General features: G+C 71.9%; 36 protein-coding genes and 1 pseudogene. 23 read left to right on the top strand and 14 right to left on the bottom strand.

The window, feature by feature from the left end; genetic code table 11:
- The first annotated feature begins 415 nt into the window (after window positions 1-415).
- From dnaN to J2S58_RS11820, 10 genes are all read left to right on the top strand, one after another.
- Window positions 416-1,594 (top strand): DNA polymerase III subunit beta, encoded by a 1,179-nt coding sequence (dnaN, locus tag J2S58_RS11865; RefSeq protein ID WP_205256912.1) that lies wholly within the window; start codon window positions 416-418, stop codon window positions 1,592-1,594.
- A gap of 108 nt (window positions 1,595-1,702) precedes the next feature.
- Window positions 1,703-2,710, top strand: coding sequence for a phosphogluconate dehydrogenase (NAD(+)-dependent, decarboxylating) (gene gnd / locus J2S58_RS11860; RefSeq protein WP_370881869.1), 1,008 nt, complete (start codon window positions 1,703-1,705; stop codon window positions 2,708-2,710).
- Between the two features lie 49 nt (window positions 2,711-2,759).
- A complete protein-coding gene (locus tag J2S58_RS11855; protein WP_205256914.1) occupies window positions 2,760-4,121 on the top strand; it encodes a DNA replication/repair protein RecF in 1,362 nt (453 codons plus the stop codon).
- Window positions 4,122-4,260: 139 nt separating this feature from the next.
- Window positions 4,261-5,067 (top strand): PIG-L family deacetylase, encoded by an 807-nt coding sequence (locus J2S58_RS11850; RefSeq protein WP_240188961.1) that lies wholly within the window; start codon window positions 4,261-4,263, stop codon window positions 5,065-5,067.
- 155 nt (window positions 5,068-5,222) lie between these two features.
- Window positions 5,223-5,828 (top strand): DciA family protein, encoded by a 606-nt coding sequence (locus J2S58_RS11845; protein WP_306828339.1) that lies wholly within the window; start codon window positions 5,223-5,225, stop codon window positions 5,826-5,828.
- Window positions 5,829-6,218: 390 nt separating this feature from the next.
- Window positions 6,219-8,249, top strand: coding sequence for a DNA topoisomerase (ATP-hydrolyzing) subunit B (gene gyrB, locus J2S58_RS11840; RefSeq protein WP_306828337.1), 2,031 nt, complete (start codon window positions 6,219-6,221; stop codon window positions 8,247-8,249).
- A gap of 214 nt (window positions 8,250-8,463) precedes the next feature.
- The gene (gene gyrA / locus J2S58_RS11835; protein WP_205256918.1) at window positions 8,464-11,079 is read left to right on the top strand and encodes a DNA gyrase subunit A; all 2,616 of its coding nucleotides are present in this window, start codon (window positions 8,464-8,466) and stop codon (window positions 11,077-11,079) included.
- Window positions 11,076-11,573, top strand: coding sequence for a DUF3566 domain-containing protein (locus J2S58_RS11830; RefSeq protein ID WP_306828334.1), 498 nt, complete (start codon window positions 11,076-11,078; stop codon window positions 11,571-11,573). The genes gyrA and J2S58_RS11830 overlap by 4 nt, the downstream gene beginning before the upstream one ends.
- A 111-nt stretch (window positions 11,574-11,684) precedes the next feature.
- Complete coding sequence (gene crtI / locus J2S58_RS11825) at window positions 11,685-13,178, top strand: phytoene desaturase family protein (RefSeq protein WP_205256919.1); 1,494 nt, start codon at window positions 11,685-11,687, stop codon at window positions 13,176-13,178.
- A 31-nt stretch (window positions 13,179-13,209) separates the two neighbouring features.
- Window positions 13,210-14,193, top strand: a complete 984-nt coding sequence (locus J2S58_RS11820; RefSeq protein WP_205256920.1) for a phytoene/squalene synthase family protein — start codon at window positions 13,210-13,212, stop codon at window positions 14,191-14,193.
- A gap of 4 nt (window positions 14,194-14,197) precedes the next feature.
- On the opposite strand, the gene J2S58_RS11815 is transcribed toward J2S58_RS11820, so the two are convergent.
- The 4 genes from J2S58_RS11815 to J2S58_RS11800 all read right to left on the bottom strand — a co-directional run bounded on the left by J2S58_RS11815 (window position 14,198) and on the right by J2S58_RS11800 (window position 19,983).
- Window positions 14,198-15,343 carry a cytochrome P450 gene (locus tag J2S58_RS11815; RefSeq protein ID WP_205256921.1) on the bottom strand — a complete coding sequence of 382 codons (1,146 nt, stop codon included), beginning with the start codon at window positions 15,341-15,343 and terminating at the stop codon, window positions 14,198-14,200.
- Entirely contained in the window at window positions 15,340-16,491 is a 1,152-nt protein-coding gene (locus J2S58_RS11810; RefSeq protein ID WP_205256922.1) for a glycosyltransferase family 2 protein, read from the bottom strand. The genes J2S58_RS11815 and J2S58_RS11810 overlap by 4 nt, the downstream gene beginning before the upstream one ends.
- Before the next feature lie 61 nt (window positions 16,492-16,552).
- Window positions 16,553-18,598: a hypothetical protein gene (locus tag J2S58_RS11805; protein ID WP_205256923.1), complete on the bottom strand. Its 2,046-nt coding sequence runs from the start codon at window positions 18,596-18,598 to the stop codon at window positions 16,553-16,555.
- 44 nt (window positions 18,599-18,642) lie between these two features.
- Entirely contained in the window at window positions 18,643-19,983 is a 1,341-nt protein-coding gene (locus tag J2S58_RS11800; protein WP_205256924.1) for a fibronectin type III domain-containing protein, read from the bottom strand.
- A 329-nt stretch (window positions 19,984-20,312) separates the two neighbouring features.
- Between J2S58_RS11800 and J2S58_RS11795 the strand changes: the two genes are divergently transcribed.
- Entirely contained in the window at window positions 20,313-21,014 is a 702-nt protein-coding gene (locus tag J2S58_RS11795) for a YoaK family protein (protein WP_306828328.1), read from the top strand.
- A 34-nt stretch (window positions 21,015-21,048) separates the two neighbouring features.
- On the opposite strand, the gene J2S58_RS11790 is transcribed toward J2S58_RS11795, so the two are convergent.
- From J2S58_RS11790 to J2S58_RS19210, 3 genes and pseudogenes are all read right to left on the bottom strand, one after another.
- A complete protein-coding gene (locus J2S58_RS11790) occupies window positions 21,049-21,438 on the bottom strand; it encodes a PGPGW domain-containing protein (protein ID WP_205256925.1) in 390 nt (129 codons plus the stop codon).
- Window positions 21,439-21,551: 113 nt separating this feature from the next.
- Window positions 21,552-22,670 (bottom strand): MFS transporter, encoded by a 1,119-nt coding sequence (locus J2S58_RS11785; RefSeq protein WP_370881868.1) that lies wholly within the window; start codon window positions 22,668-22,670, stop codon window positions 21,552-21,554.
- Between the two features lie 112 nt (window positions 22,671-22,782).
- Window positions 22,783-23,019, bottom strand: a pseudogene (locus J2S58_RS19210) (MFS transporter); the annotation flags it as partial.
- A gap of 129 nt (window positions 23,020-23,148) precedes the next feature.
- On the opposite strand from J2S58_RS19210, the gene J2S58_RS11780 reads away from it, so the two are divergent.
- From J2S58_RS11780 to J2S58_RS11755, 6 genes are all read left to right on the top strand, one after another.
- Window positions 23,149-23,958 carry a TetR family transcriptional regulator gene (locus J2S58_RS11780; protein WP_205256927.1) on the top strand — a complete coding sequence of 270 codons (810 nt, stop codon included), beginning with the start codon at window positions 23,149-23,151 and terminating at the stop codon, window positions 23,956-23,958.
- A gap of 307 nt (window positions 23,959-24,265) precedes the next feature.
- A complete protein-coding gene (locus J2S58_RS11775; RefSeq protein ID WP_205256928.1) occupies window positions 24,266-29,788 on the top strand; it encodes an OmpL47-type beta-barrel domain-containing protein in 5,523 nt (1,840 codons plus the stop codon).
- A gap of 223 nt (window positions 29,789-30,011) precedes the next feature.
- A complete protein-coding gene (locus tag J2S58_RS11770) occupies window positions 30,012-32,198 on the top strand; it encodes a beta-L-arabinofuranosidase domain-containing protein (RefSeq protein ID WP_205256929.1) in 2,187 nt (728 codons plus the stop codon).
- 122 nt (window positions 32,199-32,320) lie between these two features.
- Window positions 32,321-34,693, top strand: coding sequence for an Ig-like domain-containing protein (locus tag J2S58_RS11765; RefSeq protein WP_205256930.1), 2,373 nt, complete (start codon window positions 32,321-32,323; stop codon window positions 34,691-34,693).
- A gap of 214 nt (window positions 34,694-34,907) precedes the next feature.
- The gene (locus tag J2S58_RS11760; RefSeq protein ID WP_205256931.1) at window positions 34,908-36,044 is read left to right on the top strand and encodes a LacI family DNA-binding transcriptional regulator; all 1,137 of its coding nucleotides are present in this window, start codon (window positions 34,908-34,910) and stop codon (window positions 36,042-36,044) included.
- A 521-nt stretch (window positions 36,045-36,565) separates the two neighbouring features.
- Entirely contained in the window at window positions 36,566-40,621 is a 4,056-nt protein-coding gene (locus tag J2S58_RS11755) for an OmpL47-type beta-barrel domain-containing protein (RefSeq protein WP_205256932.1), read from the top strand.
- 114 nt (window positions 40,622-40,735) lie between these two features.
- On the opposite strand, the gene J2S58_RS11750 is transcribed toward J2S58_RS11755, so the two are convergent.
- Entirely contained in the window at window positions 40,736-41,752 is a 1,017-nt protein-coding gene (locus J2S58_RS11750; protein ID WP_205256933.1) for a LacI family DNA-binding transcriptional regulator, read from the bottom strand.
- 317 nt (window positions 41,753-42,069) lie between these two features.
- Between J2S58_RS11750 and J2S58_RS11745 the strand changes: the two genes are divergently transcribed.
- The 5 genes from J2S58_RS11745 (at window position 42,070) to J2S58_RS11725 (ending at window position 49,096) form a co-directional block, all read left to right on the top strand.
- A complete protein-coding gene (locus J2S58_RS11745) occupies window positions 42,070-43,428 on the top strand; it encodes an ABC transporter substrate-binding protein (RefSeq protein ID WP_205256934.1) in 1,359 nt (452 codons plus the stop codon).
- Between the two features lie 68 nt (window positions 43,429-43,496).
- The gene (locus J2S58_RS11740) at window positions 43,497-44,450 is read left to right on the top strand and encodes a carbohydrate ABC transporter permease (RefSeq protein ID WP_205256935.1); all 954 of its coding nucleotides are present in this window, start codon (window positions 43,497-43,499) and stop codon (window positions 44,448-44,450) included.
- Entirely contained in the window at window positions 44,450-45,319 is an 870-nt protein-coding gene (locus tag J2S58_RS11735) for a carbohydrate ABC transporter permease (protein WP_205256936.1), read from the top strand. The genes J2S58_RS11740 and J2S58_RS11735 overlap by 1 nt, the downstream gene beginning before the upstream one ends.
- A gap of 86 nt (window positions 45,320-45,405) precedes the next feature.
- Window positions 45,406-47,364, top strand: coding sequence for a glycoside hydrolase family 127 protein (locus J2S58_RS11730; RefSeq protein WP_205256937.1), 1,959 nt, complete (start codon window positions 45,406-45,408; stop codon window positions 47,362-47,364).
- A gap of 250 nt (window positions 47,365-47,614) precedes the next feature.
- Window positions 47,615-49,096, top strand: coding sequence for an SDR family oxidoreductase (locus J2S58_RS11725; protein ID WP_205256938.1), 1,482 nt, complete (start codon window positions 47,615-47,617; stop codon window positions 49,094-49,096).
- Window positions 49,097-49,138: 42 nt separating this feature from the next.
- Here J2S58_RS11725 and J2S58_RS11720 read toward each other — a convergent pair whose 3' ends face one another.
- Entirely contained in the window at window positions 49,139-49,978 is an 840-nt protein-coding gene (locus J2S58_RS11720; protein WP_306828319.1) for a PhzF family phenazine biosynthesis protein, read from the bottom strand.
- A 211-nt stretch (window positions 49,979-50,189) separates the two neighbouring features.
- Here J2S58_RS11720 and J2S58_RS11715 point away from each other — a divergent pair, with 211 nt between their 5' ends.
- Window positions 50,190-51,086, top strand: coding sequence for a phosphatase PAP2 family protein (locus J2S58_RS11715; RefSeq protein ID WP_205256940.1), 897 nt, complete (start codon window positions 50,190-50,192; stop codon window positions 51,084-51,086).
- Between the two features lie 111 nt (window positions 51,087-51,197).
- Here J2S58_RS11715 and J2S58_RS11710 read toward each other — a convergent pair whose 3' ends face one another.
- The 5 genes from J2S58_RS11710 to J2S58_RS11690 form a co-directional block, all read right to left on the bottom strand.
- On the bottom strand, window positions 51,198-53,000 hold the full coding sequence (locus tag J2S58_RS11710; protein ID WP_205256941.1) for an MDR family MFS transporter: 1,803 nt from the start codon (window positions 52,998-53,000) through the stop codon (window positions 51,198-51,200).
- Entirely contained in the window at window positions 52,997-53,581 is a 585-nt protein-coding gene (locus J2S58_RS11705) for a MarR family winged helix-turn-helix transcriptional regulator (protein WP_205256942.1), read from the bottom strand. Before J2S58_RS11705 ends, J2S58_RS11710 begins: the two co-directional genes overlap by 4 nt.
- 234 nt (window positions 53,582-53,815) lie before the next feature.
- The gene (locus tag J2S58_RS11700; protein ID WP_205256943.1) at window positions 53,816-54,580 is read right to left on the bottom strand and encodes a class I SAM-dependent methyltransferase; all 765 of its coding nucleotides are present in this window, start codon (window positions 54,578-54,580) and stop codon (window positions 53,816-53,818) included.
- 167 nt (window positions 54,581-54,747) lie between these two features.
- On the bottom strand, window positions 54,748-56,619 hold the full coding sequence (gene ilvD, locus J2S58_RS11695) for a dihydroxy-acid dehydratase (RefSeq protein WP_205256944.1): 1,872 nt from the start codon (window positions 56,617-56,619) through the stop codon (window positions 54,748-54,750).
- A 144-nt stretch (window positions 56,620-56,763) separates the two neighbouring features.
- A complete protein-coding gene (locus tag J2S58_RS11690) occupies window positions 56,764-57,603 on the bottom strand; it encodes an ABC transporter substrate-binding protein (protein ID WP_205256945.1) in 840 nt (279 codons plus the stop codon).
- Window positions 57,604-57,671 lie beyond the last annotated feature (68 nt).

Genomic DNA, 57,671 nt, shown 5'->3' with positions numbered 1-57,671 from the left:
CCTGTGGTGTCCCCAGTCCGTCCCGGACGACGCCACGCCTGCCCGCCTGCACCGACAGGGGTCCGTCCACACAACCCACACCGCCTACTGCTGTTACTGGTAGTTCTCCATCAGGAGAGCTTCTCTTCAGTACCGCTGGGGACAGGTGCGCAGGAGCCCGGTGGACAGCTCGCGAACCTGCCCACCGTCCCCGCCCGAGCTCGAAGACCGGCGTCGAGGACGGACGAATGACAAGCCTGGACCCGATGGTGCGTCCGGGGCGTCGAGGTCGTACGGTGGGACGCCCGAGCCCCCTGTCATGGGATTCGGGCGCGGCCCGTCATCCGGGGGATCGGCCGCGCACCGGTCCGTCCCCGCACGCGGTTGCACCGGCTCTGTCCGCTGCGCGGCGCCCGATGTTCCTGAAAGGCCGTCGATGAAGTTCCGTGTCGCCCGTGAGGACCTGGCCGACGCCGTGGCGTGGGTGGCCAAGTCGCTGCCGGCCCGGCCGCCGGTCCCCGTCCTGGGTGGGATCCTGCTGCAGGTCACCGGCTCTACCCTGACCGTGGCCGGGTTCGACTACGAGGTCTCGACCCGCGCCGAGGTCACCGTCGACACCACCACCGATGACGATGCCGACAGCCGCGTGCTGGTCTCGGGACGACTGCTCGCCGAGATCACCCGGGCACTCCCGGCCAAGCCGGTCGACATCTCGGTCGACGGGTCCCGGGTCAGCATCGTCGGCGGGACCGCCCGCTTCACGCTGCCGACCATGCCGGTCGAGGACTATCCGCCGCTGCCCGAGATGCCGGCGTCCTCCGGCACGGTCGCGGCCGCCGCGTTCGCCGAGGCCGTCGCCCAGACGGCGGTCGCCGCCGGCCGCGACGACACGCTCCCCATGCTCACCGGGATCCGCCTGGAGATCGCCGGCGAGACACTGACCCTGGCCGCGACCGACCGGTTCCGGCTGGCCGTGCGCGAGCTCGCCTGGACCCCGGACACCCCGGACATGACGACCGCGGTACTGGTCCCGGCCCGCACGTTGGCCGACGCCGCCAAGACGATCGGCGCGGCCGGCCAGACGGTCACCGTCGCGCTCGGCGAGGGTCTGCTCGGCCTGCAGGCCGGCGGCCGCCGGACCACGGTCCGCCTGCTCGACGTCGAGTTCGTCAAGTTCCGGTCGCTCCTGCCGACGGCCCACACCACCACCGTCGACGTGCCGGTCAGCGAGCTCGGTGACTCGATCAAGCGGGTCGCGCTGGTCACCGATCGCGGTCACCACCTGCGCATGCAGGTGAGCGAGGGTGCGCTGACGCTGACCGCGGGCGGGGACGACGAGGGACGTGCCGAGGAGGCCATCCCGGTCGACGCCGACGGCGCGGAGCTGCTCATCGCGTTCAACCCCACCTATCTGCTCGACGGCCTCGGCGTGGTGCACTCCGACCGGGTGCGCCTCGCGTTCACCACGCCCTCGCGGCCGGCCCTGCTGCTACCGCTGCTCAAGCCGACCAAGGGTGCGGCGGACGGTTCCGGAGGCGAGGACCGGGCCCCCGAGGAGGCGCAGACCGATCCCGAGTACCGGTACCTGGTCATGCCCGCCCGCCTTCCGGGCTGAGCAACTCTCCGCTGTTGATCGACTACTGATTGTCATACACACTGGTGACGGCCGAGGACGTCCGTCACCAGGAGCGGGAGTTCCGCGATCGTGTCCCGACCGGACGGGATCCCGTCACCCGGGCGCCCGCCCCCGGTCGGCGTCCACGGGGACACTCCCGAACAGCACCGGACACAGCACGCCAGGCGATCACGACAAGCGGAGGACACCATGCAGATCGGACTCATCGGGCTCGGCAAGATGGGCGGCAACATGGCCGAGCGGCTCCGCCGCGACGGCCACGAGGTCATCGGCTACGACCGCAACCCCAGCTCCCCGCGTGACGTGGACAGCCTCGAGGCGCTCGTCGAGAAGCTCGAGCCGCCGCGGCTGGTGTGGGTCATGGTCCCGTCCGGTGAACCCACCCGGGCCACCGTCGCCGACCTCAACGGCGTGCTCTCCGGCGGCGACGTGGTCATCGACGGTGGCAACTCCCGCTACACCGACGACCAGGTGCACGGCGCCATGCTCCACGAGAAGGGCATCCGCTACATCGATGCCGGTGTCTCCGGTGGCGTGTGGGGCCTGACCGAGGGTTATGCGCTCATGGTGGGCGGGACCGAGGAGGCGGTGAAGATCGCCCAGCCGATCTTCGACTCGCTCAAGCCCGCCGGCGAGGGCGGCTTCGTGCACGCCGGGGCGGTCGGTGCCGGCCACTTCACCAAGATGGTCCACAACGGCATCGAGTACGGGATGATGCAGGCCTACGGCGAGGGCTACGAGCTGCTCAAGGCCGTCGACCTGGTCCAGAACGCCGACGCGGTGATGGCCTCCTGGCAGCAGGGCACGGTCATCCGTTCCTGGCTGCTCGACCTGCTGGTCCTGGCCCTGAAGGACGATCCCGGCCTGGAGGACATCCGTGGGTACGCCCAGGATTCCGGCGAGGGCCGGTGGACCATCGAGGCCGCCATCCAGAACGCCGTCCCGCTCCCCGTGATCACCGCCGCGCTCTTCGCCCGGTTCGCCTCCCGGCAGACCGAGTCTCCGGCGATGAAGGTCGTGGCGGCCCTGCGCAACCAGTTCGGCGGCCACGCCGTCGGCAAGGAAGGGACCAGCGGCACCATCCCGGTGAGCTGAACCCACGCCCCGGCCCGGTGAGCCCGGACCCTGACCCCGATCGGTTCGCGTGTTCGTTCGTTTCCTGTCCCTGGCGGACTACCGGTCCTGGCCGACCGCCGATCTGACCCTGGAACCGGGCATCACGGTGCTGGTCGGTCGGAACGGGGCCGGGAAGACCAACCTGGTGGAGGCCCTGGGCTATCTGGCCACCCTGTCCTCGCACCGTGTCGCCACCGACGTCCCGCTGATCGCCCGGGGCACCGAACGCGCCATCGTCCGGGCCGCCGTGATCTCGCAGGACCGCGAGCTGCTGCTCGAGGTCGAGATCGCGGCGGGCCGGGCGAACAAGGCCCGGATCAACCGGTCGCCGCTGCGCCGGACCCGGGATCTGCTGGGGGTGCTGCGGACCGTGCTGTTCGCCCCGGAGGACCTGGCGCTGGTCCGCGGCGATCCCGGCGAGCGGCGCCGGTACCTCGATGAATTGCTCGTCATGCGGGCTCCCCGGTTGGCCGGCACCCGCGCCGAGTACGACCGGATCCTCAAGCAGCGGAACGCCCTGCTGAAGTCGGCCGGGCCCAGCCGCCGTGGTCCGGCCCCGCCCACGCTGGACGTGTGGGACGAACACCTGGCCGCCGTCGGCGGGGAACTGCTGGAGGCGCGGGTCGCCCTGGTGGAGGAACTCCGGCCCTACGTGGTGCGGGCCTACCGTGCGCTGGCCGGGGATCCGGGTGCCGCCACCGTGGTCGACCTCGTCTACCGCCCGTCGGTGCCGACCCCCGAACCCACCCCGATCCAGGACCCCGGTCCGGACCCGGCGGACGTCGCAGATCCGGAGCTCGACCTCGCTCCGTCCGAGGGGCGGTCCGACTGGTCCGACGATCCCGAGGACGACCGTCCCCCGCCGGATGGTTCCCCGCCGGAGAACGGACCCACCGACGATCCGGTCACCGGACCCGGAGAGCCCGAACCGACCGGGCAGGGCGATCGGCCGGCGGCGGCTCCGACGGCCGACGCGGCCGCCTGGACGGCGGCGATGACCGCCGAGCTCGCCCGTAGACGGACGGCCGAACTCGATCGCGGGGTGTCCCTGGTGGGCCCGCACCGCGACGATCTGGAGATCGTCCTGGGTGGAGGGCCGGCGAAGGGGTTCGCCTCCCACGGGGAGTCCTGGTCGCTGGCCCTGGCCCTGCGGTTGGCCGCCTTCGGCCTGCTGCGGTCGGACGGGGTGGATCCGGTGCTCATCCTGGACGACGTCTTCGCCGAACTGGACAGCCGCCGCCGGGAGCGGCTGGCGCTGCTCATCGCCGACGCCGACCAGGTGCTCATCACCGCAGCGGTGACCGGTGACGTCCCGCCGTCCCTCGGCGGTCGGCAGATCTCCGTGGCCGACGGCACCATCACCCCGGTCGACCGGCCCGACCCGGGCTGAACCCACCACCCGGGACGGTGACGCTGTGAGAGAACGGCACCGGAGGACCGGGGCTGCGGACCATAGGCTCCCCCCGCGTCGCATCGACGCCACCGCCGCACGAAGAGAGCAGGACCCGGTGCCCCGACCGCTGACCCTGATGGCCGTCCACGCCCACCCCGACGACGAGGCCACGTCCACCGGTGGCGTGCTCGCCCGGTACTCGGCCGAGGGGGTGACCACGGTGCTGGTGACCTGCACCGACGGCGCCCTCGGCGACGCCGGGGCCGTCAAGCCCGGCCAGGACGGGCACCAGGGTGAGGCCGTCGTGGCGACGCGCGCCGCGGAACTGGCCGAGAGCTGTCGGATCCTGGGTATCACCCACGCCCACCAGCTGGGCTTCCACGACTCCGGGATGATGGGCTGGCCGCAGAACGACCTGCCCGGGTCCTTCTGGTCGACCCCGATCGACGGCCCGACGGAGCAGTTGGCCCGGCTGATCGAGCAGTACCGGCCGGATGTCGTGGTCACCTACGACGCGAACGGCTTCTACGGCCATCCCGACCACATCCAGGCCCACCGGATCACCGTCGAGGCGTTGCGCCGCACCGGGTCCGACGCACGGCTGTTCTTCTCGACCATCCGGCGCAGCACCATGGAGGAGTTCCGGCGGCGGATGGTCGAGGGTGGCATGGAGATCCCCGACGACGACGCGTCGGACGCACCCGAGACCCCGCCGATGGGTGTGCCGGACGACGAGATCGCCGCCGACGTCGACTGCACCCCGTTCGCGCAGCAGAAGTTCGACGCCCTGGCCGCCCACGCCAGCCAGGTGGAGAACATCTTCTTCCTGCGGCTGCCGATGGACGTCTTCACCGCGGCCATGGGTCGGGAGACCTTCGTCCGCGCCGACGTGCCGCGTCCGGAACGGGTGGAGTCCGACCTGTTCGCGGGTCTGCGCGACTGACCGCGACCGGCCGGTGGGCTCCGGACGGTGACTCCTCGACCGGCGGGACGGTGTGCCGGAGGACACCCGGTGAGGAGAACAATGGGGGGATGACCGAACCGGACCGTCCCCGACGTCCCCGCCGGTCCGACGGCGGACCACCTCCGGGGCCGGGGGTGACGGCCGCGTCCGCCGCGCCGCCGGCGGGCTCCCCGTCGGCAGCACCGGCATCGTCGGCGGCATCGTCGGCGGCGGCGCCGGCATCCACCGGGGGGCGCGGCGCCGATCTGGCCCGGGACGCCCTGGCCGCCGCCCGGGACGCCAACGCGGCCAAACGCCGGGCGGCCGGCCGCAACCCGCTGATCCGCACCGGTGGTTCCGTCGCCGGCCGTCGGCGTCGCCGCTGGTCGGGGTCCGGTCCGGACTCCCGCGACCCGCAGCCGCTCGCGGCCACCATCCGCAGCTGGGTCGCCCAGGCCGGTGCCGCCGCCGATCTCACCCGGGCCCAGATCTTCGGCCGCTGGCCCCAGGTGGTGGGCGAGGACGTCGCCGAGCACTGCACCCCGGTCTCCCTCACCGACGGTGAACTCGTCGTGCAGGCCGAGTCGACCGCCTGGGCCACGCAGATCCGCATGCTCGCGCCCCAGTTGGTCCGGCGCATCAACACCGAGCTCGGTGAACGGGTGGTCACCCGCATCCGGGCCCGCGGCCCGGCCGGACCGAGCTGGCGGTTCGGTCCGCGGCACGTGCCGGGTCGCGGTCCCCGCGACACCTACGGCTGATCCGGGGACGGCCCGCCGCACCGGCGTCCGTCGCCGCTCGCACGGTGGGCCCGAGGAACCACCCCACCCGGCCCCGCCCGGCACCCGCTGAGTGGTCCGCTGACCCCGCCGGACCCGGGGGGCCCGACCCCTCACCCCGGCTTCACCGCGAACACTCCGCCACGGCATTCTCAGAGGCCCCAACTGCCGCGGCTCGGAGCCGTTGGGCAGTATGATGAAAGATGCTCAGCCCGGAAAGGGCCCTGAGATCCCCGTGGACGGCTCGCGCCGTCGGCCGGGGTGCGGGCCCGAGGGCAGCGATCGGTGCGCGGCGGGCGTCGGAGAATCGATCCCGCGGTGGATCGGTCGTGCGGGCGACCGAGCGTGTGACGAATGGAGACGGTGCAGTCCGTGGCGACGAAGAAGAACGAATACGGCGCGTCCTCGATCACCGTGCTGGAGGGGCTGGACGCCGTCCGCAAGCGCCCCGGCATGTACATCGGGTCGACCGGCGAACGCGGCCTGCACCACCTGGTGCAGGAGGTGGTCGACAACTCCGTCGACGAGGCGATGGCCGGGTACGCCGACCGGGTCGAGGTCACCCTGCGGGCCGACGGCGGGGTGTCGGTCAAGGACAACGGGCGCGGCATCCCCACCGACATGCACCCCAAGGAGAAGCGGCCCACCGTCGAGGTGGTGCTGACCATCCTGCACGCCGGCGGGAAGTTCGACTCGGACTCCTACGCGGTGTCCGGCGGCCTGCACGGTGTGGGCGTCTCGGTGGTCAACGCGCTGTCCACCCGCCTCGAGGTCGACATCGACCGGGACGGCAGCAGCTACCACCAGAACTACGTCAGGGCCAAGCCCGAGCCGCTGCAGAACCTCGGCGCCAGCACCAAGACCGGCACCACGGTCACCTTCTGGGCCGACCCCGAGATCTTCGAGACCACCACCTACAACGTCGAGACGGTGTCCCGGCGGCTGCAGGAGATGGCGTTCCTGAACAAGGGCCTGACCATCGTGCTGCGGGACGAGCGCCGTCCGGCCGCCCTGGAGGTCGAGGGCGCGGAGGGCGACCTGGCCGCCCCGGACGCCGACCGTGACCTCGCGCCCGCGCCGGACGCGGCCGACGAGTCGCCGACGCCCAAGGTCCTGGAGCGGGTCTTCCACTACCCCGGTGGGCTGGTCGACTACGTGCGGCACCTCAACCGCACCAAGGAACCCGCGCAGCCTTCGATCATCGGGTTCGAGGTGAAGGCCGAGACCATGGAGGTCGAGGTCGCGATGCAGTGGAACCAGACCTACACCGAGTCGATCCATTCCTTCGCCAACACCATCAACACCCACGAGGGCGGCACCCACGAGGAGGGCTTCCGCGCCGCGCTGACCTCCACGGTCAACCGCTACGCGAAGGAGAAGAAGCTCCTCAAGGACAAGGACGAATCCCTCGAGGGGTCCGACATCCGCGAGGGCCTCGCGGCGATCATCTCCATCCGGCTGCGCGAACCGCAGTTCGAGGGTCAGACGAAGGGCAAGCTCGGCAACACCGAGGCGAAGTCCTTCGTGCAGACCGCGGCCAATGAATGGCTCAAGGACTGGTTCGAGCGCAATCCCGCCGAGGCCAAGTCGATCATCTCCAAGGCGGTGTCCTCGGCGCAGGCCCGCGCCGCGGCCCGACGGGCCCGGGACCTGGTGCGCCGCAAGGGCGCGATGGACATCGGCGGCCTGCCCGGCAAGCTCGCGGACTGCCGGTCCACCGATCCGGCCAGGTCCGAGCTGTACATCGTCGAGGGCGATTCGGCGGGCGGCAGCGCGAAGTCCGGTCGGGATTCGATGTTCCAGGCGATCCTGCCCATCCGCGGCAAGATCATCAACGTGGAGAAGGCCCGCATCGACCGGGTGCTGAAGAACTCCGAGGTGCAGTCGCTGATCACCGCGCTGGGCACCGGTATCCACGACGACTTCGACCTGAGCAAGCTGCGCTATCACAAGATCGTGCTGATGGCCGATGCCGATGTGGACGGTCAGCACATCCGCACGCTGCTGCTGACGCTGCTGTTCCGGTTCATGCGCCCGCTGGTCGACGCCGGGCACGTCTACCTGGCCCAGCCGCCGCTGTACAAGATCAAGTGGACCCGGGGCGAGGCGGACTACGTCTACACCGACGGGGAGCGGGACGCCGTGCTGCGCGACGGCCAGGCCAACGGCCGCCGGCTGCCCAAGGACGACCCGATCCAGCGCTACAAGGGTCTGGGCGAGATGGACGCCAAGGAGCTGTGGGAGACGACCATGGACCCGTCCACCCGGCTGCTGCTCCAGGTGACCATGGACGACGCGGCCACCGCCGACGACCTGTTCTCGGTGTTGATGGGTGAGGACGTCGAGGCCCGGCGGTCCTTCATCACCCGAAATGCCAAGGATGTTCGTTTCCTCGACTTCTGAGTGCGCGATCGGGGCGGGTCGACCGCCCCGATCGTGCCGGACAGATCCTTTCGGGGACCGTCCGGCGGAATTCGCGTGACGGAATGGTGAACGTCGACCCCCGGTTGGCGCAGTTCATCACCGGACATCGGTCACCCGATCCACACGAGCTATCCACATGTGGACATCTGCATCACCCGAACGTGGCATGACGTGAAACGAAAGGCACCGTGACGTGACAGGACCCACCGGCACCGAACACGACCGCACAGAACCTGTCGACATCCAGCAGGAGATGCAGCGGTCGTTCATCGACTACGCGATGAGCGTGATCGTCTCCCGGGCCCTGCCCGACGTCCGGGACGGTCTCAAGCCGGTGCACCGCCGGGTGCTCTACGGCATGTACGACTCGGGTTTCCGGGCCGACCGTGGCCGGGTGAAGTCCTCCCGCGTCGTCGGCGACGTCATGGGTAGCTACCACCCGCACGGCGACACCTCGATCTACGACACCGTGGTCCGCATGGCCCAGCCGTGGTCGCTGCGCTATCCGCTGATCGACGGTCAGGGCAACTTCGGCTCACCGGGCAACGATCCGGCCGCGGCCATGCGGTACACCGAGTGCCGCATGTCCGCGCTGGCCATGCAGATGCTGGTGGGCATCGACCAGAACACGGTCGACATGATGCCCAACTACGACAACAAGACGACCGAGCCGACGGTGCTGCCCAGCCGCATCCCGAACCTGCTGGTCAACGGCACGTCCGGGATCGCGGTGGGCATGGCCACCAACATCCCGCCGCACAACCTGCGCGAGGTGGCCTCGGCCGTCGTCTGGTCGCTGGAGAACTTCGGCGCCTCGGCCGAGGAGCTGCTCGCCGCCTGCGTCGAGCGGATCAAGGGTCCGGACTTCCCGACCGGCGCACAGATCGTCGGCACCCAGGGCATCGCCGAGGCCTACCAGACCGGTCGCGGCTCCATCCGGATGCGCGCGGTGGTGAACACCGACGAGGACGCCCGGGGCCGGACCATCCTGGTCGTCACCGAGCTGCCGTACCAGGTCAACCCGGACAACCTGGTGACCTCGGTCGCCGATCTGCACCGCGAGGGCCGGATCGCCGGGGTCGCCGACATCGCCGACGAGTCCAGCGACCGCATCGGCATGCGCATCGTCATCACCCTCAAGCGCGACGCGGTGGCCAAGGTGGTGCTGGCCAACCTGTTCAAGCACACCCAGCTGCAGACCAGCTTCGGCGCCAACATGCTGGCCATCGTCGACGGTGTCCCGCGCACGCTGCGCCTGGACCAGATGATCAGCTACTACGTGGCGCACCAGATCGAGGTGATCGTCCGGCGGACCCAGTTCCTGCTCGACGAGGCCGAGCGGCGCGCCCACATCCTGCGCGGCCTGGTCAAGGCGCTGGACGCGCTCGACGAGGTCATCGCGTTGATCCGGGCATCGGAGAGCCCGGACGAGGCCCGGACCGGCCTCATCGAGCTGCTCGACGTCGACGACATCCAGGCGAACGCCATCCTGGAGATGCAGCTGCGCCGGCTGACCAGCCTGCAGCGCCAGCAGATCGTCGACGACCTGGCGCGGATCGAGAGCGAGATCGCGGACTACCGCGACATCCTGGACACCCCGGTCCGGCAGCGCGCCATCGTGCGCGACGAGCTGACCGAGGTCGTCGACAAGTGGGGTGACGACCGGCGGACGGCGATCGTGGCCTACGACGGCGACGTGTCCATGGAGGACCTCATCGCGGTCGAGGACGTGGTCGTCACCATCACCCGGACCGGATACGCCAAGCGCACCAAGACCGACCTGTACCGGGCCCAGCGGCGTGGCGGCAAGGGTGTGCAGGGTGCGGCGCTCAAGCAGGACGACATCGTCGCCCACTTCTTCGTCTGCTCCACGCACGACTGGATCCTGTTCTTCACCAACAAGGGTCGGGTCTACCGGGCCAAGGCCTACGAGCTGCCCGAGGCCAACAGGAACGCCCGTGGCCAACACGTGGCGAATCTGCTCGCCTTCCAGCCGGACGAGAAGATCGCCCAGGTCATCCAGATCCGCGACTACACCGTGTCGCCGTACCTGGTGCTGGCGACCAAGGGCGGTCTGGTCAAGAAGAGCGAGCTCAGCGCGTTCGACTCCAACCGGTCCGGCGGGATCGTCGCGGTCAACCTGCGCGAGGACGACGAGCTGGTCGGCGCCGTGCTCTGCTCCTCCGAGGACGATCTGCTGCTCATCTCCGCGGAGGGCCAGTCCATCCGGTTCCACGCCACCGACGAGGCGCTGCGGCCGATGGGTCGGGCCACGTCCGGTGTGCTGGGCATGCGGTTCAACTCCGGCGACGAGCTGCTGTCGCTCGAGGTCGCCCGGCCGGGGGCCTATGTCCTCGTGGCCACCGAGCGTGGGTACGCCAAGCGCACCGACATCGAGGAGTACCCGGTCCAGGGTCGCGGCGGCAAGGGCGTGCTGACCATCCAGTACGACCGGCGTCGTGGAAAGCTGGTCGGGGCGCTGATCGTCGATCTCGAGACCGAGGTGTACGCGATCACGTCCTCGGGCGGGGTCATCCGGACCTCGGCCCGGGAGGTCCGCAAGGCCAAGCGCCAGACGATGGGGGTGCGGTTGATGAACCTCTCCGACGGCGACACCCTCGTCGCGATCGCCCGCAACGCCGACGCCTCGGCCGACGCGGTGGTCGAGGCGGCCGTGGCCACCGGTGCCCCGGCCCTGTCCGACGGCACCGCGGCCTCGTCCGCGGATCCGACGTCCGCCCGGCCGGCCGAGCAGGACGCACCCGACCAGGTGGAGGATGCAGACGTGACCACAGGGGACGACGCGTGACGACCTCCACCAATGCGACCTCGACCGGGTCCGCCGACAAGGGCGGGCGCGGTTCGGGGTCGTCGGGCAACGGCCGCAACGGCGGTCAGGACAGCCCGCCGCGGCGGGCGAAGCCGACCCGCCGCCCCCCGCGGCTGGCCTCGCTCCAGCTCAAGCGGGTCGATCCGTGGACGGTCCTGAAGATCTCGCTGATCGTCTCGGTGGTGATGTTCTTCGTCTGGATGATCGCGGTCGGTATCCTCTACCTCTCGCTGGGGTCGATGGATGTCTGGTCCCGCATCAACCAGACCTTCAACACGCTGACCAGTGCGGACGCGGCGGCCGGCGGCTCGGGTGATCTGGTCTCGGCCGCCCGGGTGTTCAGCATCACCGCGGTGATCGGCGCCATCAACATCGTGCTGTTCACCGCCCTGGCCACCGTCGCCGCCTTCGTCTACAACGCGGCGGCGGCGATGTCCGGTGGGGTCGAGCTGACCCTGGGCGAGCGGGACTGACCCGGGGCTGCCCTACCGCCGGCGCGGTGCTGTCGGATGCCACCGGGTCCCGGGCGACACGGTGATCTGACCCACCAGCGCCGGAGCCGGGCCGTCGTGTAGACCGGAACGATGCGCACAGTTCCGGGTTCCACCGACTCCGTCGTCATCGTCGGGGCAGGTCTGGGCGGCTTGTCCGCCGCTCTCCGTCTGTCCGGGGCGGGCCGCAAGGTCACCGTGGTGGAGAAGGCGCCGATCCCCGGTGGACGGGCCGGTCGACTGTCCCTCGGCGGCTACCACTTCGACACCGGCCCCACCGTGCTCACCATGCCCGAGCTCATCGACGACGCGCTGGCCTGCGTCGGGGAGACACTGAGCGACCGGCTCGAGCTGGTCCGGGTCGACCCCGCGTACCGCGCCAACTTCGCCGACGGCAGCAGCATCGACGTGCACACCGATCTCGAGGCGATGACCGAGCAGATCGCCACCACCTGTTCCCCGGCCGACGCCGACGGCTACCGGCGGTTCGTGGACTACCTGCGCAAGCTGTACGAGCTGGAGATGCCCACCTTCATCGACCGGAACATCGACGGGGTCGCCGGGCTCATCGGCCCGGACGCGGTGCGGCTGCTCATGATGGGCGGGCTGTCCAAGCTCACCACCCAGGTCGACAAATACCTGACCGACGAGCGACTGCGGCGCATCTTCTCCTTCCAGGCCATGTACGCGGGGCTGGCCCCGCAGGAGGCGCTGTCGATCTACGCCGTCATCTCCTACATGGACTGCGTGGCCGGGGTGTACTTCCCCAAGGGCGGCATGCACGCGGTGCCGCAGGCGATGGCCGCCGCCGCCGCCGACCACGGGGTGGAGTTCCGGTACAGCACCGAGGTCGCGCACATCCCGGTCAGCGCCGGCCGCGCCACCGGCGTGGTGACCGCCGACGGCGAGTTCATCGCGGCCGACGCCGTCGTGGTCAACGCGGACCTGCCGATGGCCTACCGGCACCTGCTGGATCCGCAGTACACCCCGCCGCGGGTGAAGACCCTGCAGTACTCCCCGTCCTGCGTCCTGCTGCACGCCGGCTCCACGAAGTCCTACGACCACCTGGTCCACCACACCATCGACTTCGGTGCGGCGTGGGAGGGGACGTTCGACGAGATCATCCACCAGGGCAATCTGATGAGCGATCCGTCGTTCATGATCAGCAACCCGACCGCCACCGACCCGGACCTGGCCCAGGACGGCAAGCAGACGTACTACGCGCTGTTCCCCTGCCCGAACACGGTGAGCGGCCGGGCCATCGACTGGTCGGCGGCCGGCCCCGCGTACCGGGACCGGATGATCGCCGCCGTCGAGGATCGCCTGATGCCCGGATTCGGCGACTCCATCGAGGTGGAGGCGCTGGTGACCCCGGCCGACTGGCAGGCCCAGGGGATGGCTGCCGGCGCCCCGTTCTCGGCCAGCCACAGCGTTCCCCAGACGGGCCCGTTCCGGATGCCGACCCTGGACCGCAACGTGGAGAACCTGCTGTTCTGCGGGGCCAACACCCAGCCGGGCGTCGGGGTGCCGATGGTGCTGCTGTCCGGGCGGTTGGCCGCGGAACGGATCACCGGGCCCACCCGATGACCGGGCTCCGGATCCCCCGCGGGAGACGCGGATGAGCGTCCAGGCCGAGCTCACCGCCGCCGGCATCCACGACCCCGACCTGCGGGGCGACTACCGGCACTGCCGTCGCCTCGCCGCCGAGCACGGGCGCACCTACTTCCTGGCCACCCGGTTCCTGCCCGCGGGTGACCGACCGGCGGTGCACGCCCTCTACGGGTTCGCCCGCACGGCGGACGACATCGTGGACGATCCGCGACCGGAGATCGACGTGGCCAGCCGGACGGCCGGGCTCGCCGACCTGGCCGGCCAGTTCGAGGCGGGGGCCGCGGAGATCGCCGCCGGTCGGGATCTGCCCATCGGGTTGGAGCCCAGCGTCCGCAGCGCGCTGCACACCGCCGACCGGTACGACCTGGACCCGGCGTGGTTCGACGCGTTCCTGGAGTCCATGCGGATGGACCTCACCATCACCGAGTACGCCACCCACGCCGATCTGGACACCTACGTGTACGGCAGCGCGGCGGTGATCGGCCTGATGACCCTGCCGATCATGGGTGCGGTCGGTCCCGTCGAGGAGGCTGCGCCCTACGCGGCCGATCTCGGGGTGGCCTTCCAGATCACCAACTTCATCCGCGACGTCGGCGAGGACGTCGGGCTCGGCCGCATCTACCTGCCGCAGGACTCACTAGCCGCGCACGGGGTGGATCGGGAACGGTTGCTGCACGCGGCATCCATCGGCCGCGCCGACGCCCCCATCCGGGCGCTGCTGGCCGCGGAGATCGACCGCACCCGGGGCATCTACCGTCGGGCCGAACCGGGGATCGCGTTGCTGTCCCCGGCCGCACGGGCCTGCGTCCAGGTGGCCTACCGGCTCTACGGCGACATCCTCACCGCCATCGAGGACGCCGACTACGAGGTCTTCGGCGAGCGGGTGCGGGTCACCCGGCGGCACCGTGCCCGGGTCGCCGCGTCCGGTCTGGCCACCGGGGTGGCCGGAGCGGCCCGGGCCCGCCTGGCCGGCTCCCGCCGCGCCGGCTGACCCGTCAGTCCGGGGTCCGGCGCAGCAGCACGGGTCCGTTCGGCGTCAGCGTGAGCACACCCTTGGGGTGGATCTCCTCGGTGACCCGGTCCAGCCGGGAACCGGCGAAGGCGGTGACGGCGGACCGCAGCATGAGGGTGGCCAGGCCGGCGCCCAGGCAGGTGCGTTCCCCGGCCGAGAAGGGGATGTATCCCCAGGCCGGGCGGGGCTGGTCGAAGCGTTCCGGGCGGAAGCTCGTCGGGTCGGGCCACAGCTCGGCGCTGCGGTGGGTCAGGTACGGGCTGTAGAGCACCAGTCGCCCGGCCGGGATGGCGTGGCCGGCGAACTCGGTGTCCTGGGCAGCGACGCGGCTGCCGATCCATCCCGACGGGTACATGCGGAGGGTCTCGTCGACCACCGCGGCGGCCCGGTCGGGGGTGTTGAGCTCGGGGCGGGCGGCCAGTTCCCAGAGGGCGAAAGCGAGGGTGTGTGCGGTGGTGTCGTAGGCGGCGGCGATGGCCACGCGCATCTCCTGCACACCGTCCGGGAGGGTGGCGAACAGTTCGGCCAGGGTGCCCGGTTCCGGGTCGGCCAGGATCCGCTTCAGGTGGTGCTGCATGCGCCGCACCTTGATCGGCCGGCGCAGCAGCGGTCCCGGCAGCGGCGTGTCCAGCGGGGCCAGGAAGCTCCGCATCACCGTGTCGGGGAACCGCGAGCCGACGAAGGCGGCTGTCAGCATGCGGCGGATCAGGTCCGAGGAGAAGGTGGAGGCGTCGAAGTCGCCGGTGGGTCGGTGGCGTTCGGCGAGGCCGGCGAACACCTCGGCGTACCGGGCGGTGACCTCGCGACGGTGGAACGTCGGGTTCATCGCGGCCCGGCGGGCGCGGTGCGCGGGGGCGTCGGTGGCCACGATCCCGGCGGACAGGTAGGGCGAGAGCTGGCTCAGGCTGCCCTTGCTGCGGAAGCCGGCCATGTCACCCAGCACGAAGCGGTTCCAGTCCGGGCCGTACCCGACGATCGCCTTGCGCCACAGCTGCAGCCCGAACACCGGACCGAGGGCGGCGCCTTCCTCCAGCAGGCCCAGCGAGTCGAACGTCCACCGGGACAGGTGGCCCACGGGGGGCTTGCCGAGTGGTTCGGGGAGTGCGGTCAGGGTCGAGCGTTCCGTCATCCGTACGTCCGTCCCTTCCAGGTCTGCCGGCGGCGCAGGGAGCGCCCGACGACGGGGGCGGCGGCCACCGGGGAGGCGGCGACACCGAGGGCGGCGGCCCAGTCGCGGCCGCCGGTCTTGCCCTCCACCACCAGGCGTTCGACGATGCCGAGGGCGGTGACCCACCGCCAGCGGCGGGAGGTCGGCGCCAGTGCCGGGGCGGCGGTGTAGACGAGCAGGTGCCACAGCCAGCCGACGGTCACCGCGACGCGGCTGCCCGCGGCGGTCGGCACGAGGCCCCGGCCCATCCCGTCGATCACCTCACGGTAGCTGCCGTACATCCGCACCCCGGCCAGTTCCCCGCCCAGGGCCAGGCCCAGCTGCAAACCCTTGCGCCGGGTCAGCCGGGCGATGGCCACGTCCTCGACGATCTTCGTGCGGACGGCGGCGAACCCGCCGACGGTGTCGTAGGCCGACCGGCGGAAGGCCAGCAGCGCGCCGTGCGCGGTGGCCGCGGCCGGGGCCGGGGCCCGGAGCAGCGGGAACGGCAGGAAGCACAGCACCACGTCCGGGATGAGCGGCATGATCAGCCGCTCGCTCCAGGTGCGGACGAGCTGGCGCGGGAACACCGACAGCACGTCGGCGTCCTGCCGGTCCATCTCGTCGACCAGCGCGGCCAGCGCCCCGGGCGCGAGCTGGACGTCGGCGTCGACGAAGACCAGCAGCCGCGCGTCGGAGCGCATCGCCAATTGCTGGCAGGCCCAGGTCTTCCCGGTCCACCCCTCGGGCCGGGCGACGCCGTCCACGACCCGGACCCGGCGGGCCAGGGCCGGCGGCAGATCGGCGAGCACCCGCCGCAGCATGTCCCCGGTGCCGTCGGTGGACCGGTCGTCCAGGAACAGGATCTTCCCGGCGCCGGAGTCCAACAGCCCGGTGAGGGTGGCGCCGATGCGATGGGCCTCGTTGCGGACCGGGACCAGCAGCGCCACGTCGGACATGTCCGGGCGCTCCCAGGGCCGGGCCAGCGTCGGGAAGGTGAGCACGTTGACGAACAGGTTGGTCAGCTTCAGGCCGAGGAAGCCCAGGGCGCCCACGGCGACCGTCTCGGACAGGCGACGGGCGCGCGCCCTGTCCGGGGCGGCGCGCAGGACGTTCTCGTTCCGGGACACCGCCCCATCTAACCCGGCCCGGCTGTTGCCGCAGGTCGAGCGCGCCGCCCCGGGAAGCCGATCAGGCGACCTGGACGGTCACGGTCGCCTCCGCCGGGGCGAACAGGGTCGGGTCGTCGGGGACGAACCGGACGGTGAGCTCGTGGGACCCCGCCGTCAGGTCGGACGGCAGGACGAACGTGTCGGTGGCGATCGTGCCGGGGGCGAAGACCGGGTGGCGGTCCAGTTCGTCGTCCCCGTCGAGCAGGACGGCCTGGCCGCGGAACTGGGTGGCCGGCCTGGTGACCAGCCGCACCATCACCGACAGCGGATCCTGCGCGGTGCTCGGGTCGGCGCTGTCCGGTCTGATGGTCGCCGTGCCCGGGGCCGGGCCACCCGGGGGTGCCGTCGAGGAGGGGGCCGGAACCGTCGGGGATGAGGGTGACGCCGCCGAGGTGGTCACCGGGGTCGTGGAAGGTCCGGTGGTGGGTGTTCCGGCTGTGGGTGTTCCGGTGGGGGACGTTGCGGTGGTGGGGGCGGACACCGGGGTGTTCGGGGCAGGAGCGGGGTCGACCGGCGTGGGGGAGGTGGATGCGGCCGGGCCGGGCACGACGGGCAGGGTTCGGGTGGAGACGGCGTAGCCGGTGACGTAACCCGGGTGTGCCGCCGAGACCTGCACGGTCAGCACCCCGCCCGCATCCGCCGGGCGGACCTGGTAGCTCGCCGCGTTCGCCCCGGGAACGGCCTGGTCGTTCAGTCGCCACTGGTAGCCGTAGGTCCAGCCGTCGCCGGCGACGTTCCACGTCCCGGTGTCGGTGGAGATGCGTTGACCCACGGTCGGTGCGGTGGACTGCGTCCCGGTGTCGACGACCGGGATCCGCCCGCCGGTGATCTCCGGCGCGCCGCGGGTGGTGCAGGTCCAGTCGGGGGTGAGTTCGGACGTGGGGACGAAGTTGTCGACCCGTTCGCGGGTCAGGTTGCCGGAACCGACGACGTCGATGCTGGCCGTCTGGCCGTACGTCCACGCGTACGCGGTGCCCTTCTCGAACGTCCACACCCCGGGAACGGGGAGCTGGATGTCGCGGTAGAAGACCCAGGCCTTCCGGTGGGGACCGACGGAGAGCTTGCGGGATTCGGTCTCCTTGGTCGATTCGGCCACCGAGCCACCCCATTCCTTGGTGTACTCCGCGCTCACCTTGAGGACCTTGCCGAGCAGGCCGTCCAACCCCGCCGAGCCCTTGAAGGCGTCCTTCCAGTTGGTGGTGTTCGTACTCGATCGTTCGGTGGAGAGGGTGAACTCCTGGGCGGTGTCGGAGTTGTTGGTCAGCGGGAACGCCCCGGTGGCGGTGCGGGCGCACTGTTCCCGGACCACCGGGCTGGGCGTCGGCGCTGTCCGGTCGACGGCGAAGTCGCACCGACCGGTGTCGGTCTGCGCGGTGTCGAAACAGGTGGAGAACGCGTGCCGGACGGCGAGGTCGGTGAACAGCCGTTGCTGGTCGCCCTGGGCGGTGAAGACCTGCCATTCCTCCGCGGCGGCGTCCGGTGACACACACGTCTGCGGGGCGGTGGCCCACCCGAAATCGTCCTGCAGGGTGAGGCATTCCCCGGCGGCGGAGAGGATCTGGAACCGGCTGCCGTCGCCGACCGGGCGGAGGGACCAGAGGTTCTCCTTGTCCGTCCAGCTGCAGTCGGACTCCAGCCGGGTCGCCGACCACCCGAAGGCCAGGCAGCGACCGGTGCGGTACGCCTCCCGGATCATCACGTACGGGCTGGTGCTGTTGGTGTCGATGCGCCACGCGAACTGCTTGGCGACGGCGGGGTCGGCCATGTACGAGGGACGGCGGCCGGCGACCATGTAGTCCAGCACCATGTGCTTGGTGGCCAGGTAGCTCGGGCTCGGGTTGTCGAAGCGCAGGGTGACGCAGTTCAGCGAGGTGTTCGCGCACGGCAGGGTCACCCCGTCGGCCGTGGGCAGGGTCGGCGCTGTCGCCACGGGGGCGGCGGCCGGGGCAGCCGCGGCCCGGTCGGGAGCGGCGCCCGCGGGGGTGACCGGGACGGCCAGTGCGGCGAGGACCACCGCGATCAGGCCGGCTCGGGCCCGGAACCGCCGGGGGTCGCGTCGCGTCATGGTCGTCCTCGGGGTCGGGAGGTCGGGGGAGGGGCGGTGTCCGTTCACGGCATGTGCACCGTGGTGCTCGCGGGTGCGCCCACGCCGGCGCCGTCGACCGCGACGACCGAGACCGTCACGTCGGTGCCGGCGGGCAGGTCGGGGATGGTCGCGGAGGGCGTGGTCACCTCGAACGCGGGTCCGGCACCGGTCTCCGGCGCGTCCGGGTCGGATCCGCCGAGGGAGGCGTGCAGATCCGCCCAGGCCGCCTCCGTGGGCGCCCTGGTCACCTCGATGCGGTAGGTCACCGGGGGTCCGTCGGTGGTCCGCGCCGGATCCCAGCTCACCTCCACCGTCCCGGGCCCGGTGGGTGTCACGACGAGGTTCCGGACGGCGGCGGCGGTGGGCTGCAGCGTCAGCAGGGTGTTGACCCCGTCGGTGACGGCGACGGTGCCGTCCGCACCGACGGTGAGCCCGCTGATGTCGCCGAAGCCGTCACTACCGGTCCAGGTGCGTCCGCCGTCCGCCGATCGGAAGAGTGCGCCGGAACCGGGGTCGGCCACCAGGACCTCGCCACCGGGGCCGGCGGCAACCGCGGTCGGCGATGTCCAACCGGCGGCAGCCGCCGGGATGTTCTCCCAGGTGGCCGCGCCGGCCCGGAGGACGGACAGGCTGCCGTCACCGCTGTTCAGCACCAGCAGCGCGCCGTCGGGGGCGGCGGCGATGTCGACGGGGGAGGCGAAGGACCCCGTCGCCCGGTCGGTGACGGTCCAGGTGGTGCCCCCGTCGGCGCTGATCGACGCGGTGTCCGCGTCGGCGTCGACGACGGCCAGCGCGCCGTCGGGAGTGATGGCGACGGCGGACGGGGTCCGACCCTCGGTGGCCGGCGCGAGCTCGGTCCAGGTCGCCGCGTCGTCCCGGCTGACCACGAGTCGCCCGGTGGCCGCGTTCAGCACCGCGACGAGGCGACCAGGACCGACGGCGACGTCGACCGGCTGGTCCAGGGGGACGCCCGCGCCGGCGCCGAGGAGATCCCAGCTGTCCATCCCCTCCCGCAGGCGGATCAGGCGGGAGTCGGGGCCCTGTCCGGTGACGACGTACAGCTCGCGGTCGTCGGCGGTCACGGCCAGGGCGGCGGGAGAGTCCAGGGAGTCGGTCCCGTCGATGACGCGGTAGCCCGACAGGGACCCGGTGAAGCTGTCGGAGACCAGGGTGACCGGGGTGTCCCCGTCGGTGACGGTGAGGACGGCGGGGGCGGCGTCCGGAGCGGGCGCGGGCGCGGTCTGCGTGGTCGGCGGGTCGTCGGCCTGGGCCGATGCGGACGAGGTGGATGTCGACGGTGCGGTGACGGACACCGCATCGGTCGCCGGGCCGGAGGTGCACCCGGTGAGGACGAGGCTCAGCACGGGCAGGAGGAGCCAGCGGTGGTGCCCGAGGGACCGGCGAGGGCGGACGGACCGTCGACGGACCGCGGCGGACGTCACGGGGGACGGGGAGGACGGGGAGGACGGGGAGGACGGGGACACGGACGGCCTCTCGGACCGAGGGGGGCGCGGACCACCGCCACCTCTGTGACTCTCAGTATTTGATGAGCGCAGAGAGTAGTCAACACACGAGTGGGCGACGCACGAGATCACCATCGGTGAGACCCGTCGCTGGTCCGGTCCTCCGGTCGATGTGTCGATACTGATCCGGACCACCGACCGACGGTGGGCACCAGGCAGGGAGACCGCACGTGGCGACTGCGCACAGGGACCGGCACCAGCAGACCGTGCCGGTGTCCGACCGGCTCGGTGTCTGGCTGATGATGGCGCTCACCCTGGTCACCGGGATCGTCGACGCGGTGGGCTATCTGGCGCTGGACCGGGTGTTCACCGGGAACATGACGGGCAACATCGTCATCCTCGGCATGGCGGTCGCCGGGGCCGACGACCTGCCCATCCTCGGGCCGGCGATCGCGCTGGGCACCTTCACCGTCGGCGCGTTCCTGGCCGGCCTGTTCCTGCGCCGGCGACCCACCGGCTGGACGACGGCGGTGACCGCGGAACTGGTGCTGGGCGCGGTGCTGCTGGGCGCGGTCGCGGTCCTGCTCGCGGTGGCCGGGCCGGACCGACCGCTCGCCGTCTCGATCGTGGCGTCGTCGGTCACCGCGCTGGTGATGGGCGGGCAGGCCGCGACGGCGCGCAAGATCGCGGTGAAGGACATGACGACGGTCGTGGTGACCTCCACCCTGGCGTCGTTCGCCGGGGAGTCCCTCGTCGCGGGCGGCCGCGGCGCCGTGATCAACCGGCGCTTCTTCGCGATCCTGGTCATCTTCCTGGGTGCGGTGATCGGCGCCGCGCTGCTCGTCATCCACCCGGGGGTCGCCACCGCGCTGGCCGCCGTCCTCAGCCTGGCCGTGGCCGCCGTCGGGCACCTGCGGCTGCGGTCCGCCTGAGCCGAGCCCCGGTCGGTCCGGGCCCAGGTGCGCGTCAGCGCACGCGGGAGGGCTTGGGCCCCTTCATCCGGGCGTAGACGAGCGTGCCGAGCAGCCCGATCCCGCTGACGATCAGCAGGATGGCCGAGACGGTGTTGAGGAACGGGATCTTCAGCCCGGCCACCCCGGCGATGCCGGCGGCGAGCAGCAGCAGGGCGCAGACCAGGGCGAAGGCGGCGCGGCCCTTGCTGCGGGACACCTCGTCGATGCCCTGCTGGGCCTTGTCCTTCGCGTAGTCCAACGGCTTCTTGGCCCAGTCGAACCGGGTGGCCAGGACGGCGAGCCCGGCCGCGATGAGCACGAAACCCGGACCGGGCAGCACGAGCAGCGCGACGCCGGCGACCAGGAGGATGGCGCCGAGCACGGCGATGACGGTGGTCTTCATGGTGGTCCGTTCGTGATCCCGGGGCGGGCGGCTGCGGGAATGCCCGCCCGGCGAGGGTACCGGCGGCCCCTGCGGTGGCCTCGATCACCGGTGCCACCGCAGTTCCGGTGCGTTCAGCTCCGGGCGCCGATCCCGTCCACGGCCTTCGCGACGGCGGGCGCGCGGCGGACGGCGGGCAGGGCCAGTGCGGTGACGATCGCGACCGCGGCGACGATCGCGCACACCCAGAAGCCCCGGGTGAACGCTCCGTCGGCGGGCACTCCCTGCGGCCCGGCCCCGGAGGTGAGCACGGCGGCGATCACCGCGGTGCCGATGCTGCTGCCGATGGTCCGGGCGATGGTGTTGACGCCACTGGCCTCCCCGGTCTGCGCGGCCGGCACGCTCTCGATGATCGCGTTCGACATGGCCGCGAACGCGAAGCCGATGCCGGCGCCGACGAGCACGCCGGAGGCCACGACCTGCCCGAGGGAGCCGTGTCCGAGGGCGGGGACGACGAACCCGGCCGTCACCAGCGTGGTGCCGATGAGCATGGGGACCTTGGGCCCGAAGCGGCGGTCGAGCAGCCCGGCCACCGGGCCGAAGACGACCATCATGGCCACGGTGGGCAGCAGGAACAGGCCCGCCTCGGAGACCGACCGGCCGAACCCGAAGCCGGTCTCCACCGGCAGCTGGAGCAGCTGCGGCACCAGCAGGAACGTCCCGAACATCGCGAAGCCGAGGATCATCGCGACCAGATCGGTGGACCAGACCCCGCGGATCCGCATCAGCGACAGGTCGACGAGCGGCTCGGCCACCCGCCGCTCCACCGCGACGAAGACGATCAGCGCCACGACGCCGACGACCAGGAGGCCGAGGGTCTTCCCGTCGGCCCATCCCCAGCCCTGTCCCTTGCTGATCGCCAGCAGCAACGAGACCAGCGCCACGGACAGGATGCCCGCGCCCAGGACGTCGAGTCGGCCGGGGTTGCGCACCGGTGATTCCGGCATGCCAAAGATCGCGCCGAGCAGGGCGATGACGACGAGCACCAGCGGGAACCAGAACAGCCAGTGCCAGGACAGGTTCTCCACGATGGGGCCGGCGGCGACGATCCCGACGCCGGCACCGACGCCGAAGATGGCGGACAGCAGACCGACGGTCACCCCGACCTTCTCCCGGGGGAGCTGGTCGCGGACGATGCCGATGGACAGCGGCAGGATCGCGCCCGCCGCGCCCTGCAGGACCCGGGCGACGATCAGGACGCCGAGGCTGGTGGCGAGCGCCGCGAGGAGGGTGCCGACGGCCCAGCACCGCCAGCACTCCGATGAGCACCTTCCGCTTCCCCAGCATGTCGCCGAGTCGGCCCAGCACCGGGGTGAGCACGGAGGCCGAGAGCAGGTAGGCCGTGATGACCCAGCTGACGTCGGCGGTGGACGCCTGCAGGTCCCGCGCCAGGGTGGACAGGGCCGGGGCCACCAGGGACTGCAGGACGGCGAAGGCCAGGCCACCGAGCGAGAGGTAGGTGACCAGCAGACCGGTGCGGGGCGCGGTCCCGGCCGATACCGGTTCGGGGGTCGGGCCGGCGGTCCGGACGGAGGTCGGCATGGCTGTTCCTTCACGGGTCGGGCTCAGGTGGTGCTGCGGTCAACACTTGTTGACTTGGTGAGTCTGCCTGCCCGCGAGCGGAAGTCAACGGTTGTTTACGTCACACCCACGCACCGATACCCTGGCGGGGTGAACGGACACGGCGACGAGGCTCCAGCGGCGGGACCGGGCGGCATCGGCCCGGCGGACCCCCGCCCCACCGAGCCCGAGGCGGGCACCCCGCGGCGCCGGGACGCCGCCGGCACCCGCCGACTCCTGCTGGCCGCGGCCCGCCGGAGATTCGCTGCGGACGGCTACCGGTCGACCACCGTGCGGGATATCAGCGAGGAGGCGGGCGTCAACGTGGCCCTCATCGCCCGCTACTTCGGATCGAAGGAGGGACTGTTCGAGGCCTGTCTGACCGGGGTCGCCGACGACCTCGGCAACTCCGTTCCGCCCGACACGACCCTGGCGCAGGTCCCTGCCCTGCTGGCCGCCCGCGTGGGTGGGTCGCGCGGCGCACCGGCGTCCACCCAGCTGGTGCTGCTGTTGCGCACCTCGGGGGACGAGCGCGCGGAGGAGATCCGCCGGGACATCCTGCTGACGTTCGCCCGGCGGCTGGCCGGCATCGCCGGCTGGCGGCCCCCCGCCGATCCGACTCCCGCCGATCCGACATCCACCGACCCGACACCCCCCGGCAGTCCGACCGGCGGTGCGTCGATCGGCGGTGTCGCCACCGGTGATGCGCCCGGGACTCCGCAGGATGCCGACCGCCTGCTGCTCCGGGCCCAGATCGTGCTGTCGGCGACGTTCGGTCTGTCCCTCCTCCGGGCGACCACCCGGCTCGAACCGCTGGCCTCGGCGGGGCCGGCGGAGTTGGCGGAACCATTCGCCGATCTGATCTCCGCGCTGCTCGGTGCCCCGGGGCCCGATCCGGACGAAGCGCCCAGGAGCGCGTGACCGAAAGGCCGGACCGAAAGGGTGTGCGGAACGGCGCCACCATTCACCCAGGGCGGTCCGCTCTCGTGTCGGATCCCGGAAGTCGGCTCAGAGCAACGACTTCGGCGGCTCCGCGCCGTCGGTGGCAGCGAGTCGCCACCGCCACTGATGCCCCCGCGCAGCAGCACCGTCGGAGCTCGGATTGTCGAGGTGATCGTTCACACCGACCCGGTACGTGATGCACACAGAAATAACCGAAAAGGATTGCGGTCGCCCTGGGGTGGTCCTACGTTCACTTCGAGTGACGTAACCCCCAAAGGAGTGGAACGTGCATCGATCCTTCGCAACGCCCAGGAGCCGACGCCGGCGCCTGTCCACCGCCGTGCTCGCCGCCGCGGTCCTGGCCGGGCCGATCATCCTCGCCCCGTCCGCGGCCGCCGCCCCCAATTCTGCCACGCCCTACCCCGTGTTCGCCGGGTCGGACGATCCGGTGCCGGCCCTGCCGGCCGGCCATGACACCCGCGCGATGATGCAGTCCATCTTCGACGCGGACGTGGCCGCCGGCGCCGGAGTGACCACCGGGAAGGACTTCTGGATCGACCAGATGCTCGCCCGCACCGGGACCCAGGGTGACGCCGACCCGGCCAACTCCGACAACAATCAGTGGTTGTTCAGCCGGGGCCGCACCCTGTTCATGAAGAGCCACGACCCGGCGCAGCTCGGCTTCGCCGGCGACGTGGCCTACATCGAGTCGATCAACGGCCGTTCCGCGTACACGATCACCGTGTCGGCCGGCGGGCAGCAGGTGCAGCTTCGGGAGGACACCGCCGCGCGCAAGCAGACCCCGAGCTACTGGCAGTCCACCTTCACCGGGTCGGGCCTGCGGGTGGTCCAGACGAAGTACATGACCGACGCCAACGTGGCCGTCACCGCCCTGACGCTGACCAACACCGGCGGCACCGCCCAGGACGTCACGCTGACCGCGGCCTCGCCCTACGCCACCCGCGCCGACGGTGACGAGCTGGTCGGTCGGGTGGACGCGTTCAACAAGCTGACCACCATCACCCCCCGGATGTCCGGTGACGGTTTCGCCCCGGCCGACGGCACCCTGGTGCACACCGCGTCGGTGGCCGCCGGCGGCACCCTGACCACCAAGGTGCAGGAGGGCTTCCTCACCGCCGACATCACCGAGTCGGGTCCGGAGTACGCGGCCTACCGCGCCGCCTCCGTGCAGGACGCCTTCACCACCCACGTCACCGACTACAACCGGTGGTGGGCGCAGAACGTGCCCTACATCGACATCCCCGACAAGAACATCGAGAAGACCCTGTACTACCGCTGGTGGCTGATGCGGTTCAACTTCCTGGACGCCAACATCGCCGGCAACGACTACCAGTTCCCGACCGCGGTCGAGGGCGTGCTGGGGTACAACAACGCCATCGTGCTGACCTCGGGCATGTTCATCGACGACCTGAAGTACCTGCGCGACCCGTCCTACGCGTACGGCACCTGGGTCTCGGCGGGCGAGGTGGCCAAGAGCGGGAAGTACACCGACAACCCGGGCGACCCGGCGAACTGGTCCAACAGCTACACCCAGTACATCACCGAGGCGGCCTGGAAGTCCTACCAGCTGCACGGGGGACCGGCGCCGATCGCGGCCAGCCTGGGCACCTACGGCGAGAACGACGTCAAGGGCCTGCTCAAGGATTTCGACGCCAACGGCAACAAGCTGATCGAGTACAACTGGGGCGCCCTGACGGGCAACGACGCCGACGCGGTGTCGTTCGACTGGCGCAAGGGCGCCTCCATGGACCGCACCGAGAGCGCCTACCTCTACTCCAACGCGCTGGGGGCCGCGCAGGCCTACCGCGCCGCCGGCGACGAGGCCAAGGCCGGGGAGATGGAGCAGCTGGCGGCCTCCGTGCAGAAAGCCGTGCTCGACAACCTGTGGAACCCCGAGAGCAAGCTCCTCGAGCACCGGATCGCCGGTGGGGACAAGGCTTTCGTGCCCTGGAAGGAGACCAACAACTACTACCCGTTCTCCGTGGGGCTGATGCCCAAGCCGGACGGGACCCCGGAGAACGACCAGTACCTCGAGGCCCTGCGACTGTGGGCCGACTCCGACGAGTACCCGATCTTCCCGTTCTTCACCGCCAACCAGAAGGACAAGGCCGAGGCCGCCGCGCAGGGCGATGTCGGCAGCAACAACTTCTCGATCATCAACTCGACGGTCACCTTCCGGTTCCTGTCCTCCGTGCTGCGGAACTACCCCAACCAGTACATCGATGCCGAGACCTACAAGAAGCTGCTGTACTGGAACGCCTGGGCGCAGTACCAGAGCGGGGACAACCGCTACCCCGACCAGAACGAGTTCTGGGCCAACGGGAGTGCCGACCCGCAGAAGGTCGGCTACCGCTCCTGGATCCACCACACGATCCTGGGCGCCACCAACTTCACCGTCATCGAGGACGTCGCCGGTCTGCGCACCCGTGACGACGCCAAGCTGGAGCTCTCCCCGATCGACATCGGGTGGGACCACTTCACGGTGAACAACCTGCGCTACCGCGACAAGGACCTCAGCATCGTCTGGGACAAGCCCGGCGACGGCCAGAAGTACTACGGGGACGATGTTCCCGAGGGCTACTCGATCTACCTGGACGGCGCGCTCGCCCTGACCGTCGACTCCCTCCGACACGTCGTGTTCGACCCGGCCACCGGTGACGTGCAGCTGCCGGCCGGCGGCGCCGTCACCGGCAAGGGTGCGGCCACGGCCGTGCAGGCGATGAGCCAGGTCCGGTTCGACGAGGACAGCCGCGTGGTGGACATCTTCGCCAAGGCGGGCAAGGACATCACCCCGGCGGACGGCGACCCGGTCGACCTGGCGCAGGGCGCGACCGCGACGGCGACCTTCTCCGCCCCGAACCGTGGGCCCGGGAACGCCGTCGACGGCACCACCATCAACGAGCCGTTCTGGGGCACCGCCGGTTCGCCGAACGCCCAGGACAGCCTGGAGATCGATCTGGGCAGCCCGAGGACGTTCGACGACATCCGGGTGCACTTCTACCGCAGTTCCACCACCGGGACCGTGGCCGGTTACGCCACCCCGTCCCTGTACCAGCTCGAGTACCAGGACGGTGCGACGTGGAAGGCCGTTCCCGGTCAGCTGCGGACGCCGACGGTGCCGCGGGCCAACCTGAACGAGGCCGCCTTCGCCCCGGTGACGGCCGGCCGGATCCGCGTCACGGTGCAGCACGCCCCGGGTGCGCGGACGGCGATCAAGGAGGTGGTGGTCTCCTCGACCGGCCAGGACGTGCAGGCGCCGGGCAACCAGGCCCCGGTCGTCGACGCCGTGGCCTCCGACCCCCGGCCCGACGGGTCGCTCGCGTTGACCGGGACGGTCCAGGACGACGCGCTGCCCACGGGCACGCTCAGCTCCACCTGGTCGGTCGTCTCCGCCCCGGAGGGTGGGTCCGCACTGTTCGCCGACCCGGCCGCGGCCTCCACCTCGGTCAAGTTCACTGCCGAGGGTGAGTACGTCCTGCGCCTGACCGCCACCGACGGCGCGCTCACCACCAGCCGGGACATCACCGTCACCGGTGCGGTGGCCGGTGCCGCCGGGGTGAACGTGGCCCCGCTGGCCACCCCGACCGCCGAGTACACCGCGGGATGGAACAACGTCCGGGCCGTCAACGACGGCGAGGTGCTGAACACCGGTGGCCAGCAGAACCAGCTGTGGGGCACCTGGTCGGGCGCCCGCCCGGCCACCCGCTGGCTGCAGTACGACTGGACGTCGCCCGTGCGGGTCGCGTCCACCGAGGTCGCCTTCTGGCACGACTCCCCGGGCGGCACCGGTGACGGCGTGGCCGTCCCCGCCTCCTGGAAGCTGCAGTACCGCAACGCAGCCGGCGAATGGGCCGACGTGAGCAATGCCAGCGGCTACGGGATCGCCGACACCGGGTCCAACCGCACCTCGTTCGATCCGGTGACCACCACCGGCCTGCGGGCCGTGTTCACCGCGAACAGCAACGGCACCTCCAACTCGGCGATCGCCGTGTCGGAGTGGTCGGTGCGCACCGACGTGCCGGTCTCCACCGGGGCCGTGCACGTGCCCACCACCGTCGGTGTCGTGCCGACCCTGCCCGGCACCGTCGAGCAGGTCTACTCCGACGGGAGCCGCGTGCAGAGCGCGGTGACCTGGCCGACGATCACCGCCGAGCAGGTCGCCTCCCCCGGGACCTCCTTCACCGTCACGGGTGTCGTCGACGGTGGCGGCACGGCCACGGCCACGGTGTGGGTCCGGGTGACCGACGCGGTGCAGATCAACACCCTCGCGCCGGTCACGGTGACCACGGCGGTCGGGGTCGCCCCGTCGCTGCCGGGCACCGTCACCGGGGTCTACAACGACGGTTCGCAGGACAGCCGTCTCGCGGTCACCTGGGACGCCGTCCCGGCCTCGGCCTACGCCCAGGCCGGAACCTTCGAGGTGTCCGGTGCCGTCGCCGGAACGGACAAGCGGGCCACCGCGACGGTGACCGTCGCCGGCGGCGGCGGACAGCCGGTCGACACGACGAAGCCGGTGGTCTCGGTGTCGCCGTCGCCGGCCGAACCGTCGGGTGCCGACGGGTGGTGGACCGCTCCGGTGCAGGTGACCGTGGCGGCCGCCGACGACGTGGACGCCGCGCCGAAGGTGGAGATCGACAGCGGGTCGGGGTGGGTGGCCTACACGGAGCCGGTGACCGTGGGCGAGGGCACCAGCACGGTCCAGGCCCGCGCCACGGATGCGGCGGGGAACGTCTCCGACGTCGCGTCGGTGTCGGTGAAGGTGGACGCGACGGTGCCGACGGTGTCCGCGGCGGTCGACGGCCGCACGGTCACGCTGACCGGTGCGGACACCGGGTCGGGTGTGGCGTCGGTGGAGTACCGCTGGGGTGCCGGTGAATGGGCCGCGTACACCGGTCCCGTGACGGCGCAGGGTTCCGAGGCGGCGACGGTGTCGTTCCGGGCCACGGATGCGGCGGGGAACGTCTCGGCGGTGGGTACCGCGGAGGTGGCGGCGGTGGCCGTCACGGCAACGGTGGCGTTGCGGTCCAACGGTGTGCTGTCCGCAGCGGGCTGGTACGACCAGCCGGTGCTGGTCACCGTGACGACACCGGCCGGCACGAGCGGTGTGTCGGCGCAGTACCGGATCAACACGGGTTCGTGGAACACCTACCGCTCGCCCTTCACGGTGTCGACGAACGGTGACAACGCGGTGGCGACCCGGTTGATCCAGGACGGCGCCGTGGTGGCGGGTTCGGAGTCGGTGACCCAGGTCCGGGTGGACAACCGCGCCCCGGTTGCCATCGCCACCCGGAATCCCCAGTCCGGGACGGGCTCTCCCCGCAACCCCGTCGAGATGACCGTCACCGGAACGGATGCGGCCTCGGGGGTGGACCGGACGGAGTACCGGGTGGACGGTGGTGAGTGGGCCGCGGTGAGCGCTCCGGTGGTCTTCCACCAGGTCGGGACGTTCCTGGTGTCCTCCCGGGCGGTGGATCGGGCCGGGAACGTCTCGGCGGTGCGCTCCACCACGGTGGTGATCCGGGCGGATGTGCCGACGTCGGTGAAGGCGACGGCGACGCGGGTGGCTGCGGGTGGGTTCACCACGTTGGTGATCGCCGGGTTCGATCGGTGGGACAGCCTGGCGGTGGCCTCCGGGGAGCTCGCGTTGGGTCCGGTGTCCAGTGATGTGAACGGGGCTGCGCGCAAGACGGTGCAGATCCCGGCGGGGACGGCGAAGGGTGCGTTCCCGGTGACGGTGACCGGGACCGATGGCACCACGGCCACGGTCACCCTGACCATCACCGGCTGACCACCGCCGGTGGCAACACCGGCGCCAGGCACGACCACGGCGCGCACCGGATCCCCAGGACCGGTGCGCGCCGTGTCCCCGGCCCCGATCGGGGTCACGGCAGCCGTGGCCCCCACCGAACGACTGCGCCTCCTGTCCGGACCCCTGGGCCCGGTCCTCTCCAGCCCGTGGGCAGACCCGGGCAATTCCGTGCAGAGCAGCCCCCCGTGCAAAGGAGCACCCCGTGAATCCCCTCCCGATCCAGCCGACCCGCAGGGGTCCCTCGCTGTCCAGGCGCACCGCGCTGGCCGGGGGACTGGCCGCGGCGGCCGGTGCGGTGGCGTTCGGTTCCGCCGGTCCGGCTGCCGCCGCGTCCGTGCCGCGAACCGCCCACCCCACCGCATTCCCCGTCGCCCGTGCCGCCCGTGCTGCGATGCCGGTCACCGGAGCCGCTGCGTTGGTGCCCTTCCCGTTGTCGGCGGTCACGTTGGCGCCCAGCATCTTCACCGCCAACCGCGACCGGTTGCTGCGCTTCGCGCGGGACTACCCGGTGGATCGGATGCTGGTCAACTTCCGGGCCAACGCCGGTCTCGACACCCGGGGTGCCGCGCCGATCGGCAGCTGGGAGGAGCCCACCAGCCAGCTCCGCGGGCACTTCACCGGGCACTACCTCTCCATGCTGGCCCAGGCCGTGGCGAGCGGGGAGACGTCCCTGGCGGCCACCCTGACCACCGCTGTCGATGCCCTCGGCGAATGCCAGGACGCCCTCGCGGTGCAGGGCGGCTCCGCCGGCTATCTCGCCGCCTACCCGGAGACCCAGTTCGACCAGCTCGAGGTCTTCGTCCCCTATCCGACCATCTGGGCGCCCTGGTACACCTGCCACAAGATCATGGCCGGCCTGTTGGACGCCTACGACCTCACCGGGAACGCCCGGGCGCTGGGCATCGTCAGCGCGATGGGCCGCTGGGCGTTCACCCGCCTGTCCCGGACCACTGCCGCCCAACGGCAGCGGATGTGGCAGATGTACATCGCCGGCGAGTACGGCGGCATGAACGAGAGCCTGATGCGGCTGTACGAGATCACCGGCGACGCCGACTTCTCCACCGCGGCCGGATTCTTCGACACCGAGTACCTGCTGCAGGCGTGCGCGGCAAACCAGGACATCCTCGACGGCAAGCACGCCAACCAGCACATCCCGCAGTTCCTGGGCTACCTCAAGCGGTACGACGCCACCGGTCGGGCCCCGTACGTCGACGCGGTGCGGAACATGTGGGAGATGGTCGTTCCGCACCGGATGTACGCGCACGGCGGCACCGGGCAGGGCGAGATCTTCCGGGCACGGGACAGGATCGGCGCGTCCATCGTCAAGGACACCAATGCCGAGACCTGCGCCGCCTACAACATGCTCAAGGTGTCCCGCGAGCTGTTCCTGCGCGACCCGGACCCGAAATACATGGAGTACTACGAGCGCGCGCTGTTCAACCAGATCGCTGGGTCCCGGCGGGCGAGCGACAGCGGCGACGACCCGCTGGTCACCTACATGCTGCCGGTCGGGCCAGGCGTCCGGCGGGGATACGGCAACCTCGGGACCTGTTGCGGAGGTACCGGTCTGGAGAACCACACCAAGTACCAGGACTCGATCTTCTTCGCCGGTGCCGACGGCTCCACGCTGTACGTCAACCTGTATATCGGCTCCACCCTGACGTGGGCGGCCCGCTCGCTGACCGTCGCACTGAGCACCGAGCTGCCGACCGCCGGCACGAGCACGCTGACCGTCACCGGGTCAGGACCGCTGGATCTGCGGCTGCGCATCCCGGTCTGGGCGCAGGACGCCGAGGTCGCCGTGAACGGGACGGCCGTCCCGGGGCCAGTCACCCCGGGCAGCTACCTCTCGGTCTCCCGCGACTGGACGAGCGGGGACACAGTCGCGGTGACCCTGCCCATGCGCCTGCGGGTGGAGCGGGCGTTGGACGACCCGACCCTGCAGACCCTGGCCCACGGCCCCATCGCCCTGGTCGCCCGCAGCAGCCAGCCGAGTTTCCGGGCGGTGTCGCTGTTCTCGGCCCTGACCCTGTCCGGGTCGCTGGAGACCGCGCTGCGACCCACGGCCGACGCCGGCTTCTTCCGGTCCGCCGACGGCACGGTGTGGGCGCCGATGTACGTGGGCAGCGACGATCCGTACCACCTGTACTTCCGACGGTCCGAACCCATGGTGGTGTTCGCCGGCACCGACGCCGGGGTGGTCAACCCGGTCAGACCCGATCGGACCACCCTGCTGGACGACATCTGGGCCCGGGCCCCGTTCACCGACCGGCAGCAGTTCGTCCGCACCGTCACCGAGGTGTCGGCGACCTGGGCGGCCGAGGGACTGTTGTCCCGCCGCGACCGTCAGGCCGTCCTGCTCGGTGCCGCCCGGGCGCGGCTCTCGTGACCGGCCGCAGACAGGACGCGGGGCACACCCACTCCGCCGAACCCGCCGTGCCCTCTCCGTCCGGCCGATCCGCCGCCCGTCCCGGTCCGCGGCCAGGGGCCCGGGCGTGGGTCGCCGGGCTGGTGGCCGTGCTGCTGGGCACGTTGCTGCAGGTCACCGCGGCCCCGGCTGCCGGTGCGGCGGAGGACACCCCGACGAATCTGGCGCCGGTCGCCATCGCCGACGCCCAGTACACCGCGCCGTGGAACTCCCTGGCTGCGATCAACGACGGCCGCACCCCGGTCGCCCCGGGCGCCGGTCTCGGCGAGATGTGGGGCTCCTACAGCGGTGATCGCCCCGCCGAGCTGTGGGTGAGCTACCGGTGGACCGAGCCGGTGACCGTGACCCGGTCGGCCATGTCGTTCTGGAGCGACGCCCCCGGGCCCGGCACCGGCGACAACGTCTGGGCGCCGGAATCCTGGCGGCTGCAGTACCTGCCCGTCGGCTCCGAGGTGTGGACCGACATCCCCGGCGTGGACGTCACCGGGGTCGCCCTGGGCGAGCCCAACGTGAGCACCTTCCCGGCCGTCACCACCACCGCGGTCCGCGCCCTCCTGCGGGCGACGGGGAACGCCGACGGCAGTAGCTTCGCCGCACTCTCCATCACCGAGTGGGAGATCTGGGGCACCACGGACGACATCCCGCCGCCGAGTCCGACGGATCCGCTGGCCGCCGACGAGGTCCATCTCCCGGTCGCCGTGGACGAGCTGCCCACCCTGCCCGCCACCGTGTGGATGACCTACCCCGACGGCTTGCGTCGCGAGCTCGCGGTGACCTGGCCGACGGTCACCGCGGAGCAGTTGGGCACGGCGGGGACCTCCTTCGTGGTGGCGGGTACCGCAGCCGGGGTGCGGACGGCCGTCTCCGCGACGGTGTACGTGCGAGCCGCCGGGACCGATCCCGCGCCGCGTGCGGTGCGCCCCGTCGCCGCACTGACCGTGGTGGGGACGGCCCCGCAACTGCCGTCCACCGTGTCGGTGGAGTACGCCGACGACTCGGTGGACAGCCGCATCCCGGTCCGCTGGGCCTCGGTCCCCGAGGCGGACTACGCCTCCGCGGGGGTCTTCGAGGTGGCGGGCGACGTCGACGGTGGCCTGCGGGTCGTCGCCCTCGTGGTGGTCGACGAGCCGGTGACCGACCAGCCGCCGCTGGTCCGGCTCACCACCGACATCGAGGCGCCGTCGTCCGGGTGGAACACCGGCCCGGTCCAGGTGAGCGTGACCGCCTCCTCGGCCACCGATCCGGCCCCGCGCGTGGAGATCGCCGTCGACGACGGTGATTGGCAGCCGGCCGCCGGGCCCGTCCTCCTGTCCACGGACGGCACCCACACCGTGCAGACCCGGGCCACCGACGCGCAGGGCCGGGTATCGGACGTCCGCAGCCTGACCGTCCGCATCGACACCACCGCGCCGGTCACCACGGCGCAGGCAGCGCTGCGGGATACCGACGTCGCCCTCACCCTGACCGCGGTGGACGACGGGTCGGGGGTGGCCACCACCCAGTACCAGGTCGGTGACGGCTTCATCGCGACGTACACCGGTCCGGTCCCGATCACCCGAGCGGCCCAGGCGCAGACCGTCCGGTACTTCTCCACCGACACGGCCGGCAATGTCGAGTCGGCGGGCACGGTCCAGGTCCCGGCGCTGGCCGTCGCCGGTCCGCCCACGGCCACCGCCGCCCTCAGCCCGGCCGCTCCCGACGGGGAGAACGGGTGGTACGTCAGCACTCCCGCGGTCACCGTGACCGCGGCGGCCTCCGACGGCACCGCGGCCACCGCCGAGGTTGGGAGCGGATCCGGCGGATGGACGCCCGTGACCGGCCCGATCGCCCTGCGCGGCCAGGGTCTGGCCTCGCTGACCTACCGCGCCGTCGACGCGGCCGGGCAGCAGAGCCCGGTCGGTCGGATCGAGGCGCGGGTGGACACCGCGCGCCCGATCGTCACCGGCGGGGTCAGTGGCACCGGTGCAGGTCGCCTGCTCACCCTGCTGGCCGCGGACGCGGCGTCCGGGGTGGACACCCGTCAGGTCCGACTCGACGGCGGCGACTGGGTCGACTACGTCGGTCCGGTCAGCCTGACCGCCGCGGCCCACACCGCGGCGCTGCGGGCCCGGGACGTGGCCGGCCACGAGACGGTGGTGACGGTGTCGGTCCCCCGGAATCTCACGGCCCGGCAGCTGACCACCACCACGGCCGTCCAGTGCCGGGCGGGCCGACCGGAACTCGCGGTCGACGTGGTCAACACCGGCCGGACGACCTCGCGGGTGACCGTGACCGGTCCGCTGGGGAACAGGTCGGTGCCCGCGCTGGCCGCGCACGCCGCCACCCGGCAGACCTTCCCGGTCACCGGTGGGGCGCTGGCGGCCGGCGAGGTGACGGTGGTCGCGTTCGGCACGCAGAGCGGCGCCACCTGGACCCAGCGCTGGCGCATCCCGTACGACGCCCTCACCTGCGGGTGACCCGGCGCGGCCCCGCCCGGTCGGGGCGGGGCCGCCCGGATGACGGGGCGGGCGGCGCGTCCGGCGGCGCTCGTCCCCGCCGCCGATCGTGGCCCCGGGCTCGTGCTCTGATGGAACGGACGGTCTCTCCGACCCACGTCCCCGTCGCCGGACGGGCCTGCCGTGCCCCTGACCCGACCCGCCGTCCGCGGCCTGCCAAGCGAAGGAGGACCCGATGCCCCCAATGGGCGGCCGACCGGCCGGCCGGGCCCGACTCTCCGCCTCCGCCGCGCTCCCGGACGGCAGCCGGGTGGCCCGTCGGCCCAACCTGTACGACGTGGCCCGCGAGGCCGGCGTCTCCCACCAGACGGTGTCCCGGGTCGTCAACGGCCACCCCGGGGTCCTCCCGGCGACGCGGGCCCGGGTGCGGGCAGCCATCGCGGTGGTCGGGTACCGACCGAACTCCGCCGCCCGTGCCCTGGTCACCCGCCGGTCGGGCGCGATCGGCATCATCAGCGCCCGGTCGCCGGTCTTCGGGCGGATGTCCACGGTGCTGGCCGTGCAGGAGGCCGCCCGCGAGGCGGGTCTGTCCGCCGGTATCCACAGCCTGTCCCCGGCCGATCTCGCCCGCGGGCCCGTCGACGCCGAGCAGCTCACCGACGGGGTCGACGGAGTGGTCGTCATCGCCTCCTGGGATCCGCTGGCCGCCGTCGGCGCGGAGCTGGCCGCGTTCGTGCCCACGGTGATCGTCGGCCGGCCCGCCGGCTCCGCCCCGCCCGGGGTGTGCACGGTGTCCATCGACCAGGAGGCCGGCGCCCGTGCGGCGGTCGCCCACCTGGCCGGGTTGGGGCACCGCCGGATCCTCCACATCGGCGGCCCGTCCACCTTTTCCGACGCCCGGACCCGGGAGGCCGGCTACCGGTCCGAGATGGCCGGGCGTGGTCTGCCGACCCTGGCCGTCCCCCGGGGGGACTGGACGGCGGAATCGGGCTACGCGATCGGTCGACGGCTGCCCCCGGACGACATCCCGGACGCGGTGTTCGTGGCCAACGACCTGATGGCCCTGGGTTTTCTGCGCGCCCTGCGCGAACGGGACATCGACGTCCCCGGTGACATCTCGGTGGTGGGCTTCGACGATGTCGCCGGGTCCGCGTTCTTCGATCCACCGTTGACCACCGTGCGACCGGACTACACCGGGCTCGGGCGGCGGGCGGTGGCCGCCCTGGAGGCCCGGTTGGCCGGCGGTGCCGGCGCCGTCGCGGTCGGGGTCGGGGAGGCCGCGGAGGTGCCGGACGCCGGGCTGCGGCCCGAGCTGGTGGTCCGGGCCAGTACCGCCGCCGCGACGGGCAGGGCGGCGGTGGTCGGGTTCTGAGCCGGTGGCGGCCGGGTCGGGCGCCACTCGTGCCGGTTCCGCCCGGCGAGATGCCAGCGCGCCGTTGATGTGTCACTGATCGCCGCGCGGTCGCCCGGGGGTCGGACCGACCCGCTACGGGTCGGCCACCACCGTGGGGCAGCGCCTCCAGAAAACACCGAAAAGGATTGCGGGCGACCGCCCGATGGCTGAGAGTCACAGGTCAGGGATCCCGGCCGACGACGGAGGGAGGGTTCGTGCCGCCGGCACACCGTGCCGGTGACTGCCGTCCCCGCACCCCGGCCCCGCCCGGCGTGCCCGATGCCGCCGGACCTCCCCAGCGGCCGGAGCGAACTCCCGCACCCCGCACCTCCCACCCCCGAGCGGCGACACCGCATCGGGGGCCGATGTCAGCCACCACCGGCCCGCGCCGGTGGACCCCCGCCCCCGAAGGTGAGTGACCGCCCGTGTCCGTCACGATCGCATCCGTCCGGATCCCACCCGTCAGGCCACCCGGCCGCCGAGCCGGACGATGGACGGCGGTGCTGGCGGCCGCGGCGTTGGCCGCCGGAGCCGCGGTGCCCACGGCCCTCCCGGTGTCGGCCGCCGAGCCGCCCGCGGCGATCACCTTCTCCTCGCCCGGCAACCCGATCCTCGGCGACGGGACGTACTACACGGCGGACGCGGCCCCCCTGGTGGTCGGCGACACGCTCTACATCTACGCCGGGCACGACGAGGCCGCGCCCCAGCAGGCCGGTTTCGAGATGCACGACTACGGCGTCTTCAGCACGCAGGACGTCGCCGGCGGGACCTGGACGCTGCAGAAGGACGCCCTGGTCCCCGGGGAGGTCTTCTCGTGGGCGACCGGGAACAACGCGTACGCCGGTCAGGCCGTCGCCGGCCCGGACGGGCGCTACTACTGGTACGTCCCCGTCCAGTCGAAGGACACCTCGGCGCCGAATCCGATGTCGATCGGCGTGGCCGTCTCCGACACCCCGGTCGGTCCGTGGTCCGACGCCATCGGGTCACCGCTGCTCACCTGGACCGACGTCTTCGGCACCAGCACGAACGGCCAGGAGGTCATCGACCCGGCGATCTTCACCGACGACGACGGCACCGTGTACCTGCACTGGGGTTCGTGGGGCGTGGCCCGCGCGGTGGAGCTCGACGCCTCCATGACGAGGACCGTGGGCCCGATCAGCACCATGGCCGGCCTCGACGGTTTCTACGAGGCCCCGTGGGTGTTCCAGCGCAACGGCATCTACTACATGGTCTACGACTGGAAGGTCGGGGGCAGCAGCTGCACGCCGTCGAACTACCAGGCCTGCATCGCCTACGCGACCGCGGACAACCCGTTGGGGCCGTGGACCTCTCGCGGCATCATCCTCGGCGGGACCTCGGCCACCACCGTGCATCCGTCGATCATCGAGTTCCAGGACAAGTGGTACATCACCTATCACACCAAGGACGCCGTGGGCGGCGGCCACTTCCGGCGCTCGGTGGCCATCGACGAGGTGACCTGGGACGGCGACACCATCCGGCCGGTCACCCGGACCCTGGCGCAGGACCCCCGGTTCGCCCTGACCGACAACGTGGCGCCGGCCGCCCGGCCCGCCGCGTCGTTCACCGAGCAGCCGCCGATGCGCCTGGGTGCCCTGAACGACGGACGCGCACTGACCGCACTCCTGCCCCCGGACCAGTGGGGCAACTTCCGCGGTACCGACAACCTGCGCGAGTCCGACTGGGTGTCCTACCAGTGGGACGCCCCGGTGCGCGTCGACGGGGCCGGTATCCAGTTCCACGAGGACCCGAACGGGATCCGCCCCCCGGCCTCCTGGGAGATCGAGTACCTGGACGCCGACGGCGACTGGACCCCGGTGAGCGGTGCGCAGTACCCCACCGCGACGGGCCGCTGGAACGAGCTGTCCTTCGACCCGGTGACCACCACGTCGCTCCGGGCCACCTTCGCCGGGCGGCCCGAGGGCGCGAAGTACCACTCCGTCTCGGTCTCCGAGTGGGAGGTGTACGCCGTGACACCGGCCGCACCCGAACCCGTCTCGGTCGCCACGAAGCCGGGCACGGCCCCGGCGCTGCCCGAGGCGGTCCGCCTGAGCGACCCGTCCGGCGGCTCGGTGTGGGCCCCGGTGAACTGGCGGCCGGTCGACGCGGCGAGCTACGCGCAGGCGGGGACGTTCTCCGTCGAGGGACGCGTCCTGGGATACGCGGCCGCGATGCTGACCGCCCAGGTCGTCGTCGACCCCGACGCGAGCACCCCGGTGCCCGCCGACGACACCGCACCCGTCGCCACCCTCTCCCTGTCCGGCACGTCCGGCAAGGACGGATGGTTCTCCTCGTCGGTGACCGCACGCGTGAGCGCCGAGGACGAGATCGACTACCGCACCGCGATCTCCACCCGGATCGGGTCGGACGGCACCTGGTCGATCACCCCGCAGGCCCGGTTCGTGGACGTTCCGGTCACCGGCCAGGGCACTTCCGAGGTCTCCGGGCGGGCCACCGATGCGGCGGGCAACACCTCCGCCGTCGTCTCCCGCACGGTGAAGATCGACACCGTGGCCCCGCAGGCCACGGCGGCGGCCGACGCCACGACGCGGGCCGTCTCGATCACGGGGTCCGACGCGCTGTCCGGGCTGGACGCCGTCCAGTACCGCTTCGACGCCGCGGGGGAGTGGCAGTCCACCACCAGCGGCGCGGTGGTGCCCGCACCGGACGGGCTGCCGCACACGCTGATCTACCGGGTGACGGACCTCGCCGGGAACACCACCTCCGGCACGGTCGTCGTCCCGCCGGCCGCCGGCGCCGCACTGACCGGCAACATCGCCGGGTACGCGACCGCGTCCGCTTCCTTCACCTCCGGGTGGGAGCAGGTCAACGGTCTCAAGGACGGCACGGCCGGGGTCCTGGAGCAGGCCCCGGACGAGCTGGGCGCCCGCTGGGGCACCTGGCCGCAGGTCGGCGCCCAGTGGGCCCGCCTGGACTGGCCGTTCGACGCCACCGTGGACGAGATCGGCGTCTGGTGGTTCCAGGACTCCCCGGACAGCGCCGGCGGCGGCATGATCGCTCCGCGCACCTGGGTGCTGCAGTACCTGGACGCCGACGGCACGACCTGGCGGGATGTCACGCCGATCGGTGGCACTTCGTACGACCGCACGAGGGACACCTTCGTCCCGGTCCAGTTTGCCCCGGTCACCACCCGGTCGCTGCGGATCCAGGCGCAGGCCTGGGGGGCCGCCGAGGGCCAGGGATCGATCGGGATCCACGAGTGGCAGGTCATCGCCGCCGAGGAGACCGGGCAACCGGACACGACGGCGCCGGTGGCATCGGTCGCGGTCACCCCGGCGGCCCCGACGGGGAACGACGGGTGGTGGACCGCCCCGGTGCAGGTGACCGCGACGGCGACCGACGACCTCGACCCGGCTCCTGCGGTGGAGATCGACAGCGGGTCGGGGTGGGTGGCCTCCACCGGGCCGGTGACCGTGGGTGAGGGCACCAGCACGGTGCAGGCCCGGGCGACGGATGCGGCGGGGAATGTCTCCGAGATGGCAGCCGTCACCGTCAAGGTGGACGCCACCGTCCCGACGGTGACCTCCACCGTGGTGGGGCGCACGGTCACGGTGCTGGGGACCGATGCGGGGTCCGGTGTGACCTCGACGGAGTACCGGTGGGGCCAGGGCAGCTGGATGCCCTCCACGGGCCCGGTGACGGCGCCGGGTTCGGGTGCGGCGACGCTGTCGTTCCGGGCCACGGATGCGGCGGGCAACGTCTCGGCAGTGGGTACCGCCGAGGTCCCGGTCTCTGCAGGAACGGCGTCAGTGGAGTTGCGGTCCAACGGTGTGCTGTCCGCGGCGGGCTGGTACGACCAGCCGGTGCTGGTGACGGTGGCGCCGCCGGCCGGCATGGCCGCGCAGTACCGGATCAACGACGGGCCGTGGGTCCGCTACCGGTCGCCGTTCACCGTCAGCACCAACGGTGACAACGCCGTCCGGACCCGGCTGTGGCGGGACAACGCTGCGGTGGACGGATCCGAGTCGGTGACGCAGGTCCGGGTGGACAACCGCGCCCCGGTTGCCACCGCCACCCGGAATCCGGCCTCGGGTGCGGGTACGCCGCGCAACCCGATCACCCTGTCGGTGAGCGCGACCGACGTGACGGCCGGGGTGGATCGGACGGAGTACCGGGTCGACGGTGGCGAGTGGGCCGCGGTGAGCGCTCCGGTGGTCTTCGACCAGGTGGGGACGTTCCTGGTGTCCTCCCGGGCGGTGGACCGGGCCGGGAACGTCTCGGCGGTGCGCTCCAGCACGGTGGTGATCCGGGCTGATGTGCCGACGTCGGTGAAGGCGACGGCGACGCGGGTGGCTGCGGGTGGGTTCACCACGTTGGTGATCGCCGGTTTCGATCGGTGGGACAGCCTGACGGTGGCCTCCGGGGAGCTCGCGTTGGGTCCGGTGTCCAGTGATGTGAACGGGGCTGCGCGCAAGACGGTGCAGATCCCGGCGGGGACGGCCAAGGGTGCGTTCCCGGTGACGGTGACCGGGACCGACGGCACCACGGCCACGGTCACCCTGACCATCACCGGCTGATCCGACAAACCCGTCCGACGGCGCGTCCCGGTCCCCCCGTGGCGCGCTGTCGGAAGGTCGGGACGGCGGCGGCCGATGTCGGCGACACCTGGTGCGCGGCAACGGGTGTCCCGGTCAGCCGGCGGTGGACTCCCGGATGACCAGGGAGCAGCCGATCTTCTCGATGCCCGGGTGGGTGCCGCCCTCCATCGCCGAGAACAGCAGCTCGGCCGCCCGGCGACCCAGTTGTTCCAGCTGCATGTCCATGCTGGTGAGCTGGGGCCGGGCCTGGGTGGCCAGCACGGCCCAGTTGTCGAAGCCGACCACGGCCACGTCCTCGGGGACGGCCCGACCTTTCTCGCGCAGTACCTCCAGCACGCCGCGGGCGATCTGGTCGCTGCCGGCGAACACGCCGTCGATGTCGGGGTGGGCGGCGAGCAGGGACGCGATGGCCGACCGACCCCACGATTCGCTCCACGAGCCGAAGTGCACCTTCTTGCCCACGGGGGTCAGCCGGGCCGCGCGCAGCGCCGCCGTGGCCCCCTCGGCGCGGTCCCGGGCGGCGGCGTAGGTGCGGTCGCCGGAGATGTGCACGATGCGGGAACGACCCAGGGCCAGCAGATGGTCCACGGCGGTCCGCCCGGCCTCCACGTTGTCGGAGATCACCGAGGTGTCCTGGTCGTCCAGGGACGGGGAGTAGGCGTACACCACCGGGACCGACAACCGGCCCGGTAGTGGAGGTCTCGCATCGGTCCGCGATCCGACCACGATCAGTCCGTCGACCCGACGGCCGAGCAGCGCCTTGACGTGGTACTGCTCGCGGAACGAGTCGCCGCGGGCGTCGCAGAGGAACACCGACACCGAGCCGCGACCGAAGGCGTCCTCCGCGCCCATCAGGATGGGCAGCGAGAAGCGGCCCTCCATGTCGCTGGTCAGCAGGCCCACCGTGCCGGTCCGGCCGGCCAACAGGCCCCGGGCCAGGGCGTTGGGCGAGAACGACAACTGCTCGGCGGCCACCATGACCCGCTCGCGGGTGGAGGCGCGGACCTGGTTGCGCCCGTTCAGGGCCTTGGACGCGGTGGCGATGGAGACGCCGGCCAGCCGGGCGACATCGGTCAGGGTGGTCGGCCGCTTACCCGTCGCCGGTGCCATGGCCGCCCCCACCGTCAGTCTCCCGGGCGCGCGGTGCACACCCCTCGAGGGCACCACAGTGACACGCCGGGGCACCCCTTCGCATCTTTCCCGGAGTGAGCGTTCACCCTTGACCTGGGAGAGTGACCGTCGCTACTGTTCGAAAAGCTTTTCGGGCAGCAGACCGGTGACGCCGCCTCGATCAGGGGCGGCGAACCCGCACCCGACGGCAGTGCCGCCGGGACCGGGGACAGGTCGGTCCGCTGCCCACCGAAAGTCCTGTGGTGGGCCCAGCGGGTGCATCGGCACTCCGCTCAATGACGAGCAAGGAGCACGGAATGAAGGTCTGGAAGCGCCGGCGTATCGCCGGGGCCGTCGCCGCAGTCATCGCGACGTCGATGACGCTGGCGGCGTGCGGCGGCTCGACGGGCGGAGCCGCGGGATCGACCTCGGCGCCGGCCACGGCCGGGTCGTCGGGGGCATCCGGGAGCGCGTCCGGCGGAGCCGGTGCGGCCGCCGATCAGGGGGTGGACGACGGCACCACGCTGACCCTGTGGACCCGGGCGCCCCTGGAGAAGCAGGCCAAGGCCCTGGTGGAGGCCTACAACGGTTCGCACCAGAACCAGGTGGAGCTGACCGTCGTCCCCAACGACGACTACGTGGCCAAGGTGGGTGCGGCGGCCGGTTCGGGGCAGCTGCCCGATCTGTTCGGGGCCGACATCGTCTACGTGCCCAACTGGGCGTCACAGGGGCTCTACGCCGATCTGACCGACAGGATCGCCGGTCTGCCCTACGCGGACACCCTGAACAAGGGGCACATCGACGCGGGCACCGTGGACGGCCAGAAGTTCGTGCTGCCCTTCGTTCTCGACCTGTCGGTCATGATGTACAACAAGACGCTGTACTCCGAGGCCGGGCTGGATCCGGAGAAGGGCCCGGCCACGCTGGCCGAGTTCGCCGATCAGGCCACCAAGATCGCCGCCCTGAAGAAGCCCGGCGTGTCCGGCACCTACTTCGGCGGCAACTGCGGTGGTTGCCTGGTCTTCACCTGGTTCCCCATGGTGTGGGCCTCCGGTGAGGAGGTCATGAACGCCGACGGCACCGAGTCGCTGCTCGGCGGATCCGCTGCGCAGCAGGTCTACTCGACCTACAAGACGTTGAACGACGACGGCGTCATCGGTGACGGCGCCCGCGACGAGACCGGTGCCACCTGGGTCGCCGGGTTCCAGTCCGGCAACGTCGGGGTCATGCCGTACCCGGCCACCCTGCTGGCCACCGCCTCCGAGTCGGTCGACGTCGGCGTCTCCGCCCTGCCGGGTGTCGACGGCGGTGGATCCACCTTCGTCGGTGGCGACGGTCTCGGCATCTCCAAGGACAGCAAGTCCGGCGAACAGGCCTGGAACTTCCTGGCCTGGCTGACCTCCGACGCCGCGCAGGTCGACGTGCTGGCCAAGGGCGGCGACGTGGTGTCCCGTTCGGACCTCGCGAACAACGAGTACGCGGCCAAGGATCCCCGGCTGGTGCTGATCAACGAGATCGCCGGCAAGGGCAAGACTCCGGTGGCGCTGAACTTCCAGTCGGCCTTCAACGCCTCGGACAGCCCGTGGCTGACCCTGGTCCGCAACGCGGTCTACGGCGGCGACTCCTCCGTCGAGGCCGACAACACCGCCATCACCTCGGTCCTGGCCCAGCAGTAGCCCCACCCGCCTCCGGGTCGGGGGGCGTCAGCCGTCCCCCGACCCGGGCTCGACCGGAGGTACCCCCCATGACGACCGTCACGGCCCCCCCACCCGTCACCCACGCCCCGGCCACCCTGCCCGGGCCGGGTCCCCGCCCCCGGCGTGGCCGCGCCGCGGCCGGTCTGCAGGGTTGGCTGTACGCCCTGCCCACCGCCCTGTTCGTCGGGTTCCTGTTCATCGCGCCGGTGTTGCTGGTCCTGCGGATGTCCGCCTCGGACTGGAAGTTGTTCACCGGTGACAACGGGTGGAACCTTCCGGTCAACTTCGAGAACGTCACTTCCAACCGGTTCTTCGTCAGCTCGATCCTGTTCACCCTGCAGTACACGGCCATCGCCACCGTGCTGCTGATGGTTCTCGGGCTGGGCCTGGCCCTGCTCGTGCAGGAATCGACCCGGTGGAAGAGCTTCCTGCGGACCGCGATCCTGGTCCCCAGCGCGCTGGGCCTGGCTTCCGCGTCCCTGTTGTTCTACGCGCTGTACTCCCCGCAGAGCAGCCCGTTCAACCCGATCCTGCGCTGGCTGGGCGTGACCGATTCCAGCGTCTCGTTCCTCGGGACCCCCAGTGCCGCACTGTGGTCCACCGTGGCCCTGATCGTCTGGCGGTTCGCCGGCTTCTACATGCTGCTCCTGCTGGTCGGTCTGCAGCGGATCCCGGGCGATGTCTACGAGGCCGCCCGGATCGACGGCGCGACGTGGTGGCAGACCTTCCGCGGCATCACGCTGCCGCTGCTCAAGCCCTCCATCTCGCTGGCGTTGATCCTCTGCGTGACGGGGTCGCTGCTGGCCTTCGACCAGTTCTACATCCTGACCAAGGGCGGGCCGGACAACAGCACCATCACCGTCGTCCAGCTGATCTACAACCAGGCGTTCTCCGGTCAGAACAACCTGGGCCGCGCCGCCGCACTGTCGGTCATCGTGCTCGGGGCCCTCATCCTCATCAACGCCCTGCAGTTCAAGGGCCTCAAGTCGGAGGACCAGTGATGGCCACCCCCACTCGCGCGGTCGAGCGCGAGGCCCGGCCCAGACTGACCGCGGGTCTGATCCTCGGTCGGACCCCGTACTACGTGAGCACCGGCGCCCTGGCGGTCATCTTCCTGTTCCCGCTGCTGTGGAGCGCCGTCGCCTCGGTGTCCCCGCAGGCCGGCAGTGCGCAGACGGAGGGCTTCGGATTCGGCAACTACCGCACGCTGGCCGGATACCAGGCCGGCATCGGGCAGTACCTGCTGAACTCGGCATTCACCTCGCTGCTGACCGTCGCGCTCACCCTGATCTGCTCGTTCTTCGGGGGATACGCGTTCGCGCGCTTCGACTTCCCCGGCAAGAACATCCTGTTCCTGTCGGTGCTGGCCATCCTGATGGTCCCGTACGCGACGCTGCTCATCCCGCTGTACGTGATGCTCAACGCTGTCGGGCTGCAGGACTCCCTGGTGGGCCTGTCCCTGGTGCTCACCCTGTTCCAGCTGCCGTTCTCGATCTTCATGATGCGTATCTCGTTCGAGAGCGTCCCCAAGGAGATCGAGGAGGCGGCCCGGGTCGACGGCGCCGGCACCTTCGCCGCCCTGGTCCGCGTCCTGCTGCCGGCGGTCAAGCCCGCGCTGATCACCGTGGGGCTGTTCGCCTTCCTGGCCGCCTGGAACGACTTCATCGCGCCGCTCATCCTGATCAGCTCGTCGGACAAGCTGCCGCTGCCGCTGGCCATCGCCAACCTGCGCCAGCAGGTCATGGGCGTCATCGACTACGGCGCCACCGAGGCCGGGGTCGTCGTCCTCGCGCTGCCCTGCATCGTGCTGTTCCTGCTGCTGCAGCGGCACTACGTGAACGGGTTCATGTCGGGGGCGTTGAAGGGATGAGCACGCACACCGCCGATCCGGCGCCGGCCCGCGTGGGCCCTCCCGTGCACGACTCCCGCACCCCGCCGCCCCGAATCGAGACCCCCATGCAGACAGCCTCCACGGTGCGCCTCGGCGCCGTCCCCGTCGCGCCCGGTCACGGTGCGCTGCAGCCCCTGAGCCTCGACGAGGTCCGCATCACCGGCGGCTTCTGGTCGACCCGGCAGACGGTCAACCGGGACCACACCATCCCGCATGCGATGTCCTGGATCGAGCGGGCCGGTTGGGCCGGCAACTTCGACGCGGCCGTGGCCGGCACCCTGCCCGCCGAGCGGCAGGGCCGGGAGTTCTCCGACTCGGAGATCTACAAGCTGCTCGAGGCGCTGGCCTGGGACCTGGCGGTCACCCCGGACCCGGACCGGGCCGACCGCTACGACGCCCTGGTCCGGCGGGTGGCCGCCGCCCAGGAGGACGACGGCTACCTCAACACCGAGTTCGGCCGCCCCGGGCAGGCCCCCCGGTACAGCGATCTGGAGTGGGGGCACGAGCTGTACTGCTACGGCCATCTGTTCCAGGCGGCGGTCGCCCGGATCCGGACCGGTCACCACGACCAGCTCGTCGAGGTGGCCCTGGCCGCCGCCGAGCACGTGTGCGCCACCTTCGGCCCGGACGGTCTGCAGGCCTTCTGCGGCCATCCCGAGATCGAGATGGCCCTGGTGGAACTGGGTCGGGCCACCGGTCGGCGGCATTTCGTCGACCAGGCCGCGCTGTTCCTGGATCGCCGCGGCCACCACGTGCTCGAGGACATCGAGTGGGGCCGCGAGTACTTCCAGGACGACGTCCCCTTCCGGGACGCCGGGTCGCTGCGCGGGCACGCGGTGCGGGCCCTCTACCTGGCCGGCGGTGCGGTCGACCTGGCCGACGAGAACGGCGATCCGGCGCTGCGGGAGGCGGCGTTGCGGCAGCTCCGGCACGCGGTGGCGCACCGCACCTACCTCACCGGCGGCATGGGTTCCCAGCACCAGGACGAGGGTTTCGGTACCGACGACGCGCTGCCGGCCGACCGCGCCTACTCCGAGACCTGCGCCGGCATCGCCTCGGTGATGCTCAACTGGCGGCTGCTGCTGGCCACCGGGTCCGCCGAGCACGCCGACCTGATGGAACGCACCCTGTACAACGTGGTGGCCACCGGGCCCGCGCTCGACGGGGAGGCGTTCTTCTACGCCAACACCCTGCACCGCCGGTCGACCGGTGAGGTCCCGCCGTCCGACACCCTGGTCGCCCGGGCCGAGAGTTCCGTCCGGGCACCGTGGTTCGCGGTGTCCTGCTGTCCGACCAACATCGCCCGCACGATGGCCAGCCTGGCCGGCTACCTGGCCACCCGTGACGCCGACGGGATCCAGCTGCACCAGTACGCGGGCTGCGAGATCCGGACCACCCTGACCGACGGCCGCGCGGTGGCCCTGGACGTGAGCACCGACTACCCCCGCCAGGGCGCGGTCGGCGTGGTGGTGGTCGGCGAGAGCGTGGGTCCGTGGTCGATCACCTTCCGGGTGCCGTCCTGGGCGGCCGGGGCGACGCTCACCCACGGGGGCCGCACCCGCACCGTGGATCCCGGGACGGTCACCGTCACCGACGACTTCGGGCCGGGGGACCGGATCGAGCTGGTCCTGCCGGTGCTACCCCGGCTGACCTGGCCGCACCCCCGCTTCGACGCAGTCCGGGGTTGCGTGGCGGTGGAGCGCGGACCGATGGTGCTCTGCCTGGAGTCCACCGACGTGCCCGGCGCGGATCTGGCGGAGGTGACGCTGGACCCGACCGTGCCGCTGGTCGACCGGGTGCCCGTACCCGCCCAGGATCCACGGCCGTGGGTGGCGGCGGAGGGATCGCTCTCGCCGTCGGAGAGCGCCGGCTGGGGCTACCGGGACCGACCCTGGGCCTCCGACGCGGCGACCCCTGTCGAGCTGCCGCTGGTGCCCTACTGCCAGTGGGGCAATCGCGGCCCGTCCACGATGCGGGTGTGGATCCCGGTCGCCGAGGGCCGATCCGCGGTCGCCGACTCGTGACGCCCGCCCCGCTGACCCGTCGGGCCGTTCGCCGCGTCGGCGGCGGGGTGATCGGCGTGGGACCCGGGACCCGGCTGCCGGGGCTGCCCGCCGACGCGGCCGACGGGGTCGGTCCGGTGTCGGCGGTGATCCGGTCGTAGGACGGCGTGGGCGTCGACCGGGGGGCCGGGGCGGATGCGGCGCGGCGTGTGATCCAACCGATGCCCCTCGCCCCGGCCAACCTGCACGGATGCCTCCTACTGTCGGGGACATGCGTGCTCTGGTGACCGGCTCGACCGGCTATGTGGGTTCCCGGTTGATCCCGGCCCTGACCGAGGCCGGGATCGACGTCCTGGCCACCGCCCGGACACCCGGGAAGTTCGCCCGTTTCGACTGGGCCGACGACGTCGAGCCGGTCGAGTTGGACGTGTTGGACCCCGATTCGGTCCGTGCCGCGTTCGACGGTCGGGAACACATCGACGTCGCCTACTACCTGGTGCACGCCATCGGCGAGGGCGACTTCGCCGAGGAGGACCTCGAGGCCGCCCGCACCTTCGGCGAGGAGGCCCACGCCGCCGGCGTCGGCCGGATCGTCTACCTGGGCGGGTTCGTCCCGCAGGGGCAGGAGCTCTCCGAGCACCTGGACAGCCGCCGGCAGGTGGGCGAGGCCCTGACCGAGTCCGGGGTGGACGTGGTCTGGCTGCGGGCAGCCGTCATCGTCGGCGCCGGGTCCACGTCCTACGAGTTGATCCGCCACCTGGCCGACCGCCTGCCGGTGGTGCCCATCCCGAGCTGGATGCGGCACCCGGTCGAGCCGATCGCCGTGGACGACGTCCTGCACTACCTCGTCGCCGGGGCCGACCCGTCCGTGCCGCCCGGTGCGTACGACATCGCCGGACCGGAGACCCTGCCCTACCGCGACCTGCTGCGCGCCTACATCCGGTCGGCCGGTCTGCGCCGGGTGCTCGTGCCGGTCCCACTGGTGTCCACCGGCCTGGCCGGATCGGTCATCGGCAGGATCATCCCGCTGCCCGCGCCCTTGGTGGAGGACCTGATCGGCAGCCTGCAGAACACCATGGTCGGCGACACCTCCCCCATCCGTTCCGTGGTGCCCGACCCGGCCGGCGGGTTGACCACGATGGCGGACGCGCTGTCCCGCGCCCTGGTGCGCACCGATGTGAACCGGGGCGAGATCGCCGGCGTGGCAGGGACTCCCGACCCGTTGCGCCTCGCCCCGACCGATCCCGCGTGGGCCGGGGTCGACCCCCGGGACAGCCATCACCGCCGCTCCGTCGCCGCGTCCGTCGACTCGGTGTGGACGGTGCTGCAGGGCATGGGCGAGAAGGAGGGCTACTTCTCCTGGCCGCTGGCCTGGTCGGTGCGGGGCTGGTTGGACCGCCGGGCCGGTGGGCCCGGTCGGGCCGTGCACCGCGCCGATGCGGAGAAGCTCACCGTCGGCGACACCCTCGGTTTCCTGACCGTCGAGACGGTCGACGCCGACCGCGACGGCGGTGGGCCCTACCTGCGGCTCACCACCGACCGGTGGACGCCGGGGGAGGGGACCCTGGAGTTCTGGATCAACCCCGATCCCGACCCGGACGACGCCGGCGGCCCGTCGAGCCTCCTGCACATCCGGGCCCGCTTCCTGCCCCGCGGCGTGGCCGGCCGGGTGTACTGGGCCGTGCTCAAGCCCTTCCACCTGGTGATCTTCCCGGCGATGGCCCGGCGGATCGCTGCTCTCGCCGAGCACTGAGCGCGCAGGTCGGCGCGGCGGCCTGCCGGACCGGGCGGTCGGTCAGAGGTCGACGGTGCCCCGGATGCAGGTGACGCAGGCACCGCCCGCCCAGATCCGCCCGTCGATGGTGCGCAGCTGCACATCCCCGTCCCGGCCGACCCGGCGCCCCTGCCCGGCGCGGTAGTCCGGCGGCAGGACGCCGGTCCGGGTCAGCCACTGGGCGACGCTCGCCTGGAGACTGCCGGTGACCGGGTCCTCGACGACCCCGACCCCGCCGCAGAAGGCCCTGACCTCCAGCTGGCGCTCGCTCCCCTCGGGGTACGTGCCGACGACGCCGAGCACCAGGTCGCCCAGCACGCCGTGGTCGGGTTCGAGGTCGAGAACGGCCTGCGCGGTGGGCATCCGGACCGCGGCCCAGCCGGGACCGTTGTCCACCCACTGGTGGCCCACGATCTCCGCACGGGGGATCCGCAGCCCGGCCGCGATGGTGTCGAGCAGGTCGTCGTCCAGCGGGCCCTCGCGGACCAGGTCCGGCGCGCGGAAGCTCCAGGTGTCCCCCTCCCGCCGGATCGGCACGAGGCCGGCCCCGCACTCCTGCACCACCTCGTCCGGGACGGACGGCCGCCCGCCGGCTCCCCACCACGCGTGGGCCGAGCCCAGGGTCGGGTGGCCGGCGAAGGGCAGCTCCCCGCCGGGGGTGAAGATCCGCAGCCGGTAGTCGGCCCGCGGGTCGCTCGGCGGCAGCACGAAGGTCGTCTCCGACAGGTTCGTCCAGGCCGCGAAGGCCCGCATGGCGCGGCTGTCCAGGTCGGTGCCGTCCAGCACCACGGCGACCGGGTTGCCGGCGTACGGGACGCGGGTGAACACGTCGACCTGGGCGAACGGGCGAGTGCGGGTCACGGGACTCCAGGTGTGGGGGTGTGCGGGACCCGCCCATTCTGCTGGTCCCCCCAGACCCGGATCGAGCAACCGATCGATCGCGGGGGTCTGCGAGGGGCGAGAGGCTCGGTGGGCGGCCGTGCATGGCCGGGCGCGGTTCGGGGAACTGTTCCGCGGTGCACCGCCGGTGCACGAACGTCGACCCCGCGCACGCGCCCCCGGGAGGATGTCCATGAGACCGCCATCGTCCGGCCCGGCCACCGCCAGCAGCCGGCCACGGGTCCGCGCCGCGGCGACCGATGCGCCTGCAGTCCCGCCCCGGCGGAACGGTGCCGGGCGGGGCCGGTCACCACTGGCCGAGTTGCTGGTGAGCCTGCTGCCGTTCAGTGCCGTCCTCGGGGCCTACGCCGTGGCCCAGTGGGTCAACAGCGGTCTGAACGCCGACCCGGTGGCCGGTCGACCGAACGGTCTGGGCTTCCCGCTCCGGGTCACCGAGCCGATCGCCGCGGACCGGTGGCTGTTCGGTCGCGTCCCGACGCCCTGGCTGCAGGAGCGGCTGTACCCGGACGGCGCCGCCCACTGGTGGGACGCCCTGGTCGCCCCGGTCTACAGCAGCCACTTCGTGGTCATCCCGGTCGTCGGCGCGGTGCTCTGGTTCCGGCACCGCGACCGGTTCCGCCCCTGGGTGTGGAGTGTGTTCCTGCTGGTGGCGACGGGTGTGGTGCTGTACATCGTGTACCCGATGGCCCCGCCGTGGATGGCGGCCCGCGACGGGTATCTCGAGCCGGTGCAGCGGCTGTCCGGCCTGGGCTGGCGGGTGCTCGGCCTGGACTTCCTGGACACGGTGCAGAGCCGGGGTCAGCAGCAGGGCAACACCGTGGCCGCCATGCCGTCCCTGCACGCGGGGGCGGCGACGCTGGTCGCTGCCTTCTTCTGGGCAGGTCGCGGGCCGCTCGCCCGCTTGCTGCTCCTGGCCTACCCGCTGGCGATGGCGTTCGCCCTGGTGCTGACCGGTGAGCACTACGTCGTCGACGCACTCGTCGGAATCCTGCTCGCCGTGCTCGCGGTGCTGACGGTGACCTGGTCCGGGCGGCGGGTCGCCCGTCGTTCCGGAACGACCCGGACCTGATCGGATCGCGCACCGACGACGAACGCCCCGCCGGCAGGGCCGGCGGGGCGGATCGACGGGGCCCGGAGGACGAGCCCTGCGGGGTGGTGACGGCGGGGGTGTGACGGCTGGTCAGTGCCGCGCGGGGACGCGGCGATGTCCACGCCCGGCGCGATGGCGGCCGTGCCCGGTGGTCGAAGGGCGTCCGTTCCGGCGCACGGTCACCGTGACGGTGGTGCCCACGGCGTCCCCGTCCGACGCGACCGACTCGCGGGTGCTTCCGGTGCCGGCGTCGCTTCCGGCGTCGGCGGCACGTGCGGCGCCGGTGGAATCCTCGTCCGCGGCTGCCTTGGTCGGCCCCGCCGGTTCCTGCGCCAGCACGTTGCTCGTGCGCAGCGGCACCTCGCGGATGAACAGCACGGCGATCAGGGCGAGCAGGGTGAGCGGGGCGGCGACCAGGAAGATGTCGCCGGCGCCGATGCCGTACGACTCCTGCACCACCCGGGCGACCGGGGCGGGCAGGGTGGCCAGGTTCGGGATCTGCGATCCGCCACCGGTCGCGCCCGCGGGGAGGCCGAGAGCAGTCAATCCACTGGCGATGTGCCCGCTGACCTGGTGGCCGAGCACCGCGCCCAGCGCGGACACGCCGATGGCACCGCCCAGGCTGCGGAAGAAGGCCACGGTGGAACTGGCCGCGCCGAGCTGGGTGACCGGAACGGCGTTCTGCACCGAGAGCACGAGGTTCTGCATGGTCGCGCCCAGCCCGATGCCGATGACGGCCATCGAGACGGCGAGGAACCAGTACGGGGTGTCCTTGTCGATGGTGCCCATGGCGGCGAAGCCGACGACGATGAGCGCGGAACCACCGACCAGGAACCGCTTCCACTTGCCGGTGCGGGTGATGATGCGGCCGGACACCAGCGAGGACAGCGACAGGCCGAGGATCAGCGGCACCGTGCTCAGTCCGGCCTGGGTCGGGCTGTCGCCCCGGCTGATCTGGAAGTACTGGCTCAGGAAGACGGTGGCGCCGAACATGGCGATGCCGACGAAGAGGCTGGCCACCACGGCCAGGCTGATGCTGCGGTGGCGGAACAGGCTCAGCGGGATGATCGGCTCGGCGGCCCGGTTCTCGATCATCACGGCGAGCACGCCCAGCAGGAGGGCGCCGCCGACCATGAGCGCGGTCTGCCAGGACGCCCAGTCGAAGCTGGTGCCGGCCAACGAGATCCAGATCAGCAGCAGGGACACGGCCCCGGTCACCACGGTGGCGCCCAGCCAGTCGATGCGGACGTCGTCGCGGCGGTAGGTCGGCAGGTGGAGCGTCTTCTGCAGCACGATGATCGCCACGACGGCGAACGGCACGCCGACGCCGAAGCACCAACGCCACCCCAGCCAGCTGGTGTCCACGATGACGCCGCCGATCAGCGGCCCGGCCACGGTGGCGACAGCGAGCACGGCCCCGAGATAACCGGAGTACCGGCCGCGCTCGCGCGGCGGGATCATCGCGGCCATGCAGACCTGGGTCAGCGCGGTGAGACCACCGGCACCCAGACCCTGGATGACCCGGGCCACGATGAGCACGCCGATGGACTGGGACAGTCCGGCCACCAGCGAGCCGAGCACGAACACCACGAGCGACAACTGCACCAGCAGCTTCTTGCTCATCAGGTCGGCGAGCTTGCCCCAGATCGGGGTGCTGGCCGTGGTGGCCAGCAGGGTCGAGGCGACCACCCAGGTGTAGCCCGACTGGCTGCCCTTGAGTTCGGTGATGATCCGGGGCAGGGCGTTGGAGACGACGGTGGACGACAGGATCGCGACGAACAGGCCCAGCAGCAGGCCGGACAGCGCCTCCATGATCTGCCGGTGCGACATCACCGGTTCGGTCCCGGGGGGTTCTGTGCCGGTGCCGGTGCGGGGGGCGGTGGTGGTGCTCATGGGCGGGACTCCGTGCTGATCGGACGGGCGGAAGGGAGGGGGGTGGGGCCGACGGTCCCGGGGGGAGCGCCTCCCGGGTCGGGTCCCGGGTCGGTGCGTCTCAGGTCGGACTGCAGTCGGCCGAGGAGGGACACCAGCGTCTGCAGGTCGTCCTCCGACCAGGACGTCAGGCGCGTGGCCAGCTGCTCGGCCGCCCGGTCGCGGGCCCGGACGATCTCCCGATGGCCGGACTCGGTCACCCGGAGCAGGTGGACGCGGCGGTCGGTCGGATCGGGAACCCTGACCACGGCGCCCATCTCGATGAGCTGGGTGACCTGCCGACTGGCCACGGACAGGTCGACCTGCAGCTGGTCGGCCAGGGTGCCGAGCCGGCAGCAGGACGGGTCGGGCATCGTTCCCGCACCGGGCGCGGTGGCCGGGGCGGACGGTGCGGCGGGGGCGGGCGCACCGTCCAGGGTCGCGAGGGCGGTCAGCACGGAGGTGCCCACGGTCGTCCCCGACCGACGGATACCCCGTTTGAGCTGGGCCAGCACCGGGAGCCGGTGCAGCAACTCGGCGCAGCTCTGCGTGCTGACGGTCATCACGTCCTCCTTAGCTCGGCTAAGTATATGGACAGTTACATGCTCTGTACAACGATCTGTGCATCACAGCGTCGACCGGGTCGGGCGGTGCTGCTTCCGGGGGCGTCCCCGGACACGACGGACCTGCGCGCCCCGCCCCGGGGTGGGTCCGTGCGGATGGTCAGCGGATGGTCGAACGGATGGTCGAACGGACGGTCAGACGTGGATGAGGATCTCGCCGTGCGGGATGCTGATCTAGCCGTCGGGGTGCGCAGCCCAGGCCGACCAGGCCGACGCCACCGCGCGCAGTTCGGCCGTGGTCGTCCCGGCGTCGAGGAGTTGCCGGGCGATCGCCGAGTCGGTGATGCGCTCCGCCCACCCCGAGCCCCAGGCGTGGCGGGCGGCGGGATCGGCGTAGCACCAGGTGGACGCGGACGCGGTGACCCGGTGAGCGCCGGCGGCGTGGGCCCAGGACAGCAGGCGGCGACCGGCGTCGGGTTCACCGCCGTTGGCCCGGGCCGCGGCCCCGTAGAGCTCCCGCCACCGGTCCAGCCCCGGGTTTGGCGGGTACCAGGTGAACCCCCCGTAGTCGGCGTCCCGGACGGCCACCACCCCACCGGGTCGGCACACCCGGATCATCTCCCGGAGGGCGGCGACCGGATCGGTCACGTGCTGCAGCACCTGGTGGGCGTGGACGACGTCGAAGGACGCCGACGCCAGGTCCAGGTCGAGGACGTCCCCGACGATCACGTCGACCGTCCGGCACCCGCGGCGGTCGGCCTCCGCGCGGGTCAGCGCGGCGGCGTCCGTGGAGGTCTCCAGGGCCGTCACCCGCGCGGGAGCGACCAGGTCGGCCAGATCCACGGTGATGGTGCCCGCCCCGCTGCCGACGTCCAGCAGCGTGCGACCCGAATCGAGCAGGGGGATCAGATGTGCCGCCGAGTTCACCGCCGTCCTCGTCCGGTGCGAGCGGAGCACGCTCTCCGCGTACCCATGGGTGTACCGGGGGGAGGCGTCCATGGCCGGAGCCTAGCGAGTTTTCCCGGCTGATGAGACCGGCATCTCATTCCTTGAGAGATGTGGATCGGCCACGGCACGGGCCATCAAGGTCTGCACGCGGAACGCCCCGGACCACCACGGGATCGTGGTCGGTCCGGGGCGTTCGTCGTCACCGGTGGTGGCAGGGGTCAGCGCGGGGAGTCGGGCGCCCAGGACGTCGGGACGACCCGCACGGCGCCGGTCGAGGCGGACGTGGCCATGTGCGCGTAGGCGCGCAGCGCCTGGGAGACGAACCGTTCGCGGTTCCGCGGCTGCCACGGGTTCTCCGAGGCCTCCATCTTGGCCCGCCGCTCGGCGAGCACGTCGTCGGAGACGGCCAGGTGCAGCGAGCGCGAGTGGATGTCGATGACGATCTCGTCGCCGTCCTCGATGAGGCCGATCGCCCCACCACGGGCCGCCTCGGGCGACATGTGGCCGACCGACACACCGCTCGAGCCGCCGGAGAAGCGACCGTCGGTGATCAGGGCGCACACCTTGCCCAGGCCCATGCCCTTGATGAAGGACGTCGGGTACAGCATCTCCTGCATGCCGGGGCCACCGGTCGGGCCCTCGTACCGGATGACGACGACGTGCCCCGGCTGCACCTTCTTGCCGAGGATGCCCTCGACGGCGGCCTCCTGGGACTCGAAGACGATGGCGGTACCGGCGAAGTGGAAGAGCGACTCGTCGAAGCCGGCCGTCTTGACCACCGCACCGTCCTCGGCGATGTTCCCCACCAGCACGGCGAGCCCGCCGTCGACGGTGTAGGCGTGTTCCCGGTCCCGGATGCAGCCGTCCGCGGCGTCGGTGTCCAGGGAGTTCCAGCGGTTGTCGGTGGAGAAGGCCTCGACGGTGCGCACACCACCCGGCGCGGCATGGAAGAGCTCGAGAGCCCGCTCGCTGGCCTTGCCGCCGCGCACATCCCACTCGTCCAGCCAGCTCTGCAGATCCGGGGAGTGCACGGAGTGCACGGTGTCGTCCAGCAGGCCGGCCCGGTTGAGCTCGCCGAGCAGGGCGGGGATGCCGCCGGCGCGGTGCACGTCCTCCATGTGGAAGTCCGGGTGGTTGGGCGCCACCTTGGACAGGCACGGCACCTTCTTGGAGATGGCGTCGATGTCCTCGAGGGTGAAGTCGAGCTCGCCCTCGATGGCCGCGGCCAGGATGTGCAGCACCGTGTTGGTGGATCCACCCATGGCCACGTCGAGCGCCATCGCATTGGCGAAGGCGGCGCGGTTGGCGATGTTGCGGGGGAGCACGGACTCGTCGTCCTGCTCGTAGTAGCGCTTGGCCATCTCGACGACGGTGGTCCCCGCGCGTAGGAACAGGTCCCGGCGAGCCACGTGGGTGGCCAGGGTGGAGCCGTTGCCGGGGAGCGACAGGCCCAGCGCCTCGGTCAGGCAGTTCATCGAGTTGGCGGTGAACATGCCGGAGCAGGAGCCACACGTCGGGCAGGCCGAGCGCTCGACCGCGGCCAGGGCCTCGTCCGAGACGGCCTCGGCGGCGGAGGCGTTGATCGCGGTGATCAGGTTGGTCGGGGTGTAGGCGACGCCGTCGGCGATCACCGCCTTGCCGGCCTCCATCGGGCCGCCGGACACGAAGACCACGGGGATGTTGAGCCGCAGCGCGGCCATCAGCATGCCGGGGGTGATCTTGTCGCAGTTGGAGATGCAGACCAGGGCGTCCGCGCAGTGCGCGTTGACCATGTACTCGACCGAGTCGGCGATCAGGTCGCGGGAGGGCAGCGAGTAGAGCATCCCGCCGTGGCCCATCGCGATGCCGTCGTCCACGGCGATGGTGTTGAACTCCTTGGAGACCGCACCGGCCTCCTTGATGGCGCCGGCCACCAGGTCACCCATGTCCTTGAGGTGCACGTGACCGGGCACGAACTGCGTGTAGGAGTTCGCGATCGCCACGATCGGTTTGCCGAAGTCGTTCTCGCCCATACCGGTGGCGCGCCACAGCGCGCGGGCGCCGGCCATGTTGCGGCCGTGGGTGGAGGTGCGGGAACGCAGGGCGGGCATGGAAGCTCCTGAACAGTCAGAACGTCGGTGCGCGGGGCGGCACGCCGGCTCGACGCGCCCTCGCCCGATGGAGATTACTCCGGTGTGCGCAGGTCAGGGCCGCCCTCCGGCGCCCGCGCGGGAGCGGGCGCCGGACGGCGGCGGTCAGACCTGCGGATCGACGCCGAATGCCGCAGCCAGGTCGTCCAGGATCAGGTGGGCGCCCTGCACGCTGACCGAGGAGTACCAGCGGTCGTCCGCGACGGCGGTCTTCTCGCCGGTCAGCCGGTTCCACAGGTCGTTGCCGGTGAAGTCGGCCATCGAGGTGTCCGACGCGTTCTCGTCGAGTGCGGGGTCGGTGTAGAAGATGCGGTCGCCCTCGGCGAGCTCGATCTGCTCGGGCGAGATCTCGACCATGAACTCGTCGACGTCCTGCACGGCCGGGCGGGCGAGACCCGCATCGGCCAGCACGATGCCGGGGAAGGACGCGTTGCCGTACAGCCGGGCGGGCTTGCCCGGGCCGACGAAGCGCACCAGGGAGATGGTCGGGTCGGCGGACCCGGCGGCGATGGCCGCACCGACGGCCCGGGCGCGCGCCTCGTACGCGGGCAGCTGTTCCTCGGCCGACCTGCTCCGGCCCAGGGCCTGCGCCACGAGGCGGATGTTGTCCTTCCACGTCGGCCCGGTCGTCGCGGTGAACACCGTCGGGGCGATCCGGGACAGGGCCGGGTAGAGCGCGTCGTGGCGCACGGTGCTGGACACGATGAGGTCCGGCTGCAGGGCGGCGATCCGTTCGATCGACGGCTCGGCCAGGGTGCCCACGGCGACCCCGCCCGCCGTGCGGTCCCCCTGGAAGTAGCCGGGCAGTTCCGGGACGTCCAGCGTGTACCCGACCACGTCGACGTCGAGTCCGGCCACGGCCCCGACCAGGCTGCCGTCCAACGCCACCACGCGCAGCGGTCGGCTCGGGATGGTGGTGGTGCCCTTGTCGTGGACGACCTCCACGGGGAAGGAGACGGACGCGTCGGGTCCGGTGGTGGCAGCAGCGGATGGTTGGGCCGAAGCGGGGGTCG

This window comes from Nakamurella flavida, assembly GCF_030811475.1.
Classification (GTDB): Bacteria; Actinomycetota; Actinomycetes; order Mycobacteriales; family Nakamurellaceae; genus Nakamurella; species Nakamurella flavida.
This window is presented reverse-complemented; position numbering and strand designations above follow the sequence as displayed.

Excerpts from the sequence above, each read along its gene's own strand:
- dnaN (WP_205256912.1), top strand. The coding sequence starts at position 416 with ATGAAGTTCCGTGTCGCCCGTGAGGACCTGGCCGACGCCGTGGCGTGG.
- J2S58_RS11850 (WP_240188961.1), top strand. The coding sequence starts at position 4,261 with ATGGCCGTCCACGCCCACCCCGACGACGAGGCCACGTCCACCGGTGGC.
- crtI (WP_205256919.1), top strand. The coding sequence starts at position 11,685 with ATGCGCACAGTTCCGGGTTCCACCGACTCCGTCGTCATCGTCGGGGCA.
- J2S58_RS11820 (WP_205256920.1), top strand. The coding sequence starts at position 13,210 with ATGAGCGTCCAGGCCGAGCTCACCGCCGCCGGCATCCACGACCCCGAC.
- J2S58_RS11815 (WP_205256921.1), bottom strand. The coding sequence starts at position 15,343 with ATGACGGAACGCTCGACCCTGACCGCACTCCCCGAACCACTCGGCAAG.
- J2S58_RS11805 (WP_205256923.1), bottom strand. The coding sequence starts at position 18,598 with ATGACGCGACGCGACCCCCGGCGGTTCCGGGCCCGAGCCGGCCTGATC.
- J2S58_RS11790 (WP_205256925.1), bottom strand. The coding sequence starts at position 21,438 with ATGAAGACCACCGTCATCGCCGTGCTCGGCGCCATCCTCCTGGTCGCC.
- J2S58_RS11760 (WP_205256931.1), top strand. The coding sequence starts at position 34,908 with ATGCCCCCAATGGGCGGCCGACCGGCCGGCCGGGCCCGACTCTCCGCC.
- J2S58_RS11750 (WP_205256933.1), bottom strand. The coding sequence starts at position 41,752 with ATGGCACCGGCGACGGGTAAGCGGCCGACCACCCTGACCGATGTCGCC.
- J2S58_RS11745 (WP_205256934.1), top strand. The coding sequence starts at position 42,070 with ATGAAGGTCTGGAAGCGCCGGCGTATCGCCGGGGCCGTCGCCGCAGTC.
- J2S58_RS11740 (WP_205256935.1), top strand. The coding sequence starts at position 43,497 with ATGACGACCGTCACGGCCCCCCCACCCGTCACCCACGCCCCGGCCACC.
- J2S58_RS11735 (WP_205256936.1), top strand. The coding sequence starts at position 44,450 with ATGGCCACCCCCACTCGCGCGGTCGAGCGCGAGGCCCGGCCCAGACTG.
- J2S58_RS11730 (WP_205256937.1), top strand. The coding sequence starts at position 45,406 with ATGCAGACAGCCTCCACGGTGCGCCTCGGCGCCGTCCCCGTCGCGCCC.
- J2S58_RS11725 (WP_205256938.1), top strand. The coding sequence starts at position 47,615 with ATGCGTGCTCTGGTGACCGGCTCGACCGGCTATGTGGGTTCCCGGTTG.
- J2S58_RS11715 (WP_205256940.1), top strand. The coding sequence starts at position 50,190 with ATGAGACCGCCATCGTCCGGCCCGGCCACCGCCAGCAGCCGGCCACGG.
- J2S58_RS11710 (WP_205256941.1), bottom strand. The coding sequence starts at position 53,000 with ATGAGCACCACCACCGCCCCCCGCACCGGCACCGGCACAGAACCCCCC.
- J2S58_RS11705 (WP_205256942.1), bottom strand. The coding sequence starts at position 53,581 with ATGACCGTCAGCACGCAGAGCTGCGCCGAGTTGCTGCACCGGCTCCCG.
- J2S58_RS11700 (WP_205256943.1), bottom strand. The coding sequence starts at position 54,580 with ATGGACGCCTCCCCCCGGTACACCCATGGGTACGCGGAGAGCGTGCTC.
- ilvD (WP_205256944.1), bottom strand. The coding sequence starts at position 56,619 with ATGCCCGCCCTGCGTTCCCGCACCTCCACCCACGGCCGCAACATGGCC.